Annotated in this window: 55 protein-coding genes and 1 other RNA gene (2 of these 56 running past the window's edge); 11 read left to right on the top strand and 45 right to left on the bottom strand. The window is 39.0% G+C overall.

Annotated elements, in window-relative coordinates:
* From AB3I00_RS08495 to AB3I00_RS08535, 9 genes are all read right to left on the bottom strand, one after another.
* Nucleotides 1–853, bottom strand: partial view of a dihydroorotase gene (locus tag AB3I00_RS08495; RefSeq protein ID WP_368025048.1) — the 5' portion only. Its footprint begins 428 nt before the window's first position; 853 of the gene's 1,281 nt are visible here — the first part of the coding sequence; it begins with the start codon at nt 851–853; the stop codon falls past the left edge of the window.
* 18 nt (nt 854–871) lie between these two features.
* Nucleotides 872–1,798, bottom strand: coding sequence for an aspartate carbamoyltransferase catalytic subunit (locus tag AB3I00_RS08500; protein WP_086286038.1), 927 nt, complete (start codon nt 1,796–1,798; stop codon nt 872–874).
* Between the two features lie 12 nt (nt 1,799–1,810).
* Nucleotides 1,811–3,094, bottom strand: coding sequence for a solute carrier family 23 protein (locus AB3I00_RS08505; RefSeq protein WP_368025049.1), 1,284 nt, complete (start codon nt 3,092–3,094; stop codon nt 1,811–1,813).
* A gap of 13 nt (nt 3,095–3,107) precedes the next feature.
* Entirely contained in the window at nt 3,108–3,647 is a 540-nt protein-coding gene (gene pyrR, locus AB3I00_RS08510; RefSeq protein WP_002295862.1) for a bifunctional pyr operon transcriptional regulator/uracil phosphoribosyltransferase PyrR, read from the bottom strand.
* Nucleotides 3,648–3,879: 232 nt separating this feature from the next.
* A complete protein-coding gene (locus tag AB3I00_RS08515) occupies nt 3,880–4,791 on the bottom strand; it encodes an RluA family pseudouridine synthase (RefSeq protein WP_002315064.1) in 912 nt (303 codons plus the stop codon).
* Entirely contained in the window at nt 4,788–5,252 is a 465-nt protein-coding gene (lspA, locus tag AB3I00_RS08520; protein ID WP_002309326.1) for a signal peptidase II, read from the bottom strand. The genes AB3I00_RS08515 and lspA overlap by 4 nt, the downstream gene beginning before the upstream one ends.
* Before the next feature lie 4 nt (nt 5,253–5,256).
* Nucleotides 5,257–5,955, bottom strand: coding sequence for a CBS domain-containing protein (locus tag AB3I00_RS08525; protein ID WP_368025050.1), 699 nt, complete (start codon nt 5,953–5,955; stop codon nt 5,257–5,259).
* Complete coding sequence (locus AB3I00_RS08530) at nt 5,942–6,328, bottom strand: hypothetical protein (protein WP_368025051.1); 387 nt, start codon at nt 6,326–6,328, stop codon at nt 5,942–5,944. Before AB3I00_RS08530 ends, AB3I00_RS08525 begins: the two co-directional genes overlap by 14 nt.
* A gap of 173 nt (nt 6,329–6,501) precedes the next feature.
* Nucleotides 6,502–8,172, bottom strand: coding sequence for a formate--tetrahydrofolate ligase (locus tag AB3I00_RS08535; RefSeq protein WP_070769886.1), 1,671 nt, complete (start codon nt 8,170–8,172; stop codon nt 6,502–6,504).
* 182 nt (nt 8,173–8,354) lie between these two features.
* Between AB3I00_RS08535 and AB3I00_RS08540 the strand changes: the two genes are divergently transcribed.
* Nucleotides 8,355–8,585 (top strand): cold-shock protein, encoded by a 231-nt coding sequence (locus AB3I00_RS08540; protein WP_002315067.1) that lies wholly within the window; start codon nt 8,355–8,357, stop codon nt 8,583–8,585.
* Nucleotides 8,586–8,688: 103 nt separating this feature from the next.
* Here the strand turns inward: AB3I00_RS08540 and AB3I00_RS08545 are convergent, their stop codons facing one another.
* Nucleotides 8,689–9,138 (bottom strand): EbsA family protein, encoded by a 450-nt coding sequence (locus tag AB3I00_RS08545; protein ID WP_070769885.1) that lies wholly within the window; start codon nt 9,136–9,138, stop codon nt 8,689–8,691.
* A 78-nt stretch (nt 9,139–9,216) separates the two neighbouring features.
* Between AB3I00_RS08545 and AB3I00_RS08550 the strand changes: the two genes are divergently transcribed.
* On the top strand, nt 9,217–9,621 hold the full coding sequence (locus AB3I00_RS08550) for a ribonuclease HI family protein (RefSeq protein ID WP_002315069.1): 405 nt from the start codon (nt 9,217–9,219) through the stop codon (nt 9,619–9,621).
* A gap of 46 nt (nt 9,622–9,667) precedes the next feature.
* On the opposite strand, the gene AB3I00_RS08555 is transcribed toward AB3I00_RS08550, so the two are convergent.
* The 3 genes from AB3I00_RS08555 to alaS all read right to left on the bottom strand — a co-directional run bounded on the left by AB3I00_RS08555 (nt 9,668) and on the right by alaS (nt 14,374).
* The gene (locus AB3I00_RS08555; RefSeq protein WP_002342634.1) at nt 9,668–10,816 is read right to left on the bottom strand and encodes a cation diffusion facilitator family transporter; all 1,149 of its coding nucleotides are present in this window, start codon (nt 10,814–10,816) and stop codon (nt 9,668–9,670) included.
* 112 nt (nt 10,817–10,928) lie between these two features.
* Nucleotides 10,929–11,525, bottom strand: coding sequence for an ECF transporter S component (locus AB3I00_RS08560; protein WP_002315071.1), 597 nt, complete (start codon nt 11,523–11,525; stop codon nt 10,929–10,931).
* Between the two features lie 206 nt (nt 11,526–11,731).
* Entirely contained in the window at nt 11,732–14,374 is a 2,643-nt protein-coding gene (alaS, locus tag AB3I00_RS08565; protein ID WP_368025052.1) for an alanine--tRNA ligase, read from the bottom strand.
* Between the two features lie 390 nt (nt 14,375–14,764).
* Here alaS and AB3I00_RS08570 point away from each other — a divergent pair, with 390 nt between their 5' ends.
* Nucleotides 14,765–15,196, top strand: a complete 432-nt coding sequence (locus tag AB3I00_RS08570; protein WP_104867037.1) for a GNAT family N-acetyltransferase — start codon at nt 14,765–14,767, stop codon at nt 15,194–15,196.
* Nucleotides 15,197–15,240: 44 nt separating this feature from the next.
* Here AB3I00_RS08570 and AB3I00_RS08575 read toward each other — a convergent pair whose 3' ends face one another.
* Nucleotides 15,241–16,590, bottom strand: coding sequence for a DEAD/DEAH box helicase (locus tag AB3I00_RS08575; protein ID WP_002315074.1), 1,350 nt, complete (start codon nt 16,588–16,590; stop codon nt 15,241–15,243).
* A gap of 69 nt (nt 16,591–16,659) precedes the next feature.
* The gene (locus tag AB3I00_RS08580; protein ID WP_002329179.1) at nt 16,660–17,823 is read right to left on the bottom strand and encodes an RDD family protein; all 1,164 of its coding nucleotides are present in this window, start codon (nt 17,821–17,823) and stop codon (nt 16,660–16,662) included.
* Between the two features lie 128 nt (nt 17,824–17,951).
* On the opposite strand from AB3I00_RS08580, the gene AB3I00_RS08585 reads away from it, so the two are divergent.
* The gene (locus AB3I00_RS08585) at nt 17,952–18,275 is read left to right on the top strand and encodes a hypothetical protein (RefSeq protein ID WP_002315076.1); all 324 of its coding nucleotides are present in this window, start codon (nt 17,952–17,954) and stop codon (nt 18,273–18,275) included.
* Between the two features lie 39 nt (nt 18,276–18,314).
* Here the strand turns inward: AB3I00_RS08585 and AB3I00_RS08590 are convergent, their stop codons facing one another.
* From AB3I00_RS08590 to AB3I00_RS08640, 11 genes are all read right to left on the bottom strand, one after another.
* Nucleotides 18,315–19,856: an AbgT family transporter gene (locus AB3I00_RS08590; RefSeq protein WP_002309345.1), complete on the bottom strand. Its 1,542-nt coding sequence runs from the start codon at nt 19,854–19,856 to the stop codon at nt 18,315–18,317.
* A gap of 236 nt (nt 19,857–20,092) precedes the next feature.
* Complete coding sequence (gene pepV, locus AB3I00_RS08595) at nt 20,093–21,511, bottom strand: dipeptidase PepV (RefSeq protein ID WP_368025053.1); 1,419 nt, start codon at nt 21,509–21,511, stop codon at nt 20,093–20,095.
* Between the two features lie 88 nt (nt 21,512–21,599).
* The gene (locus tag AB3I00_RS08600) at nt 21,600–22,949 is read right to left on the bottom strand and encodes an APC family permease (protein WP_070769883.1); all 1,350 of its coding nucleotides are present in this window, start codon (nt 22,947–22,949) and stop codon (nt 21,600–21,602) included.
* Between the two features lie 63 nt (nt 22,950–23,012).
* Entirely contained in the window at nt 23,013–23,966 is a 954-nt protein-coding gene (locus AB3I00_RS08605; protein ID WP_368025054.1) for an L-threonine 3-dehydrogenase, read from the bottom strand.
* Nucleotides 23,967–24,068: 102 nt separating this feature from the next.
* Nucleotides 24,069–25,259 carry a glycine C-acetyltransferase gene (locus AB3I00_RS08610; RefSeq protein WP_002315081.1) on the bottom strand — a complete coding sequence of 397 codons (1,191 nt, stop codon included), beginning with the start codon at nt 25,257–25,259 and terminating at the stop codon, nt 24,069–24,071.
* Between the two features lie 496 nt (nt 25,260–25,755).
* A complete protein-coding gene (locus AB3I00_RS08615; protein ID WP_024635165.1) occupies nt 25,756–26,439 on the bottom strand; it encodes an HD domain-containing protein in 684 nt (227 codons plus the stop codon).
* Nucleotides 26,440–26,519: 80 nt separating this feature from the next.
* The gene (locus tag AB3I00_RS08620; RefSeq protein WP_202764864.1) at nt 26,520–28,016 is read right to left on the bottom strand and encodes a carboxypeptidase M32; all 1,497 of its coding nucleotides are present in this window, start codon (nt 28,014–28,016) and stop codon (nt 26,520–26,522) included.
* A gap of 45 nt (nt 28,017–28,061) precedes the next feature.
* Nucleotides 28,062–29,228, bottom strand: a complete 1,167-nt coding sequence (locus AB3I00_RS08625) for a class I SAM-dependent RNA methyltransferase (protein ID WP_002372394.1) — start codon at nt 29,226–29,228, stop codon at nt 28,062–28,064.
* Between the two features lie 157 nt (nt 29,229–29,385).
* An RNA gene (gene rnpB, locus AB3I00_RS08630) (RNase P RNA component class B) lies at nt 29,386–29,753 on the bottom strand.
* Nucleotides 29,754–29,774: 21 nt separating this feature from the next.
* Nucleotides 29,775–30,194 (bottom strand): cell division regulator GpsB, encoded by a 420-nt coding sequence (gpsB, locus tag AB3I00_RS08635; RefSeq protein WP_002295835.1) that lies wholly within the window; start codon nt 30,192–30,194, stop codon nt 29,775–29,777.
* Nucleotides 30,195–30,283: 89 nt separating this feature from the next.
* A complete protein-coding gene (locus AB3I00_RS08640; RefSeq protein WP_002315085.1) occupies nt 30,284–30,823 on the bottom strand; it encodes a DUF1273 domain-containing protein in 540 nt (179 codons plus the stop codon).
* 63 nt (nt 30,824–30,886) lie between these two features.
* On the opposite strand from AB3I00_RS08640, the gene recU reads away from it, so the two are divergent.
* Both recU and AB3I00_RS08650 read left to right on the top strand, forming a co-directional pair.
* Entirely contained in the window at nt 30,887–31,534 is a 648-nt protein-coding gene (recU, locus tag AB3I00_RS08645) for a Holliday junction resolvase RecU (RefSeq protein WP_002309362.1), read from the top strand.
* Nucleotides 31,524–33,902: a PBP1A family penicillin-binding protein gene (locus AB3I00_RS08650; RefSeq protein ID WP_368025055.1), complete on the top strand. Its 2,379-nt coding sequence runs from the start codon at nt 31,524–31,526 to the stop codon at nt 33,900–33,902. Before recU ends, AB3I00_RS08650 begins: the two co-directional genes overlap by 11 nt.
* A gap of 16 nt (nt 33,903–33,918) precedes the next feature.
* On the opposite strand, the gene nth is transcribed toward AB3I00_RS08650, so the two are convergent.
* On the bottom strand, nt 33,919–34,596 hold the full coding sequence (nth, locus tag AB3I00_RS08655) for an endonuclease III (RefSeq protein ID WP_368025056.1): 678 nt from the start codon (nt 34,594–34,596) through the stop codon (nt 33,919–33,921).
* Between the two features lie 6 nt (nt 34,597–34,602).
* Nucleotides 34,603–35,301 carry a DnaD domain-containing protein gene (locus tag AB3I00_RS08660; protein WP_002339331.1) on the bottom strand — a complete coding sequence of 233 codons (699 nt, stop codon included), beginning with the start codon at nt 35,299–35,301 and terminating at the stop codon, nt 34,603–34,605.
* Nucleotides 35,302–35,568: 267 nt separating this feature from the next.
* On the opposite strand from AB3I00_RS08660, the gene AB3I00_RS08665 reads away from it, so the two are divergent.
* On the top strand, nt 35,569–36,756 hold the full coding sequence (locus AB3I00_RS08665) for an MFS transporter (RefSeq protein WP_368025057.1): 1,188 nt from the start codon (nt 35,569–35,571) through the stop codon (nt 36,754–36,756).
* 2 nt (nt 36,757–36,758) lie between these two features.
* On the opposite strand, the gene AB3I00_RS08670 is transcribed toward AB3I00_RS08665, so the two are convergent.
* The 8 genes from AB3I00_RS08670 to AB3I00_RS08705 form a co-directional block, all read right to left on the bottom strand.
* Nucleotides 36,759–37,202, bottom strand: coding sequence for a MarR family winged helix-turn-helix transcriptional regulator (locus tag AB3I00_RS08670; RefSeq protein WP_002329162.1), 444 nt, complete (start codon nt 37,200–37,202; stop codon nt 36,759–36,761).
* Nucleotides 37,203–37,350: 148 nt separating this feature from the next.
* Nucleotides 37,351–37,638, bottom strand: a complete 288-nt coding sequence (locus AB3I00_RS08675) for a DUF5960 family protein (protein ID WP_002309371.1) — start codon at nt 37,636–37,638, stop codon at nt 37,351–37,353.
* Nucleotides 37,639–37,870: 232 nt separating this feature from the next.
* Nucleotides 37,871–39,223 carry an NADH oxidase gene (locus AB3I00_RS08680; RefSeq protein ID WP_002309372.1) on the bottom strand — a complete coding sequence of 451 codons (1,353 nt, stop codon included), beginning with the start codon at nt 39,221–39,223 and terminating at the stop codon, nt 37,871–37,873.
* 271 nt (nt 39,224–39,494) lie between these two features.
* A complete protein-coding gene (locus AB3I00_RS08685) occupies nt 39,495–39,941 on the bottom strand; it encodes a Fur family transcriptional regulator (RefSeq protein WP_002289542.1) in 447 nt (148 codons plus the stop codon).
* Nucleotides 39,942–40,179: 238 nt separating this feature from the next.
* Nucleotides 40,180–41,106, bottom strand: coding sequence for a cysteine synthase A (gene cysK / locus AB3I00_RS08690; RefSeq protein WP_002315091.1), 927 nt, complete (start codon nt 41,104–41,106; stop codon nt 40,180–40,182).
* A 140-nt stretch (nt 41,107–41,246) separates the two neighbouring features.
* The gene (locus tag AB3I00_RS08695; protein ID WP_002329158.1) at nt 41,247–42,140 is read right to left on the bottom strand and encodes a glucosaminidase domain-containing protein; all 894 of its coding nucleotides are present in this window, start codon (nt 42,138–42,140) and stop codon (nt 41,247–41,249) included.
* A gap of 246 nt (nt 42,141–42,386) precedes the next feature.
* Nucleotides 42,387–44,384 (bottom strand): transketolase, encoded by a 1,998-nt coding sequence (gene tkt / locus AB3I00_RS08700; protein ID WP_070769878.1) that lies wholly within the window; start codon nt 44,382–44,384, stop codon nt 42,387–42,389.
* Nucleotides 44,385–44,485: 101 nt separating this feature from the next.
* Nucleotides 44,486–44,737, bottom strand: a complete 252-nt coding sequence (locus tag AB3I00_RS08705; protein WP_002309377.1) for a DUF896 family protein — start codon at nt 44,735–44,737, stop codon at nt 44,486–44,488.
* Between the two features lie 146 nt (nt 44,738–44,883).
* Between AB3I00_RS08705 and lexA the strand changes: the two genes are divergently transcribed.
* Nucleotides 44,884–45,507, top strand: coding sequence for a transcriptional repressor LexA (gene lexA / locus AB3I00_RS08710; RefSeq protein WP_002309378.1), 624 nt, complete (start codon nt 44,884–44,886; stop codon nt 45,505–45,507).
* Between the two features lie 178 nt (nt 45,508–45,685).
* Nucleotides 45,686–45,904 (top strand): hypothetical protein, encoded by a 219-nt coding sequence (locus AB3I00_RS08715; RefSeq protein ID WP_002297436.1) that lies wholly within the window; start codon nt 45,686–45,688, stop codon nt 45,902–45,904.
* Between the two features lie 192 nt (nt 45,905–46,096).
* Here the strand turns inward: AB3I00_RS08715 and AB3I00_RS08720 are convergent, their stop codons facing one another.
* From AB3I00_RS08720 to obgE, 7 genes are all read right to left on the bottom strand, one after another.
* Complete coding sequence (locus AB3I00_RS08720) at nt 46,097–46,609, bottom strand: adenine phosphoribosyltransferase (protein ID WP_002295813.1); 513 nt, start codon at nt 46,607–46,609, stop codon at nt 46,097–46,099.
* A 13-nt stretch (nt 46,610–46,622) separates the two neighbouring features.
* Nucleotides 46,623–48,920, bottom strand: coding sequence for a single-stranded-DNA-specific exonuclease RecJ (gene recJ, locus AB3I00_RS08725; RefSeq protein ID WP_368025058.1), 2,298 nt, complete (start codon nt 48,918–48,920; stop codon nt 46,623–46,625).
* Between the two features lie 141 nt (nt 48,921–49,061).
* The gene (locus tag AB3I00_RS08730) at nt 49,062–49,505 is read right to left on the bottom strand and encodes a lipopolysaccharide assembly LapA domain-containing protein (RefSeq protein WP_002390566.1); all 444 of its coding nucleotides are present in this window, start codon (nt 49,503–49,505) and stop codon (nt 49,062–49,064) included.
* Nucleotides 49,506–50,294 carry an SDR family oxidoreductase gene (locus AB3I00_RS08735; protein WP_002329154.1) on the bottom strand — a complete coding sequence of 263 codons (789 nt, stop codon included), beginning with the start codon at nt 50,292–50,294 and terminating at the stop codon, nt 49,506–49,508.
* Nucleotides 50,291–51,232, bottom strand: a complete 942-nt coding sequence (gene rnz / locus AB3I00_RS08740; RefSeq protein ID WP_002313806.1) for a ribonuclease Z — start codon at nt 51,230–51,232, stop codon at nt 50,291–50,293. The genes AB3I00_RS08735 and rnz overlap by 4 nt, the downstream gene beginning before the upstream one ends.
* Nucleotides 51,233–51,406: 174 nt before the next feature.
* Entirely contained in the window at nt 51,407–51,994 is a 588-nt protein-coding gene (locus AB3I00_RS08745; protein ID WP_002309384.1) for a hypothetical protein, read from the bottom strand.
* Between the two features lie 164 nt (nt 51,995–52,158).
* Complete coding sequence (gene obgE, locus AB3I00_RS08750) at nt 52,159–53,472, bottom strand: GTPase ObgE (protein ID WP_002295805.1); 1,314 nt, start codon at nt 53,470–53,472, stop codon at nt 52,159–52,161.
* Between the two features lie 288 nt (nt 53,473–53,760).
* Between obgE and gap the strand changes: the two genes are divergently transcribed.
* Nucleotides 53,761–54,771: a type I glyceraldehyde-3-phosphate dehydrogenase gene (gap, locus tag AB3I00_RS08755; protein WP_368025059.1), complete on the top strand. Its 1,011-nt coding sequence runs from the start codon at nt 53,761–53,763 to the stop codon at nt 54,769–54,771.
* Between the two features lie 85 nt (nt 54,772–54,856).
* Here the strand turns inward: gap and AB3I00_RS08760 are convergent, their stop codons facing one another.
* Together AB3I00_RS08760 and AB3I00_RS08765 are read right to left on the bottom strand one after the other, a co-directional pair.
* Nucleotides 54,857–55,792 (bottom strand): alpha/beta hydrolase, encoded by a 936-nt coding sequence (locus AB3I00_RS08760; RefSeq protein ID WP_368025060.1) that lies wholly within the window; start codon nt 55,790–55,792, stop codon nt 54,857–54,859.
* Nucleotides 55,793–55,954: 162 nt separating this feature from the next.
* Complete coding sequence (locus tag AB3I00_RS08765; protein WP_368025061.1) at nt 55,955–57,049, bottom strand: DUF871 domain-containing protein; 1,095 nt, start codon at nt 57,047–57,049, stop codon at nt 55,955–55,957.
* A 188-nt stretch (nt 57,050–57,237) separates the two neighbouring features.
* Here AB3I00_RS08765 and AB3I00_RS08770 point away from each other — a divergent pair, with 188 nt between their 5' ends.
* A protein-coding gene (locus tag AB3I00_RS08770; RefSeq protein WP_368025062.1) for a peptidylprolyl isomerase crosses the window boundary here: on the top strand, nt 57,238–57,671 show its 5' portion. It continues 322 nt past the right edge of the window; the window shows 434 of its 756 coding nt (coding positions 1–434); the start codon lies at nt 57,238–57,240; its stop codon lies off the right edge, out of view.

Raw genomic sequence — 57,671 nt, forward strand, 5'->3', positions numbered from 1 at the left:
CCCGTCCTCTTAGCGGTGGATTCATTTTCCAAAAGCCGAAATCTTCGGGAATATCTTCGTCGATCAAAATAAGATGATGGGGCGAAACTTCCGCTGTTACTTGGATTCCTGCTTTTTTTGCGTCTCTGATTACTCGGACACTCTCTTTAGTAGATACGTGGCACACATGGTAATGAACACCAGTTGCTTCAGCTAGCAACAGATCTCTAGCGATTTGAGAAGACTCGGTTACACTTAAGATTCCGGGAAGACCAAGTTCTTCTGCCTTCTTGCCAGCGTGCATAACACCGCCAAATAATAAAGATTCGTCTTCTGTATGGGCTACTAGTGCTTTATTGTTTTTCGCAGCTTCTTTCATAGCCAGATACATCGTTCCAGCCGTTTGGACACCTACACCGTCATTTGTGAAAGCAAAAGCACCTTCTTCAATCAGTGCTTCTTGATCAACTAATTTCTCACTTCGCAGATTTTCTGTGATTGGCGCATACTGTAATACCTTCACAACTGCGTCTTTTCTAATGATGTCATATACTTGTTTCAGCTTTTCTGCCGTATCAGGTACAGGATTTAAATTTGGCATCGCGCATACAGTAGTAAAACCACCACGTGCAGCTGAGCGAGTTCCAGCTTCGATCGTCTCCTTGTATGTAAATCCTGGCTCTCTCAAATGGACATGGACGTCCACTAAACCAGGTGTGATCAATTGTTCCTTTGCATCAAACACTTCATCAAATTCGGCTTCTGAGAATCCTGTACCGATTGCTTTGATTCGCCCATCTTCTATCCAAATTTCTGCTGGTATCGTCATATTTTTTCGTGTATTGATCTGACCGTTTTTAATGAGTGTTTTCATTTTTTCATCCTCCTATAATTACGCTTTTCCATTTAGCACTGCTTCTAAGATTGCCATTCTGACAAAGACACCATTGCTCATTTGTTGAACGATTCGTGACTGTAATCCTTCCACTAATGAATCAGCTAATTCCACATCGCGGTTAACTGGTGCTGGGTGCATAATGATCGCATGTTTTTGCAGCTTCTTCGCACGTTCAACTGTTAAACCATATTCCTGATGGTAGCCTTCTTTTGAGAAGCTTTCTTTTCCATCATGGCGTTCGTGTTGCACTCGAAGCATCATCATGACATCAACTTGATCTAGCAGTTCGTCCAATGGCATATAATGTCCGTATACTTCGAACTCCTCATCGTACCATTCTCTAGGACCTGAGAAGAATACTTGTGCACCTAAGCGTTTTAACATCTGCATATTGGATTTCGCTACCCGAGAGTGAGTGATGTCCCCTACAATGGCAACTTTCAGTCCGTCAAAGTGTCCAAATTCTTCATAAATGGTCATCAAATCAAGCAAGCATTGGGTTGGATGCTGTCCGCTTCCGTCTCCCCCATTAATAATCGAGCACTGGATGGTTTTGCTTTGTATCAGTTCGTCATAATAGTTCTCATCACCATGACGGATGACCGCTACGTCTACACCTAATGCAGACATCGTCAGTACTGTATCGTATAACGTTTCTCCTTTTTGGACAGAGCTTGTACTTGCTTCAAATTCAATCACTTCGAGCCCTAGTTTTTTCTCCGCTACGTCAAAACTTTTATGTGTGCGGGTACTATTTTCGAAAAAGAGGTTTGTAGCAAAGTACTGGCGCTTTTGCGGAGTCCAATTAGCCCCTTGCTTGAATTCTTGCCCTCTGCGAATCAAGCCCATAACTTCTTGGTCAGTAAGTGCCTCAACGGTCAATAAATGCTTTAAACTGATACGTTCTGATTTGATGATCATAATGTTTCCTCCTTAGTTTTCTTCGCTTCGTGAAGTTTCTGGTAAGATAAGATTTAAAATGATGCCAAGTACAGTTGCTAACGCCATTGCCGACAATGTAAATGTGCCTACTTCAAAGACAAGTCCGCCAATTCCTACTACTAGGATAACTGAAGCAATCAACAGATTTTTCTTTTTGTCAAAATCGATTTTGTTCTCGATCAAAATCTTCATTCCGCTTGCTGCAATGACGCCAAACAAGATAAAACTGATTCCTGAGATGACTGGTCCAGGGATACTTAAAATCAAAGCGCTTAATTTTCCTACGAATCCCAAAACGACTGCAAAGACTGCAGCTCCCCCAATCACAAACACGCTATGGACGCGTGTGATAGCCAGAACACCAATGTTTTCGCCGTAACTTGTTACAGGAGGTCCACCAACGAAGGCTGCTACGATTTGTGCTAAACCATCACCTGTCAACGTCTTATGAAGACCCGGTTCTTCAAAGAAATTACGTTTAGTTAGTTTATTCAATACCATAAGATGGCCGATATGCTCTGTCATTGTCACAAAAGCGATGGGTGCCATTGTTGTGATTGCTCCAAGATATAGCTTTGGTTCATAGTGTACAAATGGAATCTCAAAGTTAGGAACAGCAAACCAGGCAGCGTCTACGATTGGCTTAGTATCCACGATTCCAAACAGCAAGGCTACGATGTACCCGCTAATAATACCTAGTAAAATCGGAATCAATCCGAGAAAACCTCTTAGCCACATGTTGAAGAAGATGGTCAATCCTAATGTGATCAGTGCTACGGCAATATACTTGAAATCATATGTGCCTTGATTATACATAGCATTTGTTGCTGCATTTGCCGCAAGTCCCAACCCGATAACCATGATGACTGGGCCGACGACGATCGGAGGCAAGATTTTATCCAGCCATGCTGAACCGATCTTTTTGATGATCAGCGCAACAATCAAGTAGACTAATCCAGTTGTGACTGCTCCTTGTGCAATCGCTGGATAACCATCTGTTTTCATCAAAAGCTGCATCGCCGCAATGAAAGCGAAGCTGCTTCCTAAGTACGCCGGTATCTTTCCTTTAGTAGTAAATAAGTACACCAATGTCCCTAGTCCTGAACTGACTAGCGCGATACCTGGATCGATCCCTACTAAGATAGGTACTAACACGGTTGCTCCGAACATCGTGAACAAGTGTTGTAAACTTAATCCAACCCAATGTCCTGGGGTTGGGCGATCGTGGATATCTAACACCACGTCATCATTATGAAATCCTTTTTTCTCCGACATGTTTCTCTCTCCTCTAATCTTCCTCTTTCAAAATCATGATGCGATCTTGTCCATCAAGCTCTTGCATCTCTACTAAAATCTCTTCCGCCCGAGATGTTGGAATGTTCTTTCCAACATAATCTGCACGGATTGGCAATTCTCGATGCCCACGATCTACTAGGACTGCTAATGAAATTTTTCTTGGTCTGCCAAAATCCATTACTGCGTCCATTGCCGCTCGAATCGTTCGTCCTGTATACAAAACATCATCAATCAAAATAACTTCTTTTCCTTCTAAGGAAACTGGGATGTCAGAAGAATGAAGTTCCGGTTCTTCTGGATTTTCTTTTTTGTCATCTCGGTATAAAGTGATATCTAGTTCTCCCACAGGAATATCGATATCTTCTAGTTGCTTCAAACGTTCAGCGATTCTTGATGCAATGTAGATCCCTCGTGTTTTGATACCTACCAATACGATATCTTGGATACTATGGTTTCTCTCGATAATCTCATAAGTAATTCGAGTCAATGCTCGCTTCATCGTTACCTGATCTACTACTTCTTTTGCTTGCATTTTCATTCCCCCTACTTTTTTGCATAAAAAAACTCCTGCCCTAAGAGGACAGGAGGAATGTTTAGACTGAGCGTATACTGATACACTGATAGCTATATGTCAATGAGCAATTTACTTTATGGCGCACCATACGTATCCTTGCTCCCACCCTTCTTAGCCTCACGGGACTAAACTTAAAGGAATTCTATTAAGTTTTATGCTTTCGTTGTTAATTACTATACCGTTATCTAAATTAAAATGCAATGTTTTTTCTTAATTTTTCTAAAGTTTTTTCAAAAACTTCTGGAAGAGGTGCTTCAAAGACCATCTTTTCGTTTGTAGTCGGGTGTGTAAAACCTAGCATTTGCGCATGGAGAAACTGGCCATTGCCTTTCAAAGTTTTCTTCGGTCCATATACTGGATCTCCAGCTAACGGATAGCCGATATACTTCATATGCACACGGATCTGATGTGTTCTTCCAGTTTCCAGTTTTAATTCAACCAGAGTAAAACCTTCAAAACGTTCCAACACAGTAAAATGCGTGACAGCTGGCTTCCCATCTTCTCTTATCGCCTGCATTTTTCGGTTTTCTTTCGAACGGCCGATTGGCGCATTGATCGTGCCTTTTTCGTGAGGAATCTCTCCATGGACTAAAGCAACATATTTACGTAAAGAAGTCTTATCTTTTAGTTGTTTAGCTAATGATTCGTGTGCCTGGTCATTTTTAGCAACCATCAGCAGACCTGAAGTATCTTTGTCGATTCGGTGGACGATACCTGGTCGGATAACCCCGTTGATCGTAGAAAGATCCTTGATATGATACATCAGCGCATTGACCATTGTGCCATGCGTATGACCTGCTGAAGGATGAACGACCATTCCTTGGGGTTTATTGATTACCGCAACATCTTCATCTTCGTAAACGATGGTCAACGGGATGTTCTCTGGGACAACATCTAATGTTTCTGGTTCAGGAATCAAGACAGTGATCTCGTCTCCTTGTTTTACTTTGTAATTTGCTTTGACTGGTTGTCCATTGACAGAAACCGCACGTTCTTTCAGCCACAATTGAATTTGCGAACGGCTGTAATCACTGAATAGATTAGTCAATACTTTATCGATCCTACCAGATTCATGGCGAATCGTTGTTTTAAGTTCTGTCATTTTTTTCTTTGATCCTTTTCATCTAAAATAATATAAATTAATATACAGATCACTCCACATACAAGTGTCACATCTGCTACATTGAAAATTGGAAAGTTCATAAAGTCTGTTTGAAACATATCTACTACATAGCCAAGTCGGAGACGATCAATAAAGTTGCCAATCGCACCAGCTAGAATCAGGCTCAATCCAATCATGAACCAGCGATTGCCTTTTTCACGATTTTTAATCATCAATGTGAGAATCACAACGACTGCAATGAGTGTCACTATAGTAAAGAACCACATCTTCCCTTCTAGCATACTCCATGCGGCTCCAGTGTTTCGAATATGATTCAGTGACAAAATACCTGGTATAAGACTTTTCGTCTCTCCAAGTGCTAAATTATCAGTGATCCACCATTTGACCAGCTGATCCACTCCCACTAGCAGAGCGCTGAATATCCAATAAATAATTAACAAAAAATCAATCCTTTTCTATTTGTTTATAAATATCGCGAGGTCGTATGATCCCAAGCAGATTACCATCGGGATTCCCATCTTTAGTGATAAGTACGGCTTCCAAAGTTCCTTGCTCGCGAAACATCGCTTCAACCTCGTAAATATGTGTTTTAGCTGGAACAAAATGATAATTTGTGTACTTCCCATTCTGGATAATCAAATCCAATGCTCGTTTATTTGTTAAATCAACAGGACCTTTTTGGCTTTCTTTTGCTAGCCAAAATCCGATATTCCGTAAAGTAATCAATGCTACAAATTTTCCTTTATTGTATAACGGAAACTGTGAATACCTTTTTTCTGATACTATCTTTAACAGTTCAAGTAGCGGAAGATCTTGCTCAAAACCTGTTACACGTTTCGCAAATCGAGGTAGTACGGTTTCTGGGCGTATCAGTTCTTGTTCGATCAGCTGGATTCGCTTGACTGTCCAATCATTTGGTTCTGCAATGACAAAATCGACGGCGATCCGGTCATGGACGATCGCATTCCTTAACTGAGCAAGCTGTAAAAGATCATCTTCATATTTTCTGATCATCAATTGTTTTCTTTGAGCTAGGCGTCTGACAAGTTCGGTAAATCCCATGTTTCGTGCATTTCCCATCTCGTCTCTCATCCATTTTTCGATTCGATTGAAACTGATTAAAAAAAGATCAGAGTTTGCCATAATTTTCCTCCTTGATCAAATATGCCCGGTTTTTTATATAGAAAAAGAACGCAAACATCACGACAACTGCAAAAAAACTGAAAAATAGATTTTGTAGGAAAACGGCCCCCAATCCAGTTGCCAGAAATAAGAACGGGTAGATTTGAAGAATCAAACCATTCATTGTGATCACATAAACAGGCTTTGCTTCTTTCACTGTATAAACGGGGCTTTTTAGCCAATAAAAGGTGACCTGCATCGTAAAGGGCACTTCCAGATCAAGCGTTATCTTTTGTTCATGATTGAGAACACTGCGTTTTTCATTATTGATTCTTAATTGAATCGAGCTGCCCATACCGTAAAAACCGGTTTTTCTTATAAATGTCGTTTTCATCGTACCCTCCTATTATGCTTTAGTATAGCTCAAAATACAATAAAGAAAAAGAATGATCCTAGTGCAAACACAATTAATCTCTTGACACCTTCAAAAAAAGAAGCTGTAGTCAAAATACAGCTCCTCTTATGTTTAATGAAAGTCATTTAGTATACGGTAGATTATAATCAAGCTTAAAACAATCCCAATACTTCTCCGTCGTTTGTCACGTCCATATTTAATGCAGCAGGTTTTTTAGGCAAACCAGGCATCGTCATAACATCCCCAGTTAAGGCTACTAAAAATCCTGCCCCTAATTTTGGGATGATCTCTCGGATCGTGATGGTGAAATCTTCAGGTGCGCCTAGCAATGAAGGATCATCAGAGAATGAATATTGGGTTTTCGCCATACAAATCGGCAAATTATCCCATCCATTTTTCGTAAATTCTTCTATTTGTTTTTGCGCCTTTTTACTAAAAACAACACCATTTCCTCCGTAGATTTTCTTGACGATTGTTTCAGTCTTTTCTTGTATCGTTTCTTCTAGGCGATACAATGGCTTGTAATCAGCTTCTTTTCTATCAATCAATCGTACCACAGCTTCTGCTAAATCAACGCCACCTTCTGCTCCATTTGCCCATACACTTGCTCTTTTAGCAAGGATTCCCTGATCTTCGCACAAGTGCTCCAGCAGTGTAAGCTCACTATCTGTATCTGTTACGAATTCATTGATTGCAACGATCACAGGGAGTTGGTATTGTTCCATGTTACGTATATGACGTTTTAAATTTGCAAAACCTATTTTCAAAGCGTCAAGATTCTCATTTTTAAGTTCATCTTTTTTCATTCCACCATGCATTTTCAATGCGCGGATTGTTGCGACGATCACCACTGCATCCGGCGCTTTTTTCAAGTTAGGTACTTTGATATCTAAAAATTTCTCTCCGCCAAGATCTGCACCAAATCCTGCCTCTGTGACAACGTAATCTGCTAATCTCAATGCTGTCTTGGTAGCTAAAATACTATTGCAGCCATGGGCGATATTGGCAAACGGTCCCCCGTGGACAAAAGCTGGTGTTCCGTAAATTGTTTGTACAAGATTCGGCTTGATTGCATCTTTCAGCAGTAATGCCAGAGCGCCTTCTGCTTTCAAGTCTCCAGCAGTCACAGGCTGACGGTCAAATGTATAGCCGACAACGATCCTTGCAAGACGAGCCTTTAAATCTTCAAGGTCTGCCGCAAGACACAAGATAGCCATGATTTCGCTAGCAACTGTGATATCAAACCCATCTTCTCTTGGGACACCTTGGATTGGCCCACCCAAGCCCACGATTACTTTACGCAGTTCACGATCATTGAGATCGACTACCCGTTTCCAAATCACTCGGCGGGCATCGATGTTCAATTCATTTCCTTGATGAATATGATTATCTAAAAGAGCAGATAATGCATTATTAGCTGTTGTGATAGCATGCATGTCACCAGTAAAATGCAAGTTGATATCTTCCATAGGCAATACCTGTGCATATCCTCCGCCTGCAGCACCACCTTTGATTCCCATCACAGGACCAAGTGAGGGTTCTCGCAGTGCAATAACAGATTTTTTATTGATTTTATTGAGCGCGTCTCCTAACCCTACAGTGATCGTTGACTTTCCTTCGCCAGCTGGTGTTGGATTGATGGAAGTAACTAAGATCAAATGCCCTTCAGCGTTATCCTTTGATCGATTGATTCCAGAAAAATTGATTTTCGCCTTATATTTCCCATACAGTTCCAAATCGTCTTCCTTAAGATCTAATTTACTAGCTACTTCAATAATCGGTTCTAGCTCTGTTTCTTGTGAAATTTGCAGATCACTCTTCATTTGATTACCCCTTTTCACGAACTTTATTCAACAAAACATCTTCTTTGTTAAGATATGCCAATTATACCTTTTTTTATTCAGAAAAAAAACATTAAATTACAGGTTTTTAATTTATTTGACGTACTTATAAATACTCTTTATAATGAAGGCTATGATCAGACTTTAGAAAGGTCGTGAGTGCTTTGACCACAGGAATTGTAAAATGGTTTGACAACAAAAAAGGATACGGCTTTATCAGTTATGATGACACAGAAGAAATTTTTGTACATTTTACTGCGATTGAAGAAGAGGGATTCAAAACTTTGGAAGAAAATCAAGTGGTCGAATTTGAGATCATCGAGGGGAATCGAGGAACACAAGCTGCCCATGTCAAGAAAGGCAGTGTTCAGACTTCCGAATCCAGTATACATTGATTTAGATAATCAAATAGAGTGAGACGCTTAACGGGTTGATCCGTACGTCTCACTCTTTTCTTTTCCTACAAAGATTCATTTCTTCAGGGCCTATTTTTTAAAATTAACTTTTTCTATTTTTCGTATATGGGATATTATTTCTTTGCTGTTGAGAAGATGGTCCTACTTTAGGCCCGTTTTTTTCAAGATGATCAAAAAGAACCACTTGATCTTTTTTTCGCATCATAAAAACAGATGGGTCTTCCTCATTTTGCAATGTCATTTGTACTCCTGTATTAGTCGGTGTCAAAGACCGAATCTGACCGACAGTTATTTCCCGATCTTTCCAAAAAGCAGCATAGCGTATGATGACCGAGTTGGATTTTAAAATAAAAGAACGCCGCCATCCTAGAAATAGAAAAACAAGAAAAACACCTAAAACAACATTGCTTTTCCAATAAGGACCCGTGTTTTCTAAAGAAAGAATCAGACTAAAAAACAGAATGATCAAGGTCAATGACCAATAGATGATCGTATGTGCCAGTTCAGGCTGCCATCGAATATTTTTTTTCATTCTCTAACCTCTCACCGATTCAGTAATGATATAATCTTACCATAACATTAATTTGAACAAAAAGGAGAATCTCTTTTTATGTTAAAAGTATACATTGATGCCTCTACAAAAGGCAACCCTGGACCTAGCGGGGGAGGGATCTTGATTGTCTATCAAGGTAAACAAGAACAGCTATCTATTCCCCTTTCCGTAGGGACAAACCATCAAGCAGAGTTCGAAGTCTTTTTAAAAACTTTAGAATTTCTAAAGAATAAAGATTTACAGAATGAAACGATTTTCTGTTTTTCAGACAGCAAAACACTGGTTTCTACAGTCGATAAAAACACAACGAAAAACGAGCTTTTCCTTCCCTATCTCCAAAAAATCAAAGAACTTCTGCCCGACTTTTCCTTGTTGATCCTACAATGGTTGCCCGAAAACAAAAACAAAGGGGCAGATAACCTCGCACGACAAGCCCTACAAAAACAATTAAAAGAAAGATAGACTCTTTGAAGAAAAAACTTTAAAGAGTCTTTTTAGTATCTTATCTTTAATACAAAAGATAATTGTGATCAAACGTGATTTCCAAATGATAATCTCCGATTTTCTCTTCTATTTGAATACGTAAAATTCTTTCGAGTTCTGTATCATCAAATTGGAATTTTTCAGGAACAACTACATCAAACTGCAGCGTTTTCCCTTGATGGATGACTCTAAAATCATGTATATCGAGCCCTCTACCTGTTTCAAGAAGGATTTGCTTTAATTGATGCAAGATATTATAGTATTTTTCGTTATCAACAGGCATTGGGTCCAAGTGACAGACGAGTTCCACATCCAAAGACTTTTTAAAGTCTTTTTCTATCAAGTCAATAATCTTATGTGCTTCATTCAAGTTCATTGATTCATTTACTTCGATGTGGACTGATGCAAAGCGTTTATTGGGTCCATAGTTATGCACCAACAAATCATGATAGCCAAGTATATCGTTGCAAGCATTCAAGTGCTCTTCCATTTCTTCAATCTCTGCTGACGTTGGGCGACTACCTAATAGCTCATATACAAAATTCCGAAGCATCGTCAATCCACTATAAAGGATATATAATGCTAAAGCAAAACCGATATATCCATCGATACGCCATCCAGTTACCCATTCGATTGCTGCTGAAAGCAATACAGCCAGTGTAGTAAAGACATCATTATAACTATCTGTTGCTGTAGCTCTCAATGTTTCAGAATCAATGGATCGTGCAATAACCTGGTACATTTTTCCTTGTGCAAATTTCAAAAAGATGGAAATGATTAGGACAAAAAAGACGATGGGTGCTAAAGAGACATTTTCTGGATGGATGATTTTTTCAACAGATGACTCTAAAAATTGAAATCCTACATAAGTAATGATGATTGAAACAAATAACCCACTGATATATTCGAAACGTTCATGTCCATAAGGATGTTCCTGATCCGCTGGCTTTGCAGCAATTTTAAATCCAATCAAAGTCAATATGGATGAAGCAGTGTCTGATAGACTATTCACTGCATCAGCCATAATGGAGACACTCCCTGAAAAAAGCCCGATCATTAGCTTAGAGACAAACAAGATCAGATTCGTAACCAATCCTAATATGCCAGCTAATACTCCTTTTTTTGTCCGCTGTTGCGGTATTTGTTTCTTTTTTTCTTCTTGTTTCTTAACCAAGTTTTTTACCCCTTCTAGTTTGCTTGTTGCTCAGGTAAAAAGATGGAGAGGACAATTCCTCTCTTCCTTTTTCTATCTATCATGCGTCCTATTATTCATTCAAAGATGGCCATTATTCTGGTTTTAATGGTGTTGCTGCAAATAACGCTTTTGCTAGTAATGGTGTTATGATTCCCGCTCCTATTGCTTCGGGTATCCCATTGATTGCTGCAACTCCTGCTAAGGTTTTAAATAAAAGAGCAGAATCTACACCATAGGCATCTGCCGTTGCACCTGTATAAAATAATCCCATGAATCCTAACACTAAGACTGTATTGACCAATGAACCTAATACTCCTGCAAAGATCGAGCTGATTGTTATTGATTTATTTTTTTGATAAATCCAGTGGAAAACCAAACCAGCTACTAAGCCAACAAGTACTCTGGGAACTACCGAAATAATCGGGTTCGTGAATACCAATGTATCAAATGGCGTTGTCGGCATGGCGTAGGCACGGACAATTGTAGCAATTCCCCAAAACAGGCCAATTACCATACCATCTTTTGGACCCAATACTACTGCGGCAATAATTACTGTAATATGAATAATCGTTAAACTGATGAACCCTAATGGAATAAAGCCAAGCCAAGGTACCATAGCTTGTACGATGATGATTGCTAATAAGATAGCACGTAAGACTAGTCGAAAGGTTTTATTTCTGCTATTCATTGTTTTCACCCCTTTTTATTTATACTAATCGTAAAAATTTCTGTCACTTTCGTCAACTAAAGACCATCCGAAATCGACCAATTGATTAGACGCGCTCTTCTATCCCATCGAAAAAAGTATGAGGGCAAGACTATTTGTCTTCGCCCCCATGATCGTGTTTCGTTCAATGATTGAACAGTTGTTTTTTTCTATCAAACATAAACGGTCTATTGTTGCGCAAGCCATTCTTTCGCAGCTTTAAGTGCATCTGGAATACCAGCAGGATTTTTCCCGCCAGCTTGTGCCATATCTGGACGTCCACCACCGCCACCGCCTACTTTTGGTGCGATTGCTTTAATCAAGTCGCCAGCTTTTAGTCCAGCTTCATTTGATTCTTTCGTCATTGCCGCTAGCAGACTGACTTTTCCTTCTTGTTCGTTTGCTAAAACAAGAATGTCTGAGATATTTTTTTGTTTCCATTGGTCAGCTAATTGACGCAGCTGATTCATGTCTTTCACTTTTACTTGTGCTGCAATGATTGTTTTTCCATTGATCATTTCTGGATCCTTGAATACATCACCGGCTTGTTGATTCGCTAACTTGCTAGCTAATTGTTCATTTTCCTTTTGCAGCTCTCTTACTTGCTGTTGCAATTGTTCCGCTTTTGAAACAACTTCCTTCAATTGAGGTGATTTAACAATTGTTGCTACTTGTTTTAGTTGTTTTTCTTCTTCTTCAAGTAGTTCGTACGCTTCTTTGCTTGTTACAGCCTCGATTCGTCGCACGCCTGCACCAATTCCTGATTCAGAAACGATTTTGAAGATTCCGATGTTTTCTGTGTTTGCTACATGTGTGCCTCCGCACAGTTCGATTGACCAACCGCCAATATTTACTACGCGAACGTCATGTCCGTATTTTTCACCAAACAAAGCCATTGCACCCATATTTTTGGCTGTATCGATATCTGTTTCAATTGTTTCAACTGGGATAGCTTCCCAGATTTTTTCGTTGACGATTCTTTCCATTTCAGCTAATTCATCTGAAGTGATTTGACCAAAGTGGGTAAAGTCGAATCGTAAATGTCCAGGAGCGACTAAAGAACCAGCTTGATTTGCATGCTCGCCAAGTACTTCTTTCAATGCTTTGTGCAGTAGATGGGTTGCTGTATGGTTTTTGATGATACGATTGCGCATCGATTGATCGATCAATAGATGATAGGTTTGTCCTTCGCTCATTGGTGCTTTTACTTCTACTGTGTGCATAAATTGACCATTAGGCGCTTTTTGAACATCTGTAACAACTGCAACGATTTCTCCTGCTTCATCCATGATCCAACCTTGGTCTGCTACTTGGCCACCCATTTCTGCATAAAAAGGTGTTTGGTCAAAGATCATTTGAGCTTCACCTTCTGCGATTTCGTTCAGAAGAGATTCGCCTTTTACGATGACCAATAATTGACTATCTGATTCTTGCTCCGTGTATCCGATGAATTTACTTTCTACTTTGATATCTGTCAATAAAGCAGATTGTACACCCATTGATTTTTCTGTACTACGGGCAGAGCGAGCACGTTCACGTTGTGCGTCCATTTCTTTTTCAAAACCAGCATGATCAACTTTCAGTCCTTCATCTTCTGCCACTTCTTCCGTTAATTCTACTGGGAAGCCATATGTGTCGTATAGTTTGAAGATGTCTTTTCCTGCTAGAGTCGTACCGTTTTCGTTTTTCACTTCTTGGATCACTTGATTCAAGATTTCCAAACCTTCATTGATTGTTTCATTGAAACGTTCTTCTTCTGTACGGATAACTTTTTCAATAAATTCTTTTTGTTGAAGTACTTCAGGATAATAACTTACCATGATCTCCCCAACGACAGGGACTAAACGATATAAGAATGCTTGTTCAATACCTAATTTTTTCCCATGCATGACCGCACGACGAAGCAAACGGCGTAAGACATACCCTCTTCCTTCATTCGATGGCAATGCACCATCGCCAATAGCAAATGAAAGGGCGCGAATATGATCTGCGATTACTTTGTAAGAAATATCTGTTACTGGGTTTTCACCATATTTTACTTGTTTGCTTAGCTTTTCTACAGCGTGGATAATAGGCATAAACAAATCTGTCTCAAAGTTCGTTGGCGCATCTTGAACGATTGAGACCATACGTTCCAATCCCATGCCCGTATCAATGTTTTTATGAGGAAGTGGTTCAAATGTATTATCAGGTTTATGGTTAAATTCTGAAAATACCAAGTTCCAGATTTCTAAATAACGTTCATTTTCTCCTCCTGGATAGTTTTCAGGATCATCTTCTGCTAAATCGTTATAAGCTTCTCCTCGATCATAGAAAATTTCCGTATCTGGTCCACATGGGCCTGCTCCGATATCCCAGAAGTTGTCTTCTACATCAATAATGTGATCTAGCGGCAGACCGACTTCTTCATGCCAGATGCGTTTTGCTTCTGTATCTTTTGGATAAACTGTTACATAAAGTTTTTCTGGATCGAATGCCATCCATTTTGGATCAGTCAAAAATTCCCATGCCCAGTGGATGGCTTCATTTTTGAAATAGTCACCAATAGAAAAATTACCCAGCATCTCAAACATCGTATGGTGACGTGCTGTTTTACCGACATTTTCGATATCATTTGTTCGAATAGACTTTTGGGCATTTGTGATTCTTGGATTTTCTGGTACAACTGAACCATCAAAATATTTTTTCAAAGTTGCAACACCAGAGTTGATCCATAATAAGGTTGGATCGTTCACGGGGATCAAAGACGCACTAGGTTCAATTGTATGTCCTTTAGACTGGAAGAAATCAAGAAACATTTGTCGAACTTGTGCACTACTTAATTGTTTCATGTCATTACCTGCTTTCTATAAATTAAATACAAAAAAACACCATTACAGCCAAGGACGAAAACTCGCGGTACCACCTTGATTGCAATGATGTGTAATCATTACCTCTTAAACTCGATAACGCTGAGCTGCGTCGGTATTTCTACCAAAATAGAAAAAGGGAGCAATTTGATTAGTGACTATTCTTTTTTCAGCCAAGAAAGAATTTTCTGTGAGTCTTAAAAAAACAAATCATGTCCTTTTCGTACTTTAATAAGTATACGCATTCTGTCAATCACTGTCAATATCTCAATTGCCTATTTTTATTTCCTTTTGGTCATATTCCATATTTTTTGGTACGATAAGGATAAAGAAATCAATACATCTCAGTTATTCATGATGAGGAGGAATATAATGAAAAAAATAGTTGGCGCAGATGAATGGATCCGCGCAGCTAGCTGCTTTTTGAGATATCAAGTTTTTGTATTAGAACAAGGGATTCCTGCAGAACTAGAATTCGACGGAAAAGATATCCCGCAACAAAACTATTATCTATTTCTTGATCAAAAAAGACCAGTAGCCACATTGCGTTATGAAAAGAAAACACCTACTTGCTTCAAGCCAGAACGCTTTTGCGTAGCAAAAGAATACCGAGGAAAAGGGTTAGGCGGTCAGTTGCTTGAAGCTGCAGAAAAACAGGCAATGTCAGAAGGTTGTCAGATTAGTTATGTAGTAGCTGAAATGACGGCTGTAGACTTTTATGAAAAACAAGGGTATCATACTTGCACAGAACCTTTTATTGAAGATGAAGTACTTTGTATCGGAATGGAAAAAAGTCTAGCTTAAAAACAAGAGATTGTGACACGCCTTTTGTCACAACCTCTTGTTTTTTATTTATGCGAATTTTTCTTATTTTTACGAGCAGTACGACTTTGCTGTCTGCGTTCGATTTTACGTGCTTTTTTATTTTTTTCTGCAATTGCCCAATCGATTTTTTTCTTATAACCAGGCTTGATCTTTTTCTTTTTCTTCTTCACAAGTCCAATCAGTGTTGGGTCTAATACATCCTTTGATTTTTCTCGTTTGGTACGTCTATTACGATCATATGTTTTAACGATTTCACCATTTTTGATTTCTTTCGGTTCAAATGAGACGCCTAATTTCTCGATTGCATCAATGGCTTGTTCATCGTTTGGTGAATACAACGTAATGGCCGTTCCTTTTAATCCATTACGTCCAGTACGTCCGACACGATGGATAAAGAAGTCCAGATCTTCCGGGATTTCTGCATTGATAACATGAGAAACGCCTTCTATATCGATTCCTCTAGCAGCTAAATCAGTCGCTACAACATATTGATACTCCAGATTCTGTACTTGTCGCATCACTCGTTTTCTCTCTCTTGGTGTGATGTCCCCGTGAATCTTTGCTACTTTCAATCCTTGGTTTTTCAAATAATCAGCAATTTCATCCACATGCTGTTTTGTATTGGCAAATACGATTGCTAAATAAGGATGACCAATCGTCAGCAGTTGATAAATCATTTGATTCTCATCTTTACCTTTTGTTGAAATCAGCCAATTTTCGATATCTTCAGAAATAACTGCTTTCGGCTTGATTTCTTCAATGATTGGATTCTCCATATATTTTCGCAAGAATGGACGCAGTTTTTCTGGAATAGTGGCAGAAAAGACTAAGAACTGCAATTTTTCTGGTAACCGACTTGCAATTTGGTCTACTTCATTTAAAAAGCCCATATCCAATGTCATATCCGCTTCATCAACAACAAATGCAAATGCTGTGTGAATCTTCAACGCTTGTTCATTCATCATGTCTAATATTCTACCTGGCGTGCCTACTACGACCTGTGGCTGCTGATGGTGCAGACGGTTTAACTGACGCTGTTTGTCTGTCCCCCCGACAAAATTCGAAACACGGATCTCCGGTGTAGAAAATTTAGCGATTTGTGTAGCTGCTTCATAAATTTGTGCAGCCAGTTCTCTACTTGGAGCTGTAATAACAACTTGTACTTCCTCTTTATCTGCATTGATTTTTTCAAACAACGGCAACAAAAACGTATGTGTTTTTCCTGTACCAGTTTGAGATTGCCCAATGATATTTTTTCCTTTTGCAATTAAAGGAATCAAACGTTCCTGGACCTCTGTGGGCTGTTTGAAGCCCTTTGCGGCTAACGCTTCATTGATAAATGGCTTGAAGCGGAATATATCAAAATTATTCATTCGTGCACCTCTTCTCTTTAAATTATCACGACTTTGGCATTATAACATAGACAAAGTATTTTTGCTCAGCTAATTTCGAGAATCATCATCCTTTGTTTGAGCAATCGTGCTAACGGTATATGTGTGACTAGCTTTTTCATAAAACAGAATCCGTTTTTTTCTCAAAAATGATAGCAAGATATTTAAAATAAAAATACCTTGCAGTAACAAGACACCGAGAGAAATGAATACTGCACTCATCTGCAACACCGTATTCGTTGTCGAATTCATGATTTGCTGAAGCAACTGTCCCAACCAGCTTAAACCATAAAAAAGAAAATATAGATACCCGTAGCGGATAATCAATGCTTTCAAAGAAATTCGCTCGCGGTCTTGCTCCACCAAGCGGATGCGTACAATTTTTTTCCCAAGTGTCCATCCATTGGTTATAAACGGTACAATCATAAAGTATAGCCCTACTTCCAATAAAAGCCACCAGATATGAGAAGTAACTGTCCCTGAATCGAACGCAAGTTTAAAGAAAATCGCTGCGATAAAATTGACAATAGATAAAAATGTCCAGTCGATCAAATAAGCGACCAAACGTCGTGTCAACGAGACAGTTTTTCCTTTTTCATAAGAAAGTTCATCCATCCGTCTTCTCGTAGGAAGCATAAATGTAAATAACGGCGTAACGACAAAACCAATGATTCCACCCAATGTATTTGTCACTAAATCATTCACATCAAATAAGCGGTATGGTCTTGGGTAGATAAAATAAAGGCCACTTAGCTGCGTCAGCTCAAAAAATAGTGATAGACAGAAACTAGCAATCATCGTTTTCATAAAAGAAAGCCGGAAATAATATCTTAAATAAATGCCAAATGGTATGAGTAATAAAACATTAAAAGCTGGTTCCAAAAACACACTCTGCTTCATCGCCGGCAGATAGGTACTAGGTTCAGATAATACCAATACCGTGTTGTCTCTGAAATGTTGCCATGAAGCAAATAAATGCAGCTCCATCTTTGGCCCTGTCATTTGGGCAACCGTCTCCTTTGCCGGAAGTGGTAAGATCACCAGAAAGTATGCACACAATAAATAGAAAACAAAGGAATACAAAATAACTGCCCTTGTTACTAGAAATGTTCCATACTTTCGATATTCATAAATAAAAAAAACAGATGAAATCGCTAAGGCTAAAAATGGAAAAACAATCAGCGCAAAACGAATCGGTTCGATATAACTTGCCATGTGACTCCTCCTTGATTCTTTGTATCTCCCTTATCTTAGCAGTCCTTTGCTGTTTCAAGCAAGTAACGAGGCTATTATTTCTCATTTCTTTCAAAGTAAAGTAAGATAAACTCAAAGGGGGTGTCGAGATGCTGAATATGTACTTTGTTTTTGGCGTACCTATTTTTTTACTGTTCCTTTATGCAACAATTGCTTATGTAAGAAAAAGAACTACGATTCATTATTTAGGATTTATTCTCCTGATTATTTCAGGTTTCATGCTTGTCTTCAACCTTCAGACTTGGCAGCAAGCGCTTTTTGAAATGGATAAAATGACTCCACATGCTTTGTCTAAAATGATTGGCTACCCTGTCTATCTGATTTGGCTTCCCATTTTCATTTCTGGTTGCTTAGTTTTATTAAATATTTATCGCGGTGTACGCCGAATATTTCTCTTACGCAAAACAAAATAACAGGCAGAAATCGGTTGAACCCGATTTCTGCCTGTTTTCTCAATTCAAATGCATACCGATCCCTGGTCCTAACGGTAGTTGGAATACATAATAGAGAATAAATAAAATGATCCATGTGATAGTTAGACTTACAGCATGTGGCAGCATTATGGAAATAATCGTTCCGACACCGGTTTTCTTTTGATATTTCGTGGCAAATGTGACGATCAAAGCAAAATACGGCATCAGTGGCGTAATAATATTGACAGGAGAATCAGCTACTCGATAAGCAGCCAAAACAGCTTCTGGAGCTACTCCCAACTGATAGAGTAATGGAACAAATATTGGGGTTAAAATAGCAAATTTTGGTATCGCTCCCACTAAAATAAAATCAAGAATAAGTGCTAGTGCTAAGAAACTAAGTAACAAGGCTAAGCTGCTCAAATTCATATCTTCAATAATCGTGGCTGAATTGACTGCCCAAACAGTACCTAAATTAGTAAAATTGAAATATGAAATGAATTGGCTAATGATTAACAATAAGAAAATCATCCCACCTAAGTTGCTGAATACTTTAATAATCGGATTTACTACATCCAAACTCGATTTGACTTTTCCAACTGCCTTTCCAAAACATATCCCTGGAATCAAAAATGAAATCAAGATCAAAGCGATTAAACTATCCATAAAAGGTGTAGAACCAATCAATTCATCAGTTTCAGGATGGCGAAGTGGGGCACCACTTGGTATCGTAATCAACAGGATAAATGCCAGTACCACTGTAAATCCCCAAAAAGCCCAATGTAAGCCTTTCGATTCATCGGTAATCTCATCGTTAGCAATCATTCCTTTTTCTTGGAATGTTCCTAAGCGAGGTTCAATGAGTTTTTCGTTAATGATAGTGGAAACAATCACTACTAAGATGGTTGATGCAATCGAAAAATAAAAATTTGCCATTAAATCAACAGAATAGGATGGATTAATGATATGTACTGCATCATTTAATATTTCGGTAAGCATACCATCCACTGGCGTAATAACTAAGTTGACTCCAAATCCTCCTGAAACACCTGCAAAGGCAGCAGATAAACCTGCTAAAGGATGTCGCCCGACTTTATAAAATACTGCTGCACCTAATGGAATCAATACTAGATACCCAGCATCAGAGGCAATACTCGACATTACGCCAAGAAGTACTAGTACCGCTGTCAGACTAGATTTTGGTACTACCTTTACCAGCTTTCGAATCATCGCACCGATTAAGCCAACCTCTTCTGCAAATCCTACGCCTGCCATCGCCACTAAAGTGACTCCAAGAGCCTGAAAGCTCATCAGATTTGAGACGATCGAAGTCAACATAAAACGGATCCCTTCACCACTCAACAAACTTTTTACATGTGTAGTAGTAAGCTCTAGTGCTCCTGTTTCAGCATTAATAGCATCAAACGTAACGTGTTGACCCATTAGATAAAAAATATGAGACAGTACTCCTACAATAACGATCAAAATTAAGAATATAATAGCTGGATGGGGCACCTTGTTCCCTAGTTTTTCTACTGTATCTAACACTTTATCTAATCTAGAATGTTTTTCTTTTGGCATCTATTCTCCTCCTTTTTCAAACCAGATGAAAGAAAAACAAGCTTTTTCTATGGAATCTTTTTTAATTCATCTGGTTCATTTTTATTTTTAGAAGCTTCTTTACTTCAAGGAAATTGCCGTCTTATTCTCTGCAATCTTTCAAACTTTCATGAATATTCTTTTTTACTGAAGGATACAAGCGTTACGAGTGTGAAAATAGTTACGACTGATTGGGAACGTTTTTTCTATGAATACGTTTATTTAACCAAACGATAGATTGCTTCAGCGTAAATAGCTGTTGCTTTCAAAATATCTTCTACGTACATATATTCATTTGGCTGATGCATTACATTTTCTCTACCAGGAAATAAACTACCGTACGCACATCCTTTTTCCAAGATTCGTCCATACGTACCTCCACCAATTGTTTGTTCGTAACCTTTTTCCCCAGTATGTTTTTCGTAAACAGACAATAATGTTTGGATGAATGGATCATCTCCTGAAACATAATGCGGAGTCTTGATGTCTCCAACTATCAAAATTGATACTGATTCATTTTGAAGGACAGTCAGCAAGGATTCTTGAATTTTTTCTTTTGTGATCCCTTTTGGATGACGAATATTAAGAATGATCTTTTTCTCTCCTTCTTGCTGATAAATGAATACATTAGCACTTGAAGTCACTTTTCCCATCACGTCATCTTCATAATCGACCATTAACCGATGCCCATTAAAGTCTTCATGCAGATAATTGGCAATGACAGAAAGATAAGCAGATCCTGAGCTGTCTAATGGATATTGATGCAAAAAGTCGGCGAGATAAGTTCCCGCATTGATACCAAATTTTGGTTCTTGGGCATGTGCAGCTTTTCCATACAGAACGAAGGATGCTTCTCCTTCCTTATATTCAAAAGTCCCTTTCAATTTTTTGTCATCTAGATATTTTGTATATCCAGCTTCTAAAGAAGATAACTTTTCCAAATCAGGAATTTCCAAGACGGCTATTGCCTCGCTTGGTACCATATTTGCACGCAAACCAGAAGAGAATCTTTTCAGTTGCATTTTGTCTGCCTTTTCTTCCTTCAAAGTAAAACTCAACTCGAAAGATAAGATCCCTTTTTCACCATTAATGATTGGGAAATTGGCATCTGGCGAAAATCCAAATGCTGGCATTTCTTCTTTTTCCATATAACGATGGATACCTATCCACTCACTCTCTTCATCTGTTCCGAAAATGAATCGAATTTTTTTCGATGTTGATAATTGCAGTTCTTTGATAATTTTCATCCCATAATAGGCAGCAATACAAGGACCTTTGTCATCACTTGAACCTCTTGCGAACAATTTCCCTTCTTTGACGATTGGTTCGAACGGATCAGTTGCCCACCCTTCTCCTGGCGGTACGACATCTACATGTCCTAAGATACCAAGTGCTTCTGCTGTTTCTTCCCCATATTCTATATGTCCGGCTAGATTATCAATGTTTTTAACTCTGAAGCCATCTCTTTCCCCAAATGACAGTACTTTTTTCAATGCTAAAGCAGGACCAGCGCCTAGTGGATATTCATCTGTCTGATGTTCGATATCCCTTACACTATTGATGCGTAGCAATTCACTTAAATCCTCTAGCAACATCTCTTTTCTCTTTTGTGCTTCTTGCAACCAGTTTATTTCCATAAGATCCTCCTTGGTAGAAATGACTTAATTTCTTAACGGGTATTTATGGTCAAAAGTTTGTTTCCAATGAATTTCAAATCATTTTTTGCTATCTACGTTTCAAATAAAGGTAAAACGGGATACCAGCAAGTGTCAATGCAATCCCCATCGAAGCTAAAAAAGTTTGAGTGATAAGTGTGCTTGATACAATAAAGGTTCCTCCAATGATTGCTACTAATGGGATAAACGGATACATCGGAACTTTATATGGTCGAATCAGATCAGGTTCTTTTTTACGAAGAAGAATGACACCAACAAAGACCATCGTATAAAAAATCCAAATGACAAAGATCAGCATATCCGTTAGTGTATCAAAACCACCGACCATCATCATGCCAATAGCGATGACTAGCTCTAAGATACCTGCGGCTACAGGAACTTTAGTTTTATCATGAAGTTTAGCAAAAAGCTTGCTAAAAGGCAGGTTGTTTTCTTTTGCCATAACATAAGGAAGACGCATTCCAGTAAGGGTATAGCCATTGATAGTTCCATAAACAGAAATCAAGATACCAACTGTGACCAGTCTTCCACCAAAGCCGCCAAAAATCATTTTTGCAACATCACTTGCCGCATTGCTGTTTCCTACGACTCCGTCGATAGATGCGGTTCTTAAGAACACCGCATTTACTAATAAATAAACGATCATGATTCCGATGATTCCTAAAGAAATGGCTTTTGGCAAATCTTTCGCCGGCTTTTTCAATTCTCCCGAAATATTTCCTACGTGTATCCAACCGTCGTATGCGAACATCGTTGCTAGTAAGCCAGCTCCCAAAGCAGAGAAAAATGAAAGGTTTTCTCCTGCTTGGATCGGAAACAGTTGGAAGTCTACTCCTTCTTGTCGGAATAAACCGAAAATAACGATCACAAACAAAGGAATGAGTTTGCAGACAAGCGTAATCGACTGAAAAGCTCCTCCAGCTTTAGAACCTAAAAAATTGATCAGCATGATCGATACAGCAGCTGTAACAGCTACAGGAACAATCATCGACTGGGAAAGATCAAATAAATTGACGAACTGTGTACCGAAAATGATCGACAAGGCTGCTACATTTGCTGGAAAATAAATCACGACTTGAGCCCAGCCAAGTAAAAATGCTGCTGTATTTCCATAAATCCGTTCGATATATTTGATCATCCCGCCTGTTTCAGGAATAGCCGCTGCCAATTCAGCTCCTGTCAGTCCTGCACAAACAGAAATCACACCACCTAGAAACCAGGAAAACATATGCAAACTGACGGTACCTGTTACTTCTGCTACGCTCGCGGCTTTGAAAAACACCCCTGCACCGATCACTGTGCCCATAACAGTCGATAAAGCAGTGAAAAAACCCATCGTACGCTTCAATTCATTTTCCGTTTTTACTTCCTTTATTGGCGTGGCTTGATATTCTTCCATTACTTACCTCCTTCCATACCATAGCCAAAAAGTATAGAAACCTTTTTGGCTATAGTTCTTGTTTTATACCGTCTCTGCTAATTTTTCTCTCAGTTTTTCCAACATATCCTTTGTCATTGCATCTAAATCGTATTTTGGTAAAAAGTCCCATTCCTCTTGCGCACAAGAAACATCTAGTGAGTTTGGCCAAGATTCTGCTATCGATTGACGCACAGGATCCACATCGTAATCCATTTCAAAATCTGGTATGATTTTTTGAATAGATGCTTTGATTTCTTCAGGCTCAAAAGACATTGCCGATATATTAAAGGCATTTCGATGAACTAGTCGAATAGGGTCTGCGTTCATGAGCTTTATAATGGCATCGATCGCATCTGGCATATACATCATATCCATTGATGTACCTTGATCAATGAAACTAGTGTACTTTCCTTCTTTGATTGCTGAATAATAAATATCGACTGCGTAGTCTGTCGTACCGCCTCCTGGCAAGGTCGCATAAGAAATCAATCCAGGGAAACGGACACCACGAGTATCTACGCCATATTTCACATAATAATAATCACATAGTAGTTCTCCAGCTACCTTCGTTACCCCATACATGGTTGTAGGGCGCTGAAGAGTATCTTGTGGGGTATGATCTTTTGGAGTATTTGGACCAAACGCGCCGATTGAACTTGGCGTAAAAAATTTCAGCTGGAATTCTCTAGCGACTTCCAATGCATTGACCAGCCCAGTCATGTTCAAATCCCATGCTAACTGTGGTTTTGCTTCCGCAACAGCTGACAAAAGAGCAGCCAAATGGATCAATGTGTCCACTTGATATTGTTCTGCTATGCTGCGCATTTTTTCGTAATCCATTACATCTAGGATCTCAAAGATATCGTTCTTCCCAATGACTTCAGGCATGCGTATATCTGTCGCAATGACATTTTCACTGCCTAGTTCTTGACGTAGCCGTGTGATCAACTCTGAACCAATTTGTCCTAAACATCCTGTCACCAATACTTTTTTCATGATGATCCTCCCTGATCTTTTTTTACTACTATCTTCAGATGATTAACAATATATGCGTGAACATGTTCTCTAATTTTAAATATGCGAAAAAACTAAATTTAGTTAAATAATTTCCATTTCTTTTCCTATTTTTTGATAAACCGCTACTGCTTCATCAAGCATTTCCTTTGTATGTTCCGCAGTCGGCATATTTCTGATTCTGCCTGTCCCCAGAGGAACAGTTGGATAAACGATTGGTTTAGCATAAATCCCATGTTCGATCAGTTTCTTAGAGAAAGTCTGAGTCACTTTTTCATCTCCTAAAATAACTGGAGTGATAGGTGTTTCAGACACACCGATGTTATAGCCGACTTTTTTCAATTCTTCTTTAAAATAATTAGCATTTTCCCAAACTTTTTCGACAAGTTCCGGATGTTCTTGCATCAAAGAGATCGAAGCCAACGCAGATGCAGCTGCTCCAGGAGTTAGCGAGGTAGAAAATAGAAATGGCCGGCTTCTGGCTTTCAACCAGTCAATCAGTGTTTTTGAACCAGCTACATAACCCCCAACAACACCTACAGCTTTCGATAACGTACCCATTTGCATATCAATTTTGTCGCTTAATCCAAAATGTTTGACGGTTCCTGCACCTTTTCCAGTTACACCTGAGCCGTGCGCATCATCTACATAGGTGATGAGTCCATATTTTTCGGCGATCGGGATGATTTCCGGCAATCGCGCAATGTCTCCATCCATGGAGAAAACCCCATCTGTGATATACATGATTTTTTTATATTTCTTACTTTCTACGGCTTCCTTCGCTTTATTCTCAAGGTCTTCCATATCTTGATGTTTGACTCGGATGATTGTTGCTCCGGATAAACGGCAGCCATCAATGATAGATGCATGGTTTAATTCATCCGATAAGATAGCATCTTCTTTTGTCATTACTGCAGAGATAGCGCCCATATTACAGTTGAATCCAGATTGAAAGGCGATTGCAGCTTCTGTCCCTTTAAATTCTGCGATTTTTTCTTCTAATTGTTGATGGATCTTCAGCGAGCCATTGATTGTTCGGACTGCACCTGCTCCTACGCCATAAGTTTCAGTTGCTTCAATACATGCTTTTTTCAATTCTTTGCGATTGGCAAACCCGAGGTAATTGTTGGATGCCAGATTGATCATCTTTTTTCCGTCTACGATGATACAAGCACCATTTTCGCTTTCTAGTATATCGATCGTGTTGTACAATCCCTTTTCTTTCAGTTGCTCCAATTCTTTCTCCAAATACATCGTTAACTCTTTGGAAGACATGGCCTCCACCTCCATATTCATCTGTCTTGCAGAACATACCAAACATATATCGTGTCATTCATCTACGAAGCAAGTATGCCACACGATTGGTAACGCTTACATTAATTATGAGAGTTATTTAACCATATTTTTTATTTACTGCATCTTTTTACTTTCCAAGAACTTGTATAGTATGAAAAGTTAACTTTTATATAATAGTGGTATTTTGATTTACCTAGAAAGAAAACACAACAAAACCATTGATAGAAGCTAGCTAGATAAAGTCTAGTATATTCTGAATTTTCAAACTATTTCTCGCATAGACCAATAAAAAATAAAAAAATAAGCAAAAAGCTTTCATCTTTATTTATCAGCAATTTTTAATCTTATTATCTGATCATTTTTTCACAAAATATTTATATTGAATTTGAAAAAAAGACTGTGATAAATGTCTTATCACAATCCCTTCTTCCGAATAAACGGTGTTCTCCTGCCAACTCCTCGGACACAATCTCCATCATTTTTTGTTATTTTTGATCCAATTATCTGGTGTGAAAGATGGATCGTCAATAGACCACTCTAGAAAAAATTCTTCTAAAAATTCACGCATAAAGCCTTCTCTACGTTTGGCTTCTTTGTATCCGTAATCAGTGTTCATTTTATCAGGCAACAAGAACAGTTTTTCATAAAAATGATTGATCACTGTCGTGCCTTTTCGGTAATTTTTTTTGTCCTTGAATGTTTGTGGATACAGTTCAGAATCAAAAATCGGGTGTCCATGTCCTCCACCGAAATAAGCAGTTCGCAAAATGCCGATTGCTCCTAACGCTTCGATACGATCAGCATCTTGAACGATCTTCCCTTCCAAAGATAGTTCGACTGCTTCAGAGAGATTTTTAGAAAAGGACATATTTTCGATAATGGCAAAAATCATTGAAATCTGTTCCTCTGTGATTGGCAAAGAGCGAAGAAATACACGAAGCTGTTGCTTTGCTTCGTTCTCATCTTTAACGACTTTATCATCAATCGTATCATGTAGGTAAGCTGCTGCAAGCGTCACAAAACGGTCTGCCTGCGGTTCCGTATCCAAAATTCTTTCTGCTAGCTTGACGACTCTTTTGGTATGGTCGCTTCCATGTCCCGTTTGATCATGTGCTAATTGTTCTATGCTATAATCAGCGATTACTTGTAATTTATCCATCCAGTCCACTTCTTTCTTAAGTAAATAGCTGAAAACATCTAATCAATTAGATGAATTCCAGCTATCTTTATAAATAGGTTTTATTTTACCTGATATACATTGAAATATAGCTCTCTCATGTAATCGATCAGATATTGTGGATTAAGTGGTTCATGCGTTGCATCCATAATCAATTGATTTGGCTTTCTAGATGCACCATATTGATGGATATGCTCTGACATCCAATTTTTGATTGGAGAGTAATCATCTGACGCTAAAACATTTTCCACATCTATTTCTTGCTGCAAAGAATGAAGTAATTGTGCCGCATACATGTACCCTAATGCATAAGATGGAAAATAACCAAAGCTTGCACCTGACCAATGAACGTCTTGTAAGATCCCTTCCACATCATTTGTTGGTCGTATTCCCAGATACTCTTCATATTTTTGATTCCATATCTCAGGTAATTCAGCAACATCTACCCCTTCATTGAAAATCATTTTTTCGATTTCATAACGAATGATGATATGGAGAGGGTAAGTCAAACTGTCTGCCTCGATACGAACCAAACTTGATTGTGTATGTTTCAATGAACGATAAAACTTGTCAAAAGGAATATCATCGAATGTTCCTTCTGCACATTCCTGGAAGAAAGGATATTGCTTTTTCCAGAAGCTGCGACTACTTCCCACAATGATCTCATTAAACAACGATTGTGATTCATGAATACCCATTGATGTACCTTGATAAATTGGTGTATAAGCATATTTATCATCGATGTCTTGTTCATACATTCCATGACCAGCCTCGTGGATCACTCCAAAAACAGCCATTTTGAAATCTGTTTCGTTCCAGCGTGTCGTGATCCGTGCATCATTTGGATTGATTCCAGTCATAAATGGGTGGACAGTATCATCTAGACGACCACGACTAAAATCATAACCAAGTTGTTCGATCACTTTTACTACAAATCTCTTCTGTTGTTCCTTTGTCATTCTCCGATTTAAGAAGTCTGTTTCAGGTTCCGTCCCTTTTTCTTGGAGCGTACGGCGGATCGTAAGAATTCCTTCTTTGAGTTGATCAAATACCTTATCGAGGATTTCAACAGTCATCCCAGGTTCATATTGGTTCAGCAAAACATCATAATCTGTCTTTTCTTCTTTTTTCCAATAAGGTATCAATTGTTTTGTCAATTCGATATTTTGGTTCAATGCTTCTTGAAAATCAGAAAACTGTTGTGTTTCTCTAGCTTTTTGCCATTGACCATGAGCGGAAGAAACAGCAGCTGTATATTTTCTCATGAGATCTTCCGGTACGCGATGTTCTAAATCATACTCTTCTTTTACTTTGTCAAAAACGGACGTTCCGACTTCCGATAATTCTTCCGGATGTTCAGAAAAATAGCGAATGGCTTCTTTAATTTTTGGACCGATCTTTTTTGAAAAATAAATACTGTAAAGATAGCTATCTACTTCACTCCGGTATGCACTAGCTTTTTCTGGCATACCTGTTTGTGTATCCCAATCGAGGATTCCTAAAGCTTGTTGTAGAAGATTGATTTCTTTTACTTCTTGTAAAAACTCTTTTTCTTTCATTCCCTATTCCTCCAAACATCCAATTAAATGAATCAATTAGTCAGATTATTCGTCTTTCTCTTTTTTTCTAGGCGGACGAGTTCCCCAATACTGGAACAGATCCGTACGCAAAGCACCATTATACAATTTTCTTTTTTTGGTTGCTTTTTGTCCGTAAAATTCCTCAAACGCTAAGTCGCTAGTCAAGATATATTTACTCCATGTTTTTAATGGACGGAATACATCGCCCATTTCTTTATATAATTTTCGAACGGTTTCTTCTTCTCCTAGTCGTTCTCCGTACGGCGGATTAGCAACGATGACCCCATATTCTTTATCTGTCTTGAAGTCTTTCACTGCTTGTTGTTTAAAGACAATCGAAGAGCCTAGTCCGATTTCTTCTGCATTGGCTTTGGCAATTTCAATCATCCGTCCATTGATATCTGAACCAGTAATATCTAATTCAATATCATAATCTGCTTTTTCTTCTGCAGCTGATCGAACATTTTCCATGATTTCCTGACTGAACCAGTCCCAAGATTCGCAAGCAAACTCGCGATTGAATCCTGGTGCGATATTATGGCCTATTAAGGCTGCTTCAATACAAAGCGTACCTGAACCACATACAGGATCATAAAATGGACGATCTTTCCGCCAATTTGTCAGCATCACAAGTGCTGCTGCCATGTTTTCTTTCAATGGTGCACCGCCTTTTTCTAAGCGATAACCACGTTTGAATAAACTTGGTCCTGTCGTATCCAAAGTTACCATCACATGGTCTTTCAGCAAAGCTACTTCCAATTGGAAATGTGCGCCTGTTTCCGTCAGCGGAACAGAAGCTGGACGATGATAATACGTACGAAGACGTTCAACGATTGCTTTTTTTGTGATCGCCTGGCAATCAGGTGTACTATATAGTTTCGACTTGATCGATTTTCCAGCTACAGGGAAAGCTGCATCTAGTGGAAGAAAATCTTCCCAAGGCAATGCTTTTACGTTTTCAAACAATTCATCAAACGTATACGCATCGAATTCCCCAACCACGATTTTTACTCGATCTGCTGTACGTAACCATAAATTAGCTGTAGCGATTGTTTCCATTGTTCCTTCAAATCGTGCACGTCCGTTCTCAACTTGGCATTCGATTCCAAGATCTCTTAATTCTTTACCAACCAGCGCTTCGAGACCGCTTGCCGCAGTTGCGACGAGGTTGAACTTCCTGTTTTTTTCCATACATAATCTCCTTATTTATAAAAAAAGGGGGGTGGGACATCAGTCAGTCCTACCCCACGCTTTTACTCAAACTCCGAATAACCGGTGACACAAAAGCCTGTTTTGCAATAAGAACAACATACTTTTGTCACGACCTTATTCCCTGATGTTTGCGGTTTTCTATAAGCCATGTTCTGTACTTTGCTTTTCCAGGGAGAAAAAGCAAAGCGGTAACCATCTATCTGCAGTTGTACTGCCTTTTTGTCTTGTTCTTCTTCCAGACAAAAAGCGCCCCTACCATTGTTTGGGTTGCTCGCTCGAGGGGTTTACCGCGTTCCACCGGATGGGTTTCCCCAGCCGCTTCGTCACTGTGGCACTTTCAAGGATACTTAAGCATAGCCGAAGCCTTAGCTTGTTTTCCTGCCGTTACTCCAAAGAGTACCTTAGCTTATGGTTTCGCTAAGCACGAACACTACAGGCATCACAGCCTGTGCGAGCATGGACTTTCCTCAGCCTGATCAAGTCAGACCGCGATTACCCGAAAACCGCAAATTCATTAGTCAAAAATTAAAATTGACGTGTTTTTTCATTATCATCTAAGCTTGTATCTGCATTTGTGTAGTTATTTGGATTAGGTTGTGCTGGTTTGACTGCACTTGCTTGTTGATCAAGCTTTTTACCGAATACTTCACGTTCAAGGTTTGACAAGCGTTTTAAGATATCGAAATTGGTTACTGCTGCGCTCTTCGGTGCTTCTGTTTGCTGCACACGTGTTTGAGCTGCTCCTTGAGTTTTAGATAATTGAGCTACTTTTGCACTCAATCGATCGTTTTCTTCTTGTAAAGCAAGGAGTTCTTTGCTGTAAGTTTCATAATCTTTGATGATATTGTCTAAGAATTCATCAACTTCAACGGGATCATAGCCGCGCATTTTTGTTTTGAATTCTTGTTGTAAAATGTCTTTAGGACTATAAACCAAATTCGCCATATTTACACCTCTAGTTTTCATTTACGTAATAACATTTCTACCTTTTTCATTGTATAGGAAAAAAGTTGATAAATCAAACACAATATCGATTATTCACTAAAATTTTGAAGATCGTCCATACTGATCAGCCGAATTTCGTAGGGATGATCTGCTTGGTAATTCTGTGCATCTTCAAAAAAATACTTCGTTTTCCCAGGGAATTCTTCATCATAGATCAGCAGACAGCCTACTGTATGTTCAAGTATAAAACGAGTATGATTCTTTAGCTGACTAGGTGATTGGTAGGGTTGATGGCTAACAGCTTCGACATAATCTGCTAATTGTTCTGCTAATTGTTTCTTCTCTTGGTTCCCTTCATTCCAGTTATTACCAAAATCAGCAAAAGGATACAAAATACCAAGGGAAAGTTCCGGATATTCTTCTTTCAATTCCGCTACTGTTTGCACGGTCCATAGTTCAACGCCCAAATTCCCACTGACAAGTATCCATTCCACCCCTTCTTCTGCTAATTGACGGAGTTCCCTTTTTAAAACATTTTTAACAACTTGTATTTTAGGGTCATTTTCTTTAAAAACACCGAGTTCGAAACTTCGATACCCAGACACATAGATTACTTTTGACTTATCCATCTCAGATTCCTTTTCTTTCTATCTGCTTTTTTGCTATAATGTGGCCTAGGAGTGTGATTAAAGATGGTATTGCGCTATCCAAACGGCCAACCTTATTATAAGAATGCCTCTCCCGTCGAAAAAATTCAAGAAAAAAGAAAACAAATCACCGAATTCGGCAATCGGGGGATGCGCTTTGAAGAAGCAATCAATGAAAGTAATGAGTATTATCTTTCCCGCGGGTTGGCAGTTATCCATAAAAAGCCTACCCCTATCCAAATCGTGAAAGTAGACTATCCTAAGAGAAGCGCTGCTGTAATCAAAGAAGCCTACTTTACCCAAGCCTCAACCACAGACTATAATGGCGTCTATCGAGGCTTTTACTTGGACTTTGAAGCAAAAGAAACCAAGAACAAAACATCGTTTCCCTTTAAAAACTTCCATGCCCATCAAATCGAACACATGAAAGCATGCCTCGAACAAAAAGGAGTCTGCTTTGTCTTATTATGGTTTTCGACATTGAAACGCTGTTTTTATTTGAATAGTGTTCATTTGATTGCTTACTGGGATGCCCAAAAGGAAAAAGGACGCAAATCACTGCCTTTATCATTGATCGAAGAACTAGGAATAGAGATCAAAACTGGTATTTCTCCGCGGATTCCTTATTTGGACGCGGTTGATTTCTATTTATCAACATTATCTATTGAAGGAGAAAGCAAGAATGGCAAATGAACAAACTAGAAGCTCTAGACGACAGAAACAGCCTACTCCTAAAAAGAGTGTGAAGAAGAATTCGGGCAAAGGTTCTGGGAAGACTTCTGGACCACATAAAAAAGGATTGTTTATCAAAATCCTTTTAGGCATCCTCTCGTTTTTCTGTATCCTCTTTTTAGCAGGTGTAGGACTGTTCTGGTATTACGCAAAAGATGCGCCCGAATTGACAGATAAAAAATTGGACGCTACCGTATCTTCCAAATTATATACACAAGATGGCGAATTATTCGAAGATCTAGGTGCGGAAAAGCGAGAAAAGATTTCTGCAAATGAATTACCGAAAACATTGGAAGATGCGATCGTGTCAGTAGAGGATCGGCGTTTTTATAAACATATCGGGGTTGACCCTATTCGGATCATCGGTTCTGCCCTTTCTAATTTCACCTCTGGCGGTCTACAAGGCGGAAGTACTTTGACACAACAATTGATCAAACTGTCCTTCTTCTCTACCAGCGCCGAGGATCAGACTCTGAAACGGAAGGCTCAAGAAGCGTGGATGGCTGTAAGATTGGAACAGAAAAAATCGAAACAAGAAATTTTGACCTACTACGTAAATAAAGTGTACATGTCAAATGGTTTGTACGGGATGGAGACAGCTTCTGAGATGTACTTTGGTAAGAAACTATCAGAACTTTCTTTACCACAAACAGCATTGCTTGCTGGAATGCCTCAAGCCCCTTCTGCCTATGATCCTTATGTTTATCCCGATCAGGCGAAGAAAAGACGAGATACTGTTTTGTATACGATGCTTCAAAACGAAAAAATCTCTCAAACAGAATATGATCAAGCTGTCAATGTACCGGTAACGGATGGTTTGCAAGAGCTGACTCAATCTGATGACAACACTAAGATCGTCGATAATTATGTCAAAGAAGTCATCAATGAAGTACAAGAAAAAACAGATAAGAATGTCTACACAGACGGTTTAGAGATCTATACGAATTTGGATCTGGATGCTCAAAAGAAACTATATGATATCGTCAATACGGATCAGTATGTCTCTTATCCAGACGACGAGATGCAAGTTGCCTCCACGCTTATCGACACAAATACCGGGAAAGTCAAAGCCCAGATTGGCGGGCGTCACATCGCAGAAGACGTGACTTTAGGCAACAACTTAGCAGTGAATACTTCCCGTGATTTTGGTTCTACGATGAAACCTGTCACAGATTACGGACCAGCTTTTGAATATTTGAAATATTCTACTGGAAAAACTATCACTGACGCACCGTATAACTATGAAGGCACTTCTACTCCTGTAGGAAACTGGGATAATCAATATATGGGCACCATTACTTTACGCCAAGCACTTTACTTATCCCGTAATGTTCCAGCAGTCAAATTATTCAATGAAGTCGGTTCAGATAAAGTGGCTTCTTTCTTAAAAAATCTTGGGATCGAATACAGTACGATCCATCAATCGAATGCGATCTCTAGTAATACGGAAGAACAAGATGGGACAAAATACGGAGCTTCTTCCTTAAAAATGGCAGCAGCCTATGCGGCTTTCGCCAATGGAGGAACCTATTACAAACCTCAATATGTTAATAAAATCGTCTTCCAAGACGGTACAGAAGAAACTTATGAACCTGATGGAAAAACAGCCATGTCTCCAGAAACAGCTTATATGATCACAGACATTTTAAAAGATACAATCACTGAAGGTACTGGTACGAATGCGCAAATCGCTGGGTTATATCAAGCCGGTAAGACCGGAACATCAAATTATACAGATGACGAGTATGCGAAACTTGGTATTTCTTCTGGTGTATATCCAGATATCCTATTTGCGGGCTATACACCCAATTATTCGATTTCCGTGTGGACAGGTTACAACAATAAAATGACACCTGTCACTTCAGAATCGTCACACGTGGCCTCTGATGTTTATCGCGAGCTTATGCAGTATGTTTCAGCTAACGTGACAAATACAGACTGGGAGATGCCAAGTGGCTTGATTCGTGTGGGCGGTGAACTGTACTATAAGGATCAATATACAGTGAGATCAAATACAGTTGCGCCATCAACAACTATTCCTTCTTCCAGCTATGTCCAGACTCCTGGAAGTTCAACAACAGAGACGACGACTCAAACTAGCTCTACTAGTCAAAGTGAATCAACCGCTGAGTCCTCAACAGAAAGCACGACAGCAGAGACAAGTGAGCCAGCGTCATCAACGACGGTTTCTTCTTCTTCATCTGAAGAAAGCTCGACGCCGTCTTCATCTGCTCCTCCTGCTTCTTCCAGTGAACCAGCAACTAGCGAAGCGGATGCTGCAAATGACCATACACCATCCAGTAGCACCTCAGCTTCTGGAAACAGATAGAAAAAAGAAACCACGTCTACAGGCGTGGTTTCTTTTTTAGCGTCTTTTCTTTTAGGCGCATCCGATTTTTCCCATCTTGACATATTGATAGCAAAGGACACACCTCACACTTAGGATTTCTTGCTGTACAATGATATCTACCGAAAAAAATCAGTGTATGATGTGTCTTTACCCATAATTCTTGTGGCACTTTCCGCATCAGTGTTTCTTCTACTTCCATGACCGAGGCATCTAGTTTGCAGATCCTCAGTCGTTTTGAAACACGCTCAACATGGGTATCTACTGCGATTGCTGGTATCCCGAATGCATCTCCTAATACGACATTTGCCGTTTTTCTGCCCACGCCAGGAAGAGACATCAATTCTTCTCTTGTCGTTGGTACTTGTCCGTCGAAACGTTCAATCAGCTGCTGTGCACACACTTTGATATTTTTTGCTTTGTTACGATACAAACCAATCGTTTTTATTTTGAGGATGATTTCATCGATTGAAGCATCTGCTAATGCATCAGGTGTTGGGAAGGAGGCAAACAAATCTGGCGTTGCTTTATTTACTGATACATCTGTCGCTTGGGCACTTAAGATCACTGCAATCAATAACTCAAATGGATTATTGTGTTTCAGTTCTCCGTGTGCTTCTGGGAACATTTCATACATCGTTTCTAGAGCTTCCATTGTCTTTTGTTTGCTTAACATATCCTGCTACTCCTCCAACCAATTTTTCAGCGAAACTTTTGGCAATTCTTCTTGTTGAGTCGGCTGCTCTACTTCTCTTTGAAGAAGTTGCTGTTTCCTTCGTTTTTGGTCTTCTTCTACTTGCTGTTTTGTACGTAGATTTTTTCTTTCCCACGATAGCAAAATGCGGTCAACGTAATTAAAACTATAAGCCTGATTCAATACGGCTTCCCGCAGTGCTAGCTTCAAAATTTCCGGCTGATAATGGTCTTCTTCTAGCCATTGTCCGATCCGCTGGAACTCGATCGAAGAAAGCGGGCGTCCAAATTCTTGTTCAAATAATTGATACACTGACTGGATTTCTTTTTCTTGTGTTTTTTCTTCGTATTTTTTTTCTTGTGTTTTTAAATACTCACCTAATTGATCATAAATAGGGTAAAGATTATATCGATCTGCTTTTTTACCATTGACAATCGTCGTTTCTATCTTGATAAATCCATTTGTTACGAGACGATCCAGTATTTGAAAAATCTGATCTTGTTTGATTCCCATATCCATAGCAATCATCTGCAAATCAGGGAAAGTATCTCCTTCAAGCTGTGCCATGTGCAACTGTAGAACAAATAAAAATTCTTCAGATTGCAGACCGATCCTATGATAATTTTTAAGTAAAAGATTAGATATGACTGTTTGTCCAGCGCTTAAGTAATTTTCTAAATTCAACATGATTTCTCCTCCGCTCAATCACAGTATACGTAAAAAAAACATGGGAAGCAAGAACAGGTTTCTTTTCTATTGCTTCACTGATCGGTCAGATTTATAGTGTCGTCTACTTGATTTTTGTTTGTTTATGTTTTTGATGCGCATCTTCACTTTTCGGAATAAATAAATTAAGTAGATTTTGCTATTCCTTATAATGTTGACAAGGAAACAAAATCACTATACACTATTTTTGTTTCCAAGTTAACATTATTTCATAAAGGAGTTTTTTAAATGTTCAGTTTCACAAATAAACATTCTAAAGTTTTTGGATATATTTCTGTCTTATTCACTGGATTAGGATTTACTATCGTCAGTCCTGTACTTCCTTTTTTAGCGCTGCCTTATTCCCACTCCGCACATCAGCAAGCTTTCTATATCACTTTGCTCATGTCTGTTTATGCTCTAGCTGCCTTCTTATCTGCCCCCATTCTCGGTAGCTTAAGTGATCATTTTGGGCGTCGTCCGATCCTTATTATCAGTTTATTAGGATCAAGTATTGGATATTTGATTTTTGGTTTAGGAAATTCGATATGGATGTTGTTCCTTGGTCGTATCATTGAAGGATTGACAGCAGGAGAAATCTCCACCTTATACGCTTACTTTGCCGACATCACGGAACCTAATGAAAGAACCAAAGTTTTTGGATGGATGGGTGCTTTAGTCGGTATAGGAACAACGCTTGGTCCTATTATAGGTGGTCTATTAGCTGAATTGGGGAATTCTGTTCCTATATTTATGGGAGCACTCTTTACTTTCTTAAATGCCGTTTATGGCTACACATTTATGCAAGAAAGCCTTCCAATAAAAAAACGTTCAGTAGATTTAAGTTTTTCCCATGTAAGACCTTTTCACCAATTAAAACAATTATTCAAGATTTCATCCGTTATTCCTTTATTGACAGCCGGTTTTGCTGTTTGGTTAGCAGCTGGCTCTCTTCAATCTATCTTTTCTCAATTTTCGATTGACACCTTTCAGTGGAGAGCGGGGCTGGTTGGTTTAAGCTTCTCTTTGATTGGAATCTTGGATATTGTCTCGCAATTGTTCATTATGCCTCGATTGCTCAAAAAAATTTCAGAACAGCAGATCACAAGAATAGGAATGTACAGTGAAATCCTCGCCTATTTATTCATCACATTATCTGGAATTCTTCTACTGCCGATTTTGTTTTTATTTGGGATTATCTGTTATGGTTTTGGCGATTCTATTTTTACTCCTGTATTCAATGGCCAACTATCCAATTCTGTCTCAGAAAACCAGCAAGGTCTTGTAATGGGCGGTACCCAAAGCATACAATCTCTATCGCGCGTCATCGGCCCGCTAATCGCAGGACAGCTTTATCCCGTAGCACCATTTCTTCCGACGATATTCGGGTTTTTGCTTATGATTTTTGCCTATTATTATTACAATATAAAACATTAGTTTCATTTGCTACTTCGTATAAATTCTCTGTATCGACCGATAAAACGAAATACTGTGTCAAATTCTTCTTTTGACATATTTTCAAATACAGCAGCATCTCGCTGGACCCATTTTTGATGGAGCTGCTCGTGTCTATTCCTTATTTTTTGTCCGATTGGCGTCAATTGAAAATAGATTTCTTTTTTATTCTCTTCGCTTTGATAAGTGTTTATGATCCCTCTGGCTATCAGCTTTTTTGTTAACTTACTGATGGCTCCTCTAGTCATATAACTAGCATTCGCTAATTTTGTCACGTTAGGATCAGGGATTTTCCCGATATGTTCAATCACTTCTAGTTCATTTAGCGTAAATCCTGCAAATTCTTTTTCCATTTCTGGTTTATTACGATGAATAATCTCATTAGCTAAATCCAGATATTCTTCTATTAGCAGCTGTCTTTTATCCATTTCTACACCTTCTTTTTCTTTCATTATATTATTTTTTTGTTTCCTAAACAACAAAGTTAAAAGGATTTTGTAGTAAAAAAGAGAATGAAATCAAGAAAAAAGGGGTTTGACAAAAATGTCATAACCCTTTTTTCCGAATAAACGGTGTTTAAACATCATCTTCTGTTTCTAGTTCATACGGCTGTCCTTCATATGTGTACTCCGTATTCAATGTGCCGTCATTTTCATCTGAGTAGATGCGCCGACTGAAAGGAAAACGATGAGAAGCATTATCTTTCGCATCTTCTGCTGGCATCGTATAATATTCCTCTTGTGTTTCATTCAATTGAGAGAGCACTTGCTCCGCCAACTCATCTATATTGATCGTCGACTCTTTCGCAACATTTTTATAATCTTCTAAAAATGCATCTTGTTGGACAAAATATTCTTTATTCATCTTCTTTCTCACCTTTCTTTTCAAGTTCAAGTAAAACTGCTTGTTCTTTTATGTAACAGCTTTATCTTTGTTGCTTATTGTGACAAAAAATGCGAAGAAAGACAACTAATTGTACTTTTCACAAAAAGACAGAGGGTCGTGACAAAAAATGCGTCACAACCCTTTTTCCAAAATAAACGGTAATCAGTCAAAACTAAACAGCTCTTTCATAACCGCTCCCGTCTGTCTTTCTTTATTGTGCTGTTTCGATTTCGCCTAGCGCTGCTTGTGCAAGTAGGTTCAAGTAATTCCAAGGACGGTCAAAATGTGGTTGGAAGAAGAAGTCTGAAAGAGCAAGATCTTCTACAGTCATTTTATTTTGAACAGCTAAAGACATAGTATTTGCTGATTGCGTAATGTCGTATTTAGACATGAACTGAGCACCAACGATACGATTTGTGCCTTTTTCATAAACTAACTCCATCATTACTTTTTCGGTAGTCGGCATGAACTCTGGACGATAATTGTCTTCAAATACCGTTGCTTGGACTTCTAAATCGTTCAATGTTGCGCTTTCTTTGGTTACTCCTGTCGAGCCAATCGTCCAGCCAAATAGATAAAGTCCTGAAGTTCCTTGAGTCCCACGATACGCCATTTTATGCTCTGTCAAGTTATTTCCTACAAGCAATCCTTGGCGCACGGCATTTGTTGCCAGAGGAATATAGTTTTGTGTACCACTTGGATTGTAGTTGACTACTGCTGAATCTCCAGCGGCAAAAATGTCTGGATCACTTGTTTGCATGTATTCATTTACTTTGATTGCCCCGTTCGGCAGTGTCTCTACTTTTCCTTCGATCAGTTTTGTATTTGGACGGAAGCCCACACATAAAATGACCATATCTGTATCAAATGTATCTGTTGGTGTAGCTACTTGTTTCACTTTTCCTTCTTCATCTGTGATGAATTCAGTGACATTTTCACCTAGTGCAAGAGTGACACCGCGGTCTGTCAATTCTTTTTCTAGGATATCTGTGAATGGTTTATCTAGATATTTATTCAAGATGCGGTCTAACCCATCAATCAATGTTACTTGTTTTCCAGATTCGACAAAAGCTTCGACTAATTCAATACCGATATACCCACCACCAACGATTACTACACGTTTCGCTTCTTTCGCTTGTGCAATGATTTCATTTGCTTGGTTGTAGTTTTTGCATAGGAGTACATTTTTTGCATCAATTCCACTAATCGGTGGGATGATAGGCCATGAACCAGTTGTCATTACTAATTTATCATAAGAAACCGTTTCTGTTTCTCCTGTTTTCAGATCTTTTGCCGTCACTGTTTTGTTTTCTGTATCGACGTCTGTTACATCGTGTTCCATTTTAACTGTTGCTCCTAATGAAGATAATTCTTCAGGGTTTGAGTAGAACAAGCCTGCTGGGTCTTTTACTACTCCGCCGACATAAAGTGCGATACCGCAAGATAAGAAAGAAATATTGTCATTTCTTTCATATACTGTCACTTCTGCTTCTGGATGATTTTTTAAAATACTTTTTACAGCTGCAGTACCTGCATGAGTACAGCCAATTACTACTACTTTCATTTATGGTCCCTCCGATTAACATTTTGTCCTTCGACAAAATTACTATAACAGAAATAAAACGGATACAACAGTTTAATGCTTGTGAATTCACAAAGGTTTATTTGTAGTTTTACTCATTTACAATCATAGAAATCCATTGTTAGCAAGATTCTTATTGTGATAATATTCACTTTAACATTTGTCCTTGTGAATAAAAGACAAAAAAATAAAAAAAGCTAGCGTTTTTTTACGCAGCCAGCTTTTTTAGGTGTAACACTTGTAGAAACTGTTTTTACATTTGTGCCTTTTTTGCTGATTCTTTACAGTCTGGACAAAGTCCATACAATTCCAGCCGATGTTCGTTAATCTCAAAATCAGTCAGCCTACTCGCAGCCATTTCTATATCTTCTAACCCTGGGTAATGAAAATCAACGATCTTACCACAGTTTTCGCAAATCACATGATAGTGACGCTTTGAGCTGAAATCAAAACGGCTAGAAGCATCGCCGTACTTCATTTCTTGAACAAATCCAATCGAAGTAAACAGACGAAGATTGTTGTAAACGGTCGCAACACTCATGTTTGGGAAACGATGTTCAAGTGCTTTATAAATCTCATCAGCTGTTGGATGGGAATGATGTTCAATCAAATATTCTAAAACCGCGTACCGTTGAGGTGTGATTCGAATGTTCTCTTTTTTTAACTTTTCGATAACCTCTTCGACTAACTTATTTTCCATGTAAACACCCCACGTTGTTATTCTCGTCTTATCATACTATTTTTACATTTTAAAATCCACTTAACATGAAAAGAAAATTCAATTTTATTGTATTTTAATGAAAAAAAGACGTAAAACAGTCATGTTCACCATTCTACGTCTCTATTCAACTAACTCTTTTCTTATCATAGATTTTTGTGTTTTCTTTTCATCTGTAAAAGCCTTCCACATAAACCTATTTATAGAGAAACTAGTTTATTTACATTTCTTGGTAAAGGGCTGTAGATAAATAACGTTCACCATTGTCGGGAACGACTGCTAATACCTTTTTGCCTTTTCCTAGTTCTTTTGCGACTTTTAATGCGGCAGCAATTGCAGCGCCAGATGAGATACCTACTAAAATTCCTTCTTTTCGTCCGACTTCTCTAGCTGTTTCCATCGCTTCGTCTCCAGTCACGGAAAGGACTTTATCATATACAGAGGTATCCAGTGTTTTAGGAACAAAGCCTGTACCGATCCCTTGGATTTTGTGAGGACCTGCTTCTTTTCCTTCTAAAATGGCAGATTCTGCCGGTTCTACCCCTACTAATTCGATCTTTGGATACACACGTTTTAATTCTCGGCCAGCGCCAGTGATTGTCCCGCCTGTCCCGATACCTGCGACAAAAGCGTCCAATCCATTTACTCCAAAGGCTTGATGAATCTCTGGACCAGTCGTTTTTTCATGTACAAGAGGATTTGCTTCATTTTCAAATTGTAATGGTAAAAAGTAGCCATTTTCTTTTGCCAAACGTTCTGCTTCTCTAATGGATCCAGAAATACCATCCACACCAGGCGTCAGAATCAACTCTGCGCCGTATCCTTTCATCAATAAACGTCTTTCGATACTCATCGTCTCAGGCATCACGATAATGACTTTATATCCTTTCGCGACTCCTACCATCGACAATCCGATTCCTGTATTTCCGGAGGTAGGTTCAATGATGGTATCTCCTGGTTTCAGTAATCCATCATGTTCCGCTTTTTCTATCATACTTAGAGCAATCCGGTCCTTTACACTTCCTCCTGGATTAAAAAACTCAAGTTTCACAAATACATCTGCTGAATCTTCTGGTACGATTTTATTTAATTTGACGATTGGCGTTTTACCAATCAATTCGGTGACTGAGTTATAGATAGCTGTCATCTTCAATTCCTCCTTGTCTTTGCTCTTCCCTACTTATCATAATACAATCTGTTCATTTCTGGCGAGTGATTCGTCTTTGACTAGCAAAAAAAAGACAAAGATATACCAGATATGGTAGTTTCTTTGCCTTTTTATCTAAATCACACGTTTAGTTCTTGTCCGACTAATAAAGAATAACTGGACATGGACATGCCGTTTTTCGCCATTAGATCATCAACAGACATGCCAAATTTTTGTGCAATATCCCATAGCGTATCTCCTGATACAACTGTATATGTTTGACTACTATTTGTATCCGCACCTGTTGCCGAAGATGATGATGACGTTGAAGTCGTCGTAGTAGTAGTTGTTGTTGTACTTGTAGTTGTTGTGGTCGCCGAACCAGTTGATGGTGTATCAAAACGGGTTAAATTATAAGTATTAATCAATGAGTTCAATTTGGTTCCATAATCTGGATCGGTAGCGTAACGACCTGTCAAGTACGCTGTTGCATCATAAAAACTTGTTGTATTGCTTTTCCATACACCAGCATAATGATAATCGCCTGTTGAAAAACTGGTTGAACGAAGAACATTTGCATGGTCTTGGAAGGATTCCCAATAAGAAGAATATTTTCGGAATGGTTCATTCATCGTTACCCATTGTCCGTTTACATATTCTTTGGTTGCCATATAAACGACCTGTCCGTTATAGCTTCCTTTTACACCGAACAAATTATAATTGGGCGCACTAGCTAATCCGGAAGTACCATATGCACTTTCCAACAACGCTTGAGCGATCATGACTGAAGCATACAAGTCATTACTTGCAGCAACTTCTGATGCAGACCAGCCGATTTGATCGATAAACGCTTGAGGATCAGCGACTGTTTGAGATCCTTGTTCATCTGCATGAACACTTTGCGGTACCGCTGTAACCATCATCGGCCCAACTAAAAGACTCGTTCCAATTAAAGGAGCAATCGCTTTTTTATTGATCACCATGTTTCTTTTAGGTCTATGGTGTCGGGCACTGCGGGTCTTCAGCTCTTGCATTCAAATTCCTCCTCAAAATAAAAAAACTTAATAAAAAGTTCTCTTCTTAAAACAAACTTAATTAATTAAATTATACTTTTAATTCTCAAGAAACACAAACTAATCCGAAGAATTCTTTGTTTTGTCATTTAAATGTAATATAACAGAAAACGAAAAGTAACATTGATTTATTCTTACCACCACATAAAAAACAGCTGCCTCCAACTTGCAGACAGCTGTCTTTATCATTCAAACAATGATTGGTGTCTATGATAATTGATTGTACGTATTCACAACATTTTCTACTGTAAATCCAAACTCTTCTAAAATTTTAGCACCAGGAGCAGATGCACCGAAATGATCGATGGTAATCGTTGTTCCTTCTGTACCCACATAGCGTTCCCATCCGAATGATGCAGCAGCTTCGATCGCCACGCGTTTCTTCACTGCTTTAGGAAGTACGCTTTCTTTGTATTCAGAAGATTGTTTTTCAAACAGGTCGAAGCTTGGCATAGAGACAACAGAAACATCTTTCCCGTTTTCTGCCAATTCTTTTTGAGCTTTCACAGCTAAATCAACTTCAGAACCAGTTGCAATCAAAATACCTTCTGGTGTTTCTCCTTTAGCTGGAGAAAGAACGTACGCGCCTTTTTTGACCATTTCATCTGCTGCTTCTTTTGTAGAAGGCAATACAGGAAGGTTTTGGCGGCTCAATACAAGGATAGTAGGCGCATCAGTAGTCTCCATCGCCACTTTCCAAGCAGCACGTGTTTCATTTCCGTCTGCTGGACGAATCACTTGGACACCAGGCATGCAACGAACAGAAGCTAATTGTTCAATCGGTTCGTGTGTTGGTCCGTCTTCTCCGACAGCAACGGAGTCATGTGTCAAAACGTAAACAACAGGCGTATGTTGAATCGCTGCTAAACGAACAGCTGGTCTTAGGTAATCGACAAAGACAAAGAATGTTCCGCCATAGATACGAGTTCCGCCATGAAGTTGGATACCATTCATAGCCGAAGCCATCGCAAATTCGCGAACGCCAAACCAGATGTTACGTCCTTCATAATGTTCAGGAGTAAAATCTTTATCAGCAGCTACCATTGTATTATTGGAACCTGATAAATCTGCTGAACCGCCCCAGAAACTTGGTATAGCTTTCGATAATTCTTGGATGACTTCTTTACTTGAAACACGGCTTGCTTGACTGCTTCCTACTTCATAAGTTGGCAATTCTGCATCCCAGTTTTCTGGCAGTTTGCCATCAAAGGCATCTTCAAATTGTTGTGCCAATTCAGGATAAGCTTTTTTATAATTGGCAAACATTTCATTCCATGCATCTTCAGCTTTTTGTCCTTCTTCTATCATTGTTTGATGGAAGCGGGCAGCTACTTCTTCAGGAACAGTGAAGTCTGGATAATCCCATCCGTAAACTTCTTTAGCCATCTTGATACCCTCTTCGCCAAGAGGAGCACCATGAACAGCAGATGTTCCTTCTTTAGGAGCACCGTAGCCGATGACTGTTTTTACTTCGATCAACGTGGGTTTATCTGTTTCAGCTTTTGCTTGTTCAATCGCTTTAGAGATTGCTTCTAAGTCATTTCCGTCTTTCACTAAGATATGTTGCCAGCCATATGCTTCATAACGAGCACCAACATTTTCTGTGAACGCTTTTGAAGTTGGACCATCTAATGAAATATCGTTTGAATCATATAAAACGATTAATTTACCTAACTTCATATGACCTGCCATCGAACTTGCTTCTTGAGAGACTCCTTCCATCAAGTCTCCATCCCCACAAATTGCATACGTATAATGATCCATTATGTTGAAGTTTTCTTTGTTATAAGTTGCTGCAAGGTGTGCTTCTGCCATCGCCATACCAACAGCCATTGCAATCCCTTGGCCTAATGGGCCTGTAGTAGCTTCTACACCATCTGTATGATGGACTTCAGGATGTCCTGGTGTCTTAGAATCCCATTGACGGAATTGTTTCAAATCATCAATTGTCACTTGATAGCCAGCTAAATGAAGTAAACTATATAACATTGCTGACCCATGTCCTGCTGAAAGAATGAAACGGTCGCGATCAGCCCAATTTTTGGATGTCGTTGGATTTACTTTCAGGTGTTTTGTCCATAACGCATATGCCATAGGTGCTGCGCCCATCGGCAATCCAGGATGTCCTGAGTTTGCTTTTTGGACTGCTTCAATACTTAATGTACGAATTGTGTTAACGCCAAGTTGGTCAATTTTGTCAAACAAAATAACCCCTCCTATTAATTTAGGTTTTTTTTACCTTTATTTCTTACACTCTCATTCTATAAGATGTCACACGAAAAAGCAATCATTTTCAGTATTTTTTACTAAAAGTTGTCATTTCGGTTGTGTAAGCCTTTTTTCTTTTGGATTTCTTTTAATTTTTCCGGGGTCACGTCATTGCCCTCAGGATCGACGATTTTCATTCCTTCGATATGATGACGCATACCGGAACGAAAAGCTTCCAAATACTCTTTGCGCAAGTTGATTTGTTCTTGTTCTTCGGCTTTCGAGAGACCATTTTCCTTCTTTTTACGTGCGAGTTCATTGATCCGCTCTATTTTTTCAGGTGACAGCATGCTCAGCCCTCCTTTTACTCTCCTTCATATTATATAAAAACTGAAAAAAAAACAACTAGATAAACTAAATAAAATACGAACATTCGTTTGATTTAGCGCTTTTTATATGGTACTATTTATTTATCAAGTGAAAGAAGGTGTACCTTGTGGCCCGACAAACTGAATCAAGACAAATTGAAGTCTTACGTTATATCCATGAACAAGTAACCCAAAAAGGATACCCGCCAACTGTCCGTGAAATCGGGGAAGCTGTTCAGCTTTCTTCTACTTCTACTGTTCACGGTCATCTTGCACGGCTTGAAAAAAAAGGGTTTATTCAAAGAGATCCGACGAAACCTCGTGCAATCGAGTTGACAAAACAAGGTTTAGAAAAGATTGGGATTCGTCCAACAACTATACCAGTACTTGGCGTAGTAACAGCTGGAGAACCAATTTTAGCAGTAGAGGATGCTTCGGACTTCTTTCCGATCCCTCCTAATCTTTCTTCTGAAGAAGGCAGTCTCTTTATGCTGACGATTCGTGGAGATAGTATGATCAATGCTGGAATTTTGGATGGCGATAACGTGATCGTTCGGAAGCAGGAAACGGCACAAAACGGTGATATCGTCATTGCAATGACTGCAGAGGATGAAGCGACTTGCAAACGATTCTATAAAGAAAAAAACTACTTCCGTCTTCAACCTGAAAACGACTTACTCGAACCAATCATTTTAGATCAAGTATCTATATTAGGACGAGTAGTAGGGCTCTATCGTAGTCATATCTATTAATTAGTACTAAAAAAGAAAATTGTTTAAAACCGAGTTTGAGACCATTGTCTCAAACTCTTTTTTCGCCCAAGTTCTTCTTCTTTCAATTTTTTATCACTTCCCTCTTTACAAACCGAACAAATATTCGTATACTAAATATACGAACAATTGTTCGTATAAATTAACGAGGTGAGAATTCATGAAATCAATGAGACGTCTTGGCTTAGTATTAACTGTTTTGTTTTTAGGTATTATTATTGGTAATTTCGGCATACGTCCAGCTTTACTTGTGTTTGTTCCGTTATTTACTTTGTGGTTCATGTTGTGGGATGAAAAGAAGTACCGTCAATCTGAGCGGCGCAGAATTCATGAAGATCATTTCTATCATGAACCCTACTACAGATCCAGGCAATCATAATGAGGATTGACTGCTAATTGTTCAAAAGACAAAAAGTTAAACTTTTACGAGGGTGTGACAAAAATCGGTCACATCCTTTTTTTCGAACCTTTACTGGACTTTGACTGGTTCCATTTATAAAAAAATAGCGACCCTCAAGCGTCAGAGTGCCTATCTGACTTTTGAGGGTCGCTTTAAAATCGCTTTTTCTGCTTAATATTCCATTAATGTAATAATGTCGTATCCTTTGATTTTGTCACGTCCATGGAGATCCATCAATTCGATCAAAAATGCGCAGCCTACGACTACACCACCTAATTGTTCGATCAGTTCGATTGTCGCTTTGATCGTTCCACCAGTAGCCAGCAAATCGTCACAAATCAACACACGCTGACCTGGTTTAATGGCATCCTTATGCAATGTCAATGTATCTGTTCCATATTCTAATCCATAAGTCACTTCGATGGTTTCTCGAGGTAATTTTCCTTTTTTGCGGACTGGTGCAAAACCGACTCCTAACTCATAAGCAACAGGACATCCTACGATGAACCCACGTGCTTCTGGTCCAACTACCATATCAATTCGTTTTTCTTTTGCATAATTTACGATTTGCTTCGTAGCTTCCCGATAAGCGTCACCATCTGCCATCAGCGGGGAAATATCTCGGAACACAATTCCTTTTGACGGATAGTCGGGAATACTGGCAATATAATCTTTTAAATCCACTCTTTGTTTCCTCCTAGGTTGTTAACCATTTCTTTATGGTAGGAATATCGCTCAAAAGCAAAAATTCCTCAACTTTGATTTTATTTAGCCGCCGCTGGTATAATTTGCTCTCAGTCAAAGGATGACTTTCTGGGCTGGCGACTTTTTGTAAAACACCGTTCTCTATTGTAACAAATTTCAATTCAAAAAACACCTGTATCATAAAAATTAATAATTTTTCAGGGATACGCAAATATTGAGCTACTGCTTTTATTTTATGACGTATATCTATTCGTTCTTGAGAATGGATCAATTTAAACAATTTTGCGTACTGTTCTCTTGTGCCTACCCCATTCAAATAAGCCTCATCAGGTGAAATCCCCATCAGATAAACACGATTGAATGAATAAGACCCAAAGACTTCTTTCAGCTTTGCTAAATCATCTGGACAATCCATAATAACCAGAGATTTCGGTTTTCTTTTTTCAATTACTGCGTGTATAGAATCCATTCCTTCGAAAACAATCGCCGTTTCTTGGATGCGCTCCGGCACGAATTTCAACGTCGAAGAATCAAAAGCTAAATAAAGACTGTCTTCAAATGTTCGGCTCTGTTCACGGAAACGTTTTGCCCGCCAATCAAATACCTGCAGACCACCTACTGCAAAATCAGATACCATCAGTTGTGGTTTCTTACGTCCATTCCATTCATTGATCGAAAGCTTTCCTACTACATCTACTAGATTATTCAACAGTTCTTCTTCTTGAGTTCCAAAACCAAAAGCGACCGCATCAAGCTGACTAGATTCATCGGAAAGGATAAATTTCAGATGCTGTTGGTTTGCTCCGATTCTTTTGACATTCGCTGCTTGGACTTGCCGAAATAAAAATTGAGGTAAAGGATTATCTGTACCAAATGGCGCTAATAATTTTAGTTCATCAATACGCTCTACTGTTACTTCATTCGGAAGTAGCACTTCATCAATTCTTAATTCAGGTCCTCTTGTCAAATCGATTTGACGATCGACTATATATTGGTTCATCTTCTCCTGTAGTATTGTGACATTTTCACTTGGCATCGTTAACCCGACTGCTGCATGATGTCCTCCAAAATAAGTAAATAAATCCCGCATCTGGTCAAGCATTTCAAAAAGGTTCAAGGCTTCAACACTACGTCCAGAACCTTTAGCTGATCCGTCTTCTTTTAAAGTAAGAACAAGCGTTGGTTTACCAGTTTCGTTCATTATTTTTCCTGCAACAATACCTAAAACACCTTCATGCCATCCTCGGTTTACCAATAGATGGATATGATTCTCCTTATTGACCATTGCTAATGCTTCTTCTGTTATCTGCTCTACGATTGCTTTTCTTTCTTCATTGATTTCATTCAATTTTTTTGCTTGAATGGATGCCTCTTCTTCGTCAAACGTTGCAAGCAATGAAACGGCAGGTCGCGGGTCACCCATCCGACCAATGGCATTTAGTCTGGGCGCAATCGAAAAACCGATCGTTGTTTCGTCTGCATCTCTCATTTTTACGCCACTTTCTTCAAACAGCGCCTGAAGTCCTATCCGTTCTGAATGATGGATGGCATCGATTCCTAATGAAACAAGGATTCGATTCTCATCAGTCAATGAAACTAAATCGGCGATCGTTCCTATCGCTACTAAATCCAAAAATTCTGCAGGTGGTTCTTCCAACAATGCAGAAGCTACTTTGAATGCTACTCCGACTCCTGCCAGATCTGGAAATGGATATTGCCCCGCTGGATGACGAGGATGAACAATCGCATAGGCGTCTGGTAATTTCTCAGGTAGCTCGTGATGGTCTGTAATGATCACGTCTACACCAGCTTGCTGAGCATATGCTACTGCCTCATGTCCTGCTACCCCGTTATCAACAGTGATGATCAACTGGATGCCTTCTTGGATCTTTTCTTGGTATACCGATTGGTTTGGTCCATACCCGTGCTCAAATCGATTTGGCAAAAATACTTCTACTTCTGCGCCAAGTAATTCCAGTGTTTCTTTCATTACCGTTGCACTGGTGATTCCGTCTGCATCATAATCACCGTAAACGAGGATTTTTTCTCCACTGATTACAGCTTCTTGTATTCGACTGATTGCTTTATCCATATCGTGCATCAGATACGGATCATGTAGTTCTTGTTCTTTTGGATGTAAAAATCGGTTGATATCCTCTTCCTCATGGTAACCTCTTTGCCACAGTAACTTACCGACAAATGGAGATAATTTCAATTCACGGATCATTTGGAGAAAGGATTCAGAAGGCTCTGTCTCGCTTAACTTCCAATCAAAATTTGCTTGTCTCACTTTCTCACTCCTAACTTAGTTATTATAGCAAAGGAAATCAGCAAAAAAAAGCAGAAAGAAAGAATAAAAATAGATCAGATCCGCTAGACTGATGTTCAGCAGGACCCGATCTTTTATACGACCATTTATGAAATATCCCTATTAGTCAAAATAATTGAAGCTTTGTTTTGGCGCTTGCGTTTTTTGTTCTTCCGGTGCTTTCAATTGACTGATTTGTGCTGTTTTCGCTTGTAATTCCGCCTGATAAGCAGCTTCTAACTCTGCGCGTTCGTTTCTAAACTCGCGTTGTTGTTCTTCTTTTGCTTCTTCAATTTTCTTTTGCAGATCTGTTTGGTATTCTGATATTTCCTGAGTCAGCTGCTTGATTTGCTTTTTTTGCTGCCATAGTGTTGCCGAAGCAGTTAAGAATACAATCAGTGCACCAATCAGCGCAGAACCGATAATCACTAAGATCAACGGTGCAGAAAAGGAAGTGAAGCCAAAACTTACAGGGACATTTTTATTGTTCAATACAGCAAAAAGAACAATAATCAAAACTAAGATAAATCCAAGAATCACATTGCTTTGCTTTTTCAATTCCTCCACCTACTTTTTGTTAAAAATTCCGCTGGCTAAATAATCACCAATCGTTGGAAACAGCGTATAAAATTTTGATGCAACTTCTAAAATAAACGGTTGATTGATTTCTCGTTTTGGATGTCTCATATTGCGGACGATCATTTTTGCCAACTTAGTAGGTTCTAAAACGATTTGCCCGACTTTTTCCAAATAGCTTCCGCTTGGATCAGCCTTGTCAAAGAAATCTGTCTCGATTGGACCTGGATTTACTGTCGTAACAGCTACACCAAGTGGTTTCAATTCTAATCGCAAGGCGTTGGAAAAGCCAAGGACTGCAAATTTCGTGGCAGAATAAACCGTTGATTTTGCAGTTGCCATTTTCCCAGCCATTGAGGCGATATTAATAATATGTCCTTGTCTTCTTTCTGCCATATCGATCGCAAATTTTTGTGTCAAAACCATCATTCCTAAGATATTGACTTCAAACATATCGTACGCTTTTCCAAGATCGAATGTAAGGAAGTCCTCGAAAATACCAAATCCAGCATTGTTTACCAGAATATCGACACGTCCAACTTCTTCCATTACTTTTTCATATAGTTCATCCACACTATAAGGATCGCTGACGTCTACTTTGAAAGCATAAGCCTCTTTGCCGCTCAAGCGTCTGCACTCATCTCTGACACCTTCTACAAATGCCATTCTTCGTGCGCAACTTATAACGATTGCTCCTTGCTTTGCTGCTTCATAACAGATTTGCGCGCCTAGACCACCTGAACTACCTGTTACTAAAACAACTTTATCTTCTAAATTCATGCCTCATCCTCCTCACGAAATGGTATCTCAATGCTATCAAAATCTTTCATGATCGTCGTGTTTTCAAACACTTCTTTTGCTTCTTTTTCAAGCTCTAGAGCTGCTTTTCCTAAATATCTTGCACTGATATGAGTAAGCAACAGCCGTTTTGCCTGCGCTTCTTTTGCAACTTCAGCAGCTTGATGAGTCGTAGAATGGAAATAGTTATGCGCCATTCTTGCTTCATCTTTATTAAATGTGCTTTCATGTACCAAAATATCACTGTTTTCCGCAAGCACAACAGAATTATGTGTTTTTCTCGTGTCGCCTAAAATAGTCACGATCCGCCCTTTTTTATTTGGGCCTACGAAATCTTTTCCATTGATCGTCCGACCATCTTCTAGTTGGATCGTTTCCCCTTGCTTCAACTTGCCGTACAGGGGTCCAGCCGGAATGCCTAATTCTTTCAGACGATCCACCTGCAATTCTCCTTTATGATCATGTTCAACCACACGATAACCGAAACTGTCGATTCCATGATTTAGTTTTTTTGCATAAACAGAAAATTGCTGATCAGTAAAAATCGGGTCTGTTTCATTTAACTCGATGAATTTCAGCGGATAACTTAACCGTGTTTGCGAAATGCCTAAAGAGACTTTTATGTATTCCTCTATCCCTTTTGGCCCGTAAATCTCTAATGGCGTATCCCCACCTTGAAATGAACGGCTGCTGATGAGTCCAGGAAGCCCAAAAATATGATCGCCGTGTAAATGTGTAATGAAAATTTTACCGATTTTTCTCGGACGGATAGTCGTTCGCAAAATCTGCATTTGCGTGCCTTCCCCACAGTCGAATAACCAAACTTCATTACGTTCGTCTAAAAGTTTCAATGCTATACTTGTCACATTTCTATGTTTTGCAGGAACACCTGCGCCTGTTCCTAAAAATTGTAATTCCATAATCTACCTGACTTTCTTTAAGTTCCTCTTTAATTTTAGGGGAAAAAGATAGGATAATCAACCGTAAGTCGAGAAAGGCTTCAAATAAAAACGATGTTCCTCTGTGATAACGTTTTCTTTAAACTCCATTGTAAAAACAGCAGCGAACCCTTTTGAGATTCTCTGCTGTTTTTATTAATTTGAAGATTCGGAACTCTCATTGTCATCGGAAGATTGCGGATGTTTGTCCTCCCAAGTCTTTTGGGCAGCTTCTTTCGCCTGCTTTTCGGCTTCCTTCGCATCATGCACATCTTTTTCGACATCTTCATAATCCAAACGGGTAATTTCTCCGCCTAATTCCATCATCACTAATTGATTCAATGGACGATTGTCTTCTTCATCCGCAATCAAAATCAGTCCTGTAGCTCCTTCACCGATTTTATTTCCTACAAAGTCGAACACAGTCTGAGCATCTTTTATTTCTTTTGCATCTTGTGTCGCACCGATCATCCCTCCAGCAAACCATCCTAATAAAATCCCTAGCGGCCCACCTAATACACCAACCAACATACCAATCAACCCACCAGTAGAAGATTTGTTATTCCCAGTAAAGTCGATAAAATCTTCTATTTTGAATTGATGGGTTCCATTGGGATCATGGCTGACAACGGCCATCTGTTCTCCTTTGATCGAACGAACAGCATGTAGTTTTTTGATTTCTGAAAATGCCTGATACGCTTGGCTTTCTACTTGAAAATTTAAAATGATTACTCGCTTGCTCATTGAAAACGCCCCTTTCATACCTTCTTGTTATTTATTTTACCTTTAATTGTAAAATAAGAAAAGAAAAGCACTCTTTCCTACCCAATAAAAAAGGAGAATGGCCTCAGCCATACTCCCCTTAGATTCGAAACTATATTTTTTGGTATTTGTTTTTATTTGTTTGCCTATTCGACAAATTCAAATTCAAATTCACCGATACGGACAAGGTCGCCATCTTTCGCCCCACGTGCCCGAAGTGCCTCATCCACACCCATACCACGTAATTGACGAGCAAAACGCATTACCGTTTCATCATGATCGAAATTCGTCATTTGGAATAATTTTTCGATCTTCTCACCGGATAAGATCCACGTTGCATCTGAATCACGATCGATTTGGAACTCAGGACCTTCTGGATTGAATCCATAGTGTACAGTTTCTTCTTCCAGTTCTTCCTCGTACAATGGGAATTCTGGCGTTACTTCTAACAAGTCTGCTGTAGCATTCAATAACGCATCCAATCCTTGTCGAGTCACTCCAGAAATTGGAAATACTGGGATATCATCAGCGAATTCGTCTTCTTTTTCCTTGTTCAGCTGTTCTTTGAATTTCACTAGGTTTTCCTGTGCATCCGGCATATCCATTTTGTTAGCCACGATGATTTGCGGACGCTCTAACAAGCGTAAGTTGTAAGTAGATAATTCTTTGTTGATGGCAAGATAGTCTTCGTAAGGATCTCGTCCTTCCATCCCACTCATATCGATCACATGTAAAATAACTCGCGTTCTTTCGATATGACGAAGGAATTGTGTACCTAGTCCAACACCTTGCGAAGCTCCTTCAATCAACCCTGGCAAGTCTGCTGCGGCAAAACTTCTGCCATCACTTGTAGTAACCATTCCCAAGTTAGGGACGAGTGTCGTGAAATGATAAGCGCCGATCTTTGGACGAGCAGATGAAATCACAGATAGCAAAGTCGATTTTCCAACAGATGGAAAGCCTACAAGCCCAACGTCTGCCAATACTTTCAATTCCAGTTCGATTTTTCGTTCTTGTCCTGGTTCCCCGTTTTCAGCAATTTCCGGTGCAGGGTTCCGAGGAGAGGCAAACCGGATATTTCCTCGTCCGCCACGTCCCCCTTTCGCCACAACTAGTGTTTGACCATTTTCAATCAAATCTCCTAAAAGAGCACCAGTCTCTGCATCTCGGACAGTGGTTCCTTGCGGTACTTTCACATAGGTATCTTCTGAACCACGGCCGTGCATCCCTTTACTCATTCCATTTTCACCTGGCTGCGCTTTGAAATGGCGATTAAAACGAAAGTCCATCAATGTACGCAAACCTTCATCGACGATCAAGATGACATCACCGCCACGACCACCGTCTCCACCAGCCGGTCCGCCGTCAGGAACGTATTTTTCGCGACGAAATGCAACCATTCCGTCTCCGCCCTTGCCAGCTTTCACATCGATCGTTACTTGATCTAAAAACATGGACATAATTAAGTCCTCCTATTATTCAATTTATTTATTTGACTGCCTGAATTTCCACAATAAACAAAAGTCTTCCTTATTTTATCGGTGAAATCTGTTTTTGTCTATCATTTCAGCAAAAAGATTGATTGCCTTCTTCTTTTTTTATTATTTGGTAAGGTTTCCAACCATTTTTCTGCTATCGAGTATAATTTTTTGACAAAATATGCTTTGCGTAGCAGAATAACAGTGTATTAATTGTATTAATTGAGGATGCCGTTTCATAGCACCCCTAATAAAGGAGGAACTTTTGATATGACAGTAAAAGTAGGTATTAACGGATTTGGGCGTATCGGCCGTCTGGCTTTCCGCCGCATCAAAGAAGTATCAGATGATATTGAAGTAGTAGCAATCAACGACTTAACAAGTCCAACTATGTTAGCACAATTATTGCAATTTGACTCTACTCATGGTACTTATCCTGGCACAGTTACTGCAACAGAAGACTCAATCGTAGTGGATGGCGAAGCAACGCGTGTTTATGCAGAACCCGACGCAAGCAAAATTCCTTGGGTAAAAGAAAACGGTGTAGATATCGTACTAGAATGTACTGGTTTTTATACATCTGAAGAAAAAGCGAAAGCGCATTTAGATGCTGGTGTCAAACGAGTAGTTATTTCTGCCCCAGCTGGTGCAATGAAAACTATCGTCTATAACGTCAATGATGATACATTAGATGAAAACGACCGAATCATCTCAGCAGGTTCATGTACAACAAACTGTTTAGCACCTATGGCTTATTTCTTGAATAATGAATTTGGGATCGAAGTTGGTACAATGACAACAGTCCATGCCTACACTTCAACCCAAATGCTGTTAGATGGACCAGTAAGAGGCGGTAATTTACGTGCTGCTCGTTCAGCTGCTGACAACACTATTCCACATTCTACTGGTGCTGCAAAAGCAATCGGCTTAGTTATCCCTGAGTTACAAGGAAAATTACAAGGACATGCGCAACGTGTTCCAGTCGTTGATGGTTCATTAACTGAATTAGTTTCAGTATTGAAAACCAAAGTAACTGCTGATCAAGTAAATGAAGCAATCAAAAAACACACAGTTGACAATCCTTCATTTGGGTATGATGATCGTCAAATCGTTTCTAGCGATGTCATTGGCACAACTCAAGGTTCGATCTTTGATCCAACCCAAACAGAAGTAACAACTGCTGGCGATTTCCAACTTGTCAAAACTGTTGCATGGTATAACAATGAGTACGGATTCACTTGCCAAATGATTCGCTTACTAGAAAAATTCGCTAACTTGTAATTTAATAAATCAAACAATAAAACAAGCCATTGACTGGATCCAGTCAATGGCTTGTTTCTTTTTACCCTCTTGCTTTTAAACTAGTTCAATGAACATATTGGCTTAAAAATTGTTGGACTACTTGCTGATACTTTTCAGGATCTGTCTTGTATGCTTCCGCATGCTCGGCTCCTTTTACAACATACTTTTCTTTTGGCCCCTTCGTTGCACGATAAACCTTATCCAACATTTCAAATGGTACAAATGTGTCTGCGTCTCCATGTATAAATAGCATCGGACGCTGGTTTTTCTTTAATTGATCCACTGCACTTGCCTCACCGAAAAAGTAGCCGGCACGGACTTTTGTCACTAGACTTGTTACTTGCATAAGCGGAAACGCTGGAAGACTAAACATATCGTCTAGCTGATACGCAAGCTCATCATGGACAGAAGAATAACCGCAATCTTCAATAATTGCTTTTACGTTATTTGGTAATTTTTCTCCGCTAGTCATCATGACAGTTGCTGCCCCCATGCTGACACCATATAGAACGATTTCTTGCGAGTTTCCATTTTCTTCTAACACTTTGTTGATCCACTGCACATAGTCTTTGCGCTCTGGCCATCCAAATCCAATATAATCCCCTTCGCTTTTTCCATGCCCTCTTGCATCTGGAACAAGGACATTGTAGCCCATATCATGGAACATCTTTGCATAATTGGTCATCGTTTCAGCATCTCCCATGTAGCCATGAGCAACTAGAGCTGTTTTTTCACTTTTCGTTTCAGCAGGAAGATAAATCGCTGATAATTTCAGACCGTCTTTCGAAGTGATTGTCCAATTGCTTCGGTTCTCTTTTGAACTAAACCACTTATGTGCATCCGTTTCTTTGGATGTCTGTGTTGTACCTGGTGTATCTTCATCTAAAAAGTCTTTCTCAGACGGCACGACAGCATAATTATAAAAATAATTCCCTGCAAACAATAGCGTAACGATTAGAACTAGGGCAACGCCTAGAAGGATTTTCATCCAAAGTTTCATAAATTATCCATCTCATTTCTCTTTTTTCATCTAACCTTGAATTAGTATAATCAAAGAATCTCTACTATGCAATGTTCATTTTTATAACCTATAAAAAAGCAAAATAAAAAAGCAGAAATAACTGGCTATTTCTAGCGAATTATTTCTGCAGCAACTCATTATCTATTTTTTATTTTCAATTAATTTAAAGCTTGACCAAGGTTTCAAAAAGTCTAGGAGGAACAGTTCATCATCAGAAATTCTTCCTACAACATTGACCCGTCCGTCATTTTTCATGTCCTTCAAGGCGATTTGTGTTTCTCCCTTATATTGACCATACCCTTCATTATCAATCAGCACATCACCATGATGCATATCTCGCGTATTGTGAGGTGGAAAATCTTTTTCTTTATAATATACACGAGTCATCGTCGAACGAAGGATATACTCTGAGCGATCTCCTCGATAACTGTGGAGATTGTCAAACAAGCAGATTCGTTCGTTTTCTGTAATCCCTTCTTCCGTATCTACTTTCAATGTTGGATAATCTGCATTAAATGCTGCTGCCATTTCTTTCAATTCTTCTTCGCTTGCATACGCATTTCCAATAGAAATATCATCAATCAGCCCTGTAAGGATCAAATGCTTCACTTGTGTAGCAATCTCAAGGTCTCGGTGGTCTTCTAGTGTGCACAAGCCATCTTGTGTAGGCCAAGGGCCAAACTCAGCGGATTGCGAATTGACGAACGCCATCGTATTCAAATTATATTTTCTAAATTTTTCTGAACAAAAAACAAAATGGTCGTAGCCTAAACCAGAATATCGATGAGGATAAAAATTATGAGAACCTAATAAATTATACGTGTTTGGCGAATAACTCATGATGTTGTCAACATAATTCGTGCCCGAACTCATATTGATCTCGATTTTGATACCGAAAGGATTACGCGTCATTTTTGCTTCTTCTGCTCCGGTGAACCCGATATCCAAGCGAACTCCATAGGCACCCATCTTATGGAAAAAGGATAAGTCATCGTAAGAAATCTCCAACTGTTCAAATAACGCTGGATTGATATCTACCATTACTTCCATGCCTAGGCTATTCGCATAATCAACTACTTCTTTAAATTCTGAAAGAACTTTTTCTTTGTCGTCGTTGATCTGCAGTAAACTGGTAAAAACCCGTTTATACCCATACTTATGAGCTAAATCCAAGTACGCTTTGTCCTTTTCAAATGTTGATCGTTCTGGATAAATCGAGATTCCTAATTTTCCCATATTACCATTTCCTCCTGCATCTTTTCGTTTTTGTATCCACTTACATTATAGCAAAGACAAAATAAATGGTCTACACCTTTTCTTTTTCTTTTAAAATAAATGATAAATTCCAATAATTTAAGTAGGTATTTCTCCTCTATTTTGTTATCATTAAAGATAACAAAACAGTAAATTGGAAAGGAATAGTTATGAAGAAAAATAAAGTTATTTTAAGTATTAGTTTAGCTGCAGCATTATTGTTTGCTGCTGGTTGTTCCGCAAACAGTACGACTTCTCCTAGTTCATCGGCTGAAAGTTCAAAGAGTACATCCACTGCGGAAAGTACAACTGCCAGTAGTGTCGATTTGAATGCATTGGAATTGCCACAATTGACGAAAGATGTAGCTGAAAATGAGGATTTGGTCGAAATGGTGACAAATAAAGGCACAATCAAAATCAAATTATTCCCTGAATATGCACCTAAAGCAGTTGAAAACTTTATGACACACGCAAAAGATGGTTACTATAATGGCCTGACTTTTCACCGCGTCATCAAAGATTTCATGATCCAAGGCGGTGATCCTAAAGGCGATGGCACTGGAGGCGAAAGCATTTGGGGAGAAGGATTTGAGACAGAGATCAA

Origin of the sequence: Enterococcus sp. C76, from assembly GCF_040886985.1 — a bacterium.
Taxonomy (GTDB): domain Bacteria; phylum Bacillota; class Bacilli; order Lactobacillales; family Enterococcaceae; genus Enterococcus_B; species Enterococcus_B lactis.

Excerpts from the sequence above, each read along its gene's own strand:
- AB3I00_RS08515 (WP_002315064.1), bottom strand. The coding sequence starts at position 4,791 with ATGACAGAACTTAAAACAACGATTCGCCATGAATCTGGTAGGATCGAT.
- AB3I00_RS08585 (WP_002315076.1), top strand. The coding sequence starts at position 17,952 with ATGCTGAATATGTACTTTGTTTTTGGCGTACCTATTTTTTTACTGTTC.
- AB3I00_RS08590 (WP_002309345.1), bottom strand. The coding sequence starts at position 19,856 with ATGCCAAAAGAAAAACATTCTAGATTAGATAAAGTGTTAGATACAGTA.
- pyrR (WP_002295862.1), bottom strand. The coding sequence starts at position 3,647 with ATGCAAGCAAAAGAAGTAGTAGATCAGGTAACGATGAAGCGAGCATTG.
- AB3I00_RS08575 (WP_002315074.1), bottom strand. The coding sequence starts at position 16,590 with ATGAATAATTTTGATATATTCCGCTTCAAGCCATTTATCAATGAAGCG.
- obgE (WP_002295805.1), bottom strand. The coding sequence starts at position 53,472 with ATGTCCATGTTTTTAGATCAAGTAACGATCGATGTGAAAGCTGGCAAG.
- cysK (WP_002315091.1), bottom strand. The coding sequence starts at position 41,106 with ATGACAGCTATCTATAACTCAGTCACCGAATTGATTGGTAAAACGCCA.
- nth (WP_368025056.1), bottom strand. The coding sequence starts at position 34,596 with ATGTTAAGCAAACAAAAGACAATGGAAGCTCTAGAAACGATGTATGAA.
- AB3I00_RS08620 (WP_202764864.1), bottom strand. The coding sequence starts at position 28,016 with ATGAAAGAAAAAGAGTTTTTACAAGAAGTAAAAGAAATCAATCTTCTA.
- rnz (WP_002313806.1), bottom strand. The coding sequence starts at position 51,232 with ATGGAATTACAATTTTTAGGAACAGGCGCAGGTGTTCCTGCAAAACAT.
- gpsB (WP_002295835.1), bottom strand. The coding sequence starts at position 30,194 with ATGGCGAATTTGGTTTATAGTCCTAAAGACATTTTACAACAAGAATTC.
- AB3I00_RS08535 (WP_070769886.1), bottom strand. The coding sequence starts at position 8,172 with ATGAAGAGTGATCTGCAAATTTCACAAGAAACAGAGCTAGAACCGATT.
- AB3I00_RS08580 (WP_002329179.1), bottom strand. The coding sequence starts at position 17,823 with ATGGCAAGTTATATCGAACCGATTCGTTTTGCGCTGATTGTTTTTCCA.
- AB3I00_RS08650 (WP_368025055.1), top strand. The coding sequence starts at position 31,524 with ATGGCAAATGAACAAACTAGAAGCTCTAGACGACAGAAACAGCCTACT.
- AB3I00_RS08625 (WP_002372394.1), bottom strand. The coding sequence starts at position 29,228 with ATGGAAAAAAACAGGAAGTTCAACCTCGTCGCAACTGCGGCAAGCGGT.
- AB3I00_RS08745 (WP_002309384.1), bottom strand. The coding sequence starts at position 51,994 with ATGAGCAAGCGAGTAATCATTTTAAATTTTCAAGTAGAAAGCCAAGCG.
- AB3I00_RS08670 (WP_002329162.1), bottom strand. The coding sequence starts at position 37,202 with ATGGATAAAAGACAGCTGCTAATAGAAGAATATCTGGATTTAGCTAAT.
- AB3I00_RS08505 (WP_368025049.1), bottom strand. The coding sequence starts at position 3,094 with ATGTCGGAGAAAAAAGGATTTCATAATGATGACGTGGTGTTAGATATC.
- pepV (WP_368025053.1), bottom strand. The coding sequence starts at position 21,511 with ATGGAAATAAACTGGTTGCAAGAAGCACAAAAGAGAAAAGAGATGTTG.
- alaS (WP_368025052.1), bottom strand. The coding sequence starts at position 14,374 with ATGAAACAATTAAGTAGTGCACAAGTTCGACAAATGTTTCTTGATTTC.
- AB3I00_RS08660 (WP_002339331.1), bottom strand. The coding sequence starts at position 35,301 with ATGTTGAATTTAGAAAATTACTTAAGCGCTGGACAAACAGTCATATCT.
- AB3I00_RS08765 (WP_368025061.1), bottom strand. The coding sequence starts at position 57,049 with ATGGGAAAATTAGGAATCTCGATTTATCCAGAACGATCAACATTTGAA.
- AB3I00_RS08665 (WP_368025057.1), top strand. The coding sequence starts at position 35,569 with ATGTTCAGTTTCACAAATAAACATTCTAAAGTTTTTGGATATATTTCT.
- AB3I00_RS08525 (WP_368025050.1), bottom strand. The coding sequence starts at position 5,955 with ATGGCAAACTCTGATCTTTTTTTAATCAGTTTCAATCGAATCGAAAAA.
- recU (WP_002309362.1), top strand. The coding sequence starts at position 30,887 with ATGGTATTGCGCTATCCAAACGGCCAACCTTATTATAAGAATGCCTCT.
- AB3I00_RS08615 (WP_024635165.1), bottom strand. The coding sequence starts at position 26,439 with ATGGATAAATTACAAGTAATCGCTGATTATAGCATAGAACAATTAGCA.
- AB3I00_RS08530 (WP_368025051.1), bottom strand. The coding sequence starts at position 6,328 with ATGAAAACGACATTTATAAGAAAAACCGGTTTTTACGGTATGGGCAGC.
- AB3I00_RS08715 (WP_002297436.1), top strand. The coding sequence starts at position 45,686 with ATGAAATCAATGAGACGTCTTGGCTTAGTATTAACTGTTTTGTTTTTA.
- AB3I00_RS08705 (WP_002309377.1), bottom strand. The coding sequence starts at position 44,737 with ATGCTGTCACCTGAAAAAATAGAGCGGATCAATGAACTCGCACGTAAA.
- AB3I00_RS08735 (WP_002329154.1), bottom strand. The coding sequence starts at position 50,294 with ATGAATTTAGAAGATAAAGTTGTTTTAGTAACAGGTAGTTCAGGTGGT.
- AB3I00_RS08600 (WP_070769883.1), bottom strand. The coding sequence starts at position 22,949 with ATGGAAGAATATCAAGCCACGCCAATAAAGGAAGTAAAAACGGAAAAT.
- AB3I00_RS08545 (WP_070769885.1), bottom strand. The coding sequence starts at position 9,138 with ATGAAAAAAAATATTCGATGGCAGCCTGAACTGGCACATACGATCATC.
- gap (WP_368025059.1), top strand. The coding sequence starts at position 53,761 with ATGACAGTAAAAGTAGGTATTAACGGATTTGGGCGTATCGGCCGTCTG.
- AB3I00_RS08760 (WP_368025060.1), bottom strand. The coding sequence starts at position 55,792 with ATGAAACTTTGGATGAAAATCCTTCTAGGCGTTGCCCTAGTTCTAATC.
- AB3I00_RS08610 (WP_002315081.1), bottom strand. The coding sequence starts at position 25,259 with ATGTCTTCCAAAGAGTTAACGATGTATTTGGAGAAAGAATTGGAGCAA.
- AB3I00_RS08675 (WP_002309371.1), bottom strand. The coding sequence starts at position 37,638 with ATGAATAAAGAATATTTTGTCCAACAAGATGCATTTTTAGAAGATTAT.
- AB3I00_RS08550 (WP_002315069.1), top strand. The coding sequence starts at position 9,217 with ATGTTAAAAGTATACATTGATGCCTCTACAAAAGGCAACCCTGGACCT.
- AB3I00_RS08570 (WP_104867037.1), top strand. The coding sequence starts at position 14,765 with ATGAAAAAAATAGTTGGCGCAGATGAATGGATCCGCGCAGCTAGCTGC.
- AB3I00_RS08695 (WP_002329158.1), bottom strand. The coding sequence starts at position 42,140 with ATGCAAGAGCTGAAGACCCGCAGTGCCCGACACCATAGACCTAAAAGA.
- AB3I00_RS08500 (WP_086286038.1), bottom strand. The coding sequence starts at position 1,798 with ATGATCATCAAATCAGAACGTATCAGTTTAAAGCATTTATTGACCGTT.
- AB3I00_RS08685 (WP_002289542.1), bottom strand. The coding sequence starts at position 39,941 with ATGGAAAATAAGTTAGTCGAAGAGGTTATCGAAAAGTTAAAAAAAGAG.
- AB3I00_RS08640 (WP_002315085.1), bottom strand. The coding sequence starts at position 30,823 with ATGGATAAGTCAAAAGTAATCTATGTGTCTGGGTATCGAAGTTTCGAA.
- AB3I00_RS08680 (WP_002309372.1), bottom strand. The coding sequence starts at position 39,223 with ATGAAAGTAGTAGTAATTGGCTGTACTCATGCAGGTACTGCAGCTGTA.
- AB3I00_RS08605 (WP_368025054.1), bottom strand. The coding sequence starts at position 23,966 with ATGAAAAAAGTATTGGTGACAGGATGTTTAGGACAAATTGGTTCAGAG.
- AB3I00_RS08560 (WP_002315071.1), bottom strand. The coding sequence starts at position 11,525 with ATGAATAGCAGAAATAAAACCTTTCGACTAGTCTTACGTGCTATCTTA.